This window comes from Streptomyces sp. NPDC008086 (assembly GCF_042957325.1).
Taxonomy (GTDB): Bacteria; Actinomycetota; Actinomycetes; order Streptomycetales; family Streptomycetaceae; genus Streptomyces.
The window spans coordinates 1,372,096-1,412,798 of record NZ_JBIBIA010000001.1 but is presented as its reverse complement, the minus strand read 5'-3'; the positions used below and the strand labels follow the sequence as shown (position 1 = coordinate 1,412,798).

Below are 40,703 nucleotides of genomic sequence, written 5' to 3'. Positions count from 1 at the left end.
AGCAAGGCCGGACTCACCGCCAAGGGCGCATTCCTGGCGCTCTGCTGCCTGGGGGTACTCGGTCCGCTGTGGATCGTGATCGTCACCAGCCTCTCTCCCAAGCCGGTGATCGACAGGGTCGGCGGTCTCGTCGTGATCCCGCAGGGCATCACCTTCGTCAACTACACGGAACTACTGAGCGGCGGTCAGGTCAGCCGGGCGATCATCGTCTCGGTCGGTGTCACGCTCTTCGGCACGCTGTTCTCGATGGCGGTGTCGGTGCTCGCGGCCTACGGGCTGTCCCGGCCGGGGAGTCTTGGGCACCGGTTCTTCCTGATGACCATGATGGCGACGATGTTCTTCGGCGCCGGGCTGATTCCGACGTATCTGCTGGTGCAGTCGCTCGGGCTGACCGACACGTATCTGGCGTTGATCCTGCCCAGCGCGGTCAGCGTCTTCAACATCCTGGTGCTGCGGGCCTTCTTCATGGGGATCTCGCCCGAACTCACCGAGTCCGCCCGCATCGACGGGGCCAGTGACCTGCGCATCCTGTTGACCATCATCATGCCGCTGTCCCGGGCGGTGCTGGCCGTCATCTCCCTGTTCTACGCGGTCGGGTACTGGAGTGCCTGGTTCAACGCCTCCATCTACCTCACCGACCAGCAGATGATGCCGCTGCAGAACGTGCTCATCCAGCTGGTCCAGAAGAACACCGAGGCCCCGTCGGGCCTCCAGCAGGCGGTCCGCACCGGACAACTCTCCTCCCTGGGGCTGCAGATGGCCGTCATGGTCCTCGCGCTGATCCCTGTCGCGGTCGCCTCCCCCTTCGTCCAGCGCCACTTCAAGAAGGGCATGCTCACCGGCGCGATCAAGGGCTGACGTCCTTGACCCGGCCCGCACCGCAGAGCCGTCGGTCGTGGGTCCACGACTTCGCTGTGGTGGCTCGCGCCCATGCGGCAGAGCCACACAGCGATACCGCTCCGCGCAGACGAGATCGCCCCTGAAAGCGTCACCTCCCCTTGTTCCTGTACGCGAAGAGGTATGTCATGCACACGCGCCACCTCAGTAGAAGAGCTGTACTCGCCGGGACCGCCGCCACCGCCGCGGTCGCCACCCTGCCCGTCATCCAGGGACGTGCGCAGGCCGCCGAAAGCGGCACCGAGACCGCCGCTCCCGCCTACCGCTGGCGCAACGCCGTCCAGGGCGGCACAGGATTCATCACCGGCGTCCTCTTCCACCCTGCCTGCCGCGGCCTCGCCTACGCCCGTACCGACATCGGCGGCGCCTACCGCTGGGACGACAAGGCCCACCGCTGGATCCCGCTGACCGATCACCTCGGCTGGGACGACTGGAACCTGCTCGGCGTCGAGGCGATGGCCGTCGACCCTGCCCACCCGAACCGGCTCTACCTGGCCCTCGGCGCGTACACGCAGTCCTGGGCCGGCAACGGAGCCGTGCTGCGGTCCGAGGACCGCGGGGCCACCTGGAAGCGCACCGACCTCACCGTGAAGCTGGGCGGCAACGAGGACGGCCGCGGATGCGGTGAGCGGCTGCTCGTCGACCCGCGCGACAGCGACACCCTGTGGCTCGGCACCCGGCACGACGGCCTGCTCAAGTCCACCGACCGCGGCGCCACTTGGCAGACCGCGGACTTCCCGGCCGCCCCGAGTTCCACCGGCCAGGGCGTCACCCTCCTCGTCGCCGCGGGCCGTGCGGTCTACGCCGGCTGGGGCGACTCGGACGGCACCGCCGACAAGCCGAACCTGTACCGCACCTCCGACGGGAAGACCTTCAAGCCCGTCCCCGGACAGCCCGCCGGCACCGCCGCAAAGGTGCCCATCCGCGCCGCGTACGACCGCCATACCCGCGAGCTGTACGTGACGTACGCCAACGCCCCCGGGCCCAACGGCCAGTCCGACGGCAGTGTGCACAAGCTGCGCACCACCAACGGCAAGTGGACCGAGGCGACGCCCGTGAAGCCGGGCGGCACCGCGACGGACGGGTCCACCGACTCCTTCGGCTACGGCGGTGTCGCCGTCGACGCCCGCCGCCCCGGCACGCTCGTGGTGTCCACGAACAACCGCTGGGCCGAGATCGACACCGTCTTCCGCTCCACCGACGGCGGCCGCACCTGGACGTCCCTGAAAGACAGGGCCGTCCTCGACGTCTCCGAGACCCCTTACCTCAAGTGGGGCGGCGACAAGCCCAAGTTCGGCTGGTGGATCCAGGCCGTCGCCCTCGACCCGTACGACTCGCAGCACGTCGTCTACGGCACCGGCGCGACCCTCTACGGCACCCGCGACCTCAAGCACTGGGCCCCGCAGATCCGCGGCCTGGAGGAGGCGGCCATCCGCCAGTTGGTCTCGCCGCCGACCGGTGAGGCGCACCTGCTCAGCGGGTCCGGAGACATCGGTGTGATGTACCACGAGCGGCTCACGGCGTCGCCGTCGCGCGGCATGGCGTCGAACCCGGTGTTCGGCACGTCGACGGGCCTGTCGCTGGCCGCGGCCAAGCCGTCGTACGTGGTCCGGGCGGGCTGGGGCAACGACGGCAACGGCGCCTACTCGAACGACGGCGGCAAGACCTGGACCCCCTTCGAGATGCAGCCCGCTGTCGCCAAGGACGCGCCGGGGCCGATCGCCACCAGCGCCGACGGCAGCGTGCTGCTGTGGTCCTTCGGCACGGCGAACCCCGGATACCGCTCCGCCGACAACGGCGCCACCTGGTCCGAGGTCGCCTCCTTCCCCAAGGGCGCCGCCCCGATCGCGGACCCCGTCGACCCGACCCGCTTCTACGCCTTCGACACCACGAGCGGCACGCTGTTCGCCAGCACCGACAGCGGCAAGACCTTCACCGCGCGGGCCACCGGCCTGAGCACGGGCGACAGCGAGTTCCAGCTGACGGCTGCCCCGGGCCGCACCGGCGACCTGTGGCTCAGCCTCAAGGGCAATGGGCTGTACCGCTCGACCGACGGAGGTGCGGCCTTCACCAAGGTCAGCAGCTGTCAGGCATCGCACACCCTGGGCTTCGGCAAGGCGGCCGAGGGAGCTTCCTACCCGGCGATCTACATGGTCGGCGCCATCGAGAGCTTCAACGCCGTCTACCGCTCCGACGACGAGGCGAAGACCTGGGTGCGGATCAACGACGACCGGCACCAGTGGGGCTGGACCGGAGCCGCCATCACCGGTGACCCGCGGGTGTACGGCCGGGTCTACGTCTCCACCAACGGACGCGGAGTGCAGTACGGGGAGCCCGCCTGATACCCGACCTGGGTGAAGCTCGAACCTCACCCAGGCGCAAGGGAGTTCGGCTGGCTGGGCAGGATCCCGCAGCTGATGCCGGCAGGCGGCATCGGCGTGGTCCTCGCCACCCCACCTCGATCGCCCCGCCCTGGATGGCCGGCTGCACGTGCTCGGAGAGCCGGATGCCGAGAGGGGCGTCGTCACGCATCACACCCTGGTACGGCCGGGCGGCGATCAGCCCCGCTGATTGAGCAATCACTCGCAGAACAGAGGAAACCGCATGAGAAAGTCTTGGCTTCTCCCCCTGGTCACGCTTGTCGCCTCCGCGCTCGGGGTGACGGCGGCAGGTGTGGCCCCTGCCTCCGCCGCCTCCGACACGCCTTTGCGGGTCATGCCGTTGGGCGACTCCATAACCTGGGGCGTGGGAAGCAGCGCGGGCAACGGCTACCGGGGCCCGTTGTGGAACCGGCTCGCGGCGGACGGTCATCCGCTGGACTTCGTGGGCACGGTGCGGGGCGGTTCGATGTCCGACCCCGACAACGAAGGCCACTCCGGGTACCGCATCGACCAGATCGCCGCTCTCGCCGACGCCTCGCTGACCCGTTACCGGCCCAACGTGGTGACGCTGCACATCGGCACCAACGACCTCCAAGGGGCCTCCGAGGTCGACAGCGCCATCGCCCGGCTGAGGTCGCTGGTCAACCAGATCACCACCGACGTCCCCGACGCAACCGTCCTCGTCGCCTCCCTGGTCGTGTCCACCAGCAGCTCGGAGGAGCGGTGGCGGGGCACGTACAACCAGGCCACCCGGCAGATCGTCAGCGACGCACAGGCCGCGGGCAAGAAGGTCGCATTCGTCGACATGAGCAGTCTGACCACGGCCGACCTGGCCGACCCCCTGCATCCCAACGACTCGGGCTACCAGAAGATGGCAGATGCCTTCCACCGTGGTGTCCAGGCCGCGGACATGGCCGGGTGGCTGCAGAACCCCGCCCCCGCCCCCTCCCGCGTGCAGTCCGGCATCGCCGGCAAGTGCCTGGACGTCAACGGCGCCGGCACCGCCGACGGGACCGCCGTCCAGACGTGGAGCTGCGGCGACAGCGCCAACCAGTACTGGTCCGCCTACACCGACGGCACCCTGCGCTCCCTGGGCAAGTGCCTCGACGCCGCCGGCGGCAACACCGCCAACGGCACCAAGGTGCAGCTCTGGACCTGCCACGGCGGCGCCAACCAGGTCTGGCAGCCCTACAACGGCGGCTACCGCAACCCCGCCTCCGGCCGCTGCCTCGACGTTCCGGGCTCCTCCACGACCGACGGCACACAGCTCGTGCTGTGGGACTGCAACGGCGCCTCCAACCAGAAGTGGACCACTCTGACCACCGGATGAACCCCGAGCCGGGGATCTGAGCCCTCTTCGGGCTGAGATCCCGGGAGGACACCGATGCCGGGTCGCGCTGGGGACGTCACCGGCTGCGGTCGGCCCATACATGGCAGGACAGCGGGGACGAGCATCGTACGACTGTGCGCAGAGTCGATCTCGGCGTGCTCGACCAGGTAGCTGAGAGCGCGAGTTCGATGCTCGTCACCTGCTCCGACACGAACCCCCGGGTCATGGACCCGGGGGTTGTCCATGTCTGGACCCGGGGGCGGAGGGCGCGCGCGAGCGGGTCGTCAGGGTGTGTCCGGTGTGACGAAGTTCGTAGAAGCGGAAGCCGTCCGGGAGGGCGAAGGAGGTGCGCGAAAGGGCACCCTCTCGCAGAGGAAGACCAGTGCCCCGGGCTCCGCCTTGGCGGACCAGGCGCCTACCGGCACTGGCCGTCACGGTCGTGGGAGCAGCTGCACGCCTCGGGAAGTGAGGTCGAGGTCGAGTACCTGTGTGCAGCGCCGGTCGGCAGAGGGCTCGGCCGCATGGTGCGGCGTCGGCGCGTGGGGTTGAGGCGCTACTGGGAGAACGAGAAGTACAGGGTTCGACCGTAGTCGCCCGTCGCCGTGGTGGGGCCGCCGCTGGGGCCGAGCGCGGCAGGCTCGTCGAACTTGGTGCCGATGGCCGGGATGGCCTCGAGGAACGACAGGTCTCCCTTCGGGAAGGGCGGCGCGGTATGGCGGGGGTCGGGGCCGAACCGGGGGGTGAAGAGGCGAAGGTAGAGGTTCTCGTCCTCGGAGACCATGGTGATGCGTCCGGCGGTGGTGTGCAGGGACGCCCAGCGGACGTCCGCGTGGTAGCCCTTGAACTCCGGGTACACCCAGCCGTCGGCACCGGTCGCGGTGTCGTTGTACTGCTTCGTCCAGACGTCCGTCGCGACGCCGCGCAGCCGGTTCTTCCACACCCTGTGCGGTCCGTGGCCGAGCCATGTCACGCCGGTCACCTGCGACTCGGGATGGTCGAAGCCGACGCCGAAGAGGTCGTGCTCGCCGGTGAGGTGGTAGCGGTAGCCCAACTGCAGCCAGCCGCTGGGGTGCAGATGCCACCGGACGTGACGCAGGACGCCTGAGTACTCGGCCTGCACCGTGTAGCCGTTGCCGTCGGGCCCGTGCGTCAGGCGGGCGAGGTCGGCCGTTCCGGTGGTGGGCAGTGGGCCGCGGGACAGCGCGAAGTCCGTCCCCCGGTGGGTGACGCCGGCCAGCATGCCCGTCGTGGCGTCGAGCGTGACCGTGGTGTGGCGGGATACCAGGGTGAACCTGTCGTCCGCGAGCCGGCCGCGTACGGCTGGTCCGGGGCCTGTCCGTACCAGCCGTCGGGCCTGGTCGGCGGCGGAGGCGATGGTCCATGTCCAGCGGCGGATCTCGCGGCCGTCGGCATCGGTGACGGTGAGCGCCACGGCGTCGGCGCGTCGCCAGCCGTACGGCAGGGGCAGGCGCAGCACTCCCTGCGCGCCGGGTTCGATGTCCGGAGCGGAGGCGGTGCCCTGGGCGCGCACGGTGTGGCCATCCCGCCGCTGCGAGGGGGTGCGGAAGTCCAGGAGCCGCCAAGTGAACCGACAGGTAAGGGTGTTGGTGAAGGCGTAGTGGTTGTTGAGAGCGATCCGTCCGTCGAAGTCGTCCGGCAGGCCGGAGGCGAACCGCTCCGGTTCGGCGAGCTGCACGGGAGACCAGATGTCCTTGATCGTGTAGAAGCTGGCCTCCTTCTCGCGGAAGGGGCCGAGGATGCCGTCGGGAGCGGCGTTGCCCGCCACGTCGATGGTGCCGCCGAGGTCGTCTCGCACGATGCCCTCGTCGATCAGTGACCACAGGAAGCCGCCCGCGGAGAGCCGTTCACGGCCCATCAGCTTCCAGTAGTCGTCGAGCCCGGCGCCGGCGCCGCCGTCGTAGAGGCCGTGGAGGAACTCGGTGGGCATGAAGACGTCGCCCTGTTCCTGGAGGATGCGGCGCGTGCTGTCGTACGACTCGTAGTGGTCGGTGTTGATGCCGCCGAAGTTCGCCCAGGGGTGGAGAACGGTGCGCTGCTGGGGGTCGTGGCGGGCGTAGTCGTCGTCGAGGGCGGTGTTCCAGCCGCCTTCGTTGCCGTTGCACCAGAACAGGATCGACGGGTGGTTGACATCCCGGGTGACCATCGAGGCGATGAGGGGTCTGCCCGCCGCTTCGTCGTAGGACTTCTGCCAGCCGGCCAGTTCGTCGAGCACGTACAGCCCGAGTTCGTCGGCGAGGTCGAGGAAGTGCGTGTCCGGCGGGTAGTGGGACATCCGGACCGCGTTCATGTTCATCTCCCGCATCAGGAGGATGTCCTTGCGGCTGATGCGGGCGCTGGTCGCCCGGCCGGACGTGGGCCAGATGGTGTGCCGGTTGGCTCCCTTGAGGAGGATCTTGGCGCCGTTGACGTACACGCCGTCGCCGGGGCGCACCTCGATCGTGCGGAAGCCGAACCTCTCGTCGACGCGGTGGACGGTGCGGCCGTCGGCGCGGAGCGCGACCTCGACGCGGTAGAGGTGCGGGGTCTCCGCCGTCCACTGCCGGGGGGAGTCCACAGCGGTCTTCAGGGTCACCTTCGTGTCGCCGGGAGCGACGGCCGCGGTGAACGGGGCGCCGGTCGGGCGCCCGGAGAGGTCGGTGACCCGGGCGACGAGACGGTCGGCGCGACCGGTACCCGACAGATGGGCGTCGATCCGCAGCGTGCCGTCGGCGCGGGCGTCGACGGCGATGCGTTCGATGTGCTGGAGCGGGAACGCCTCCAGGTGGACTGGGCGGTAGATGCCGCCGAAGTTCCAGTAGTCCCCGAGGCGTTCGGCCCGGTTGACGGAGTCGTCGGTGGACTCCTTGCTGACGGTCACCTCCAGCAGGTTGTCCTGGCCCGGACGCAGCTTTCCGGTCACCTCGTGCCGGAACCGGTAGAAGCCGCCGCGGTGGACGGGCCCGGCCGACTCGCCGTTGAGCCACGCCTCGGTCTCGGTCATCGCCCCTTCGAAGACGAGGAAGACGCGTCTGTCACGCCAGTGGGCGGGCGGTGTGAAGGTGTGCCGGTAGCGGCCCTTCTCCTCCGGGCGCAGATTCCACCCGTAGTTGTACGTGCCGTATCCATGGAACTCCCAGTTGGACGGCACCGGGATGCTGCCCCAACTACCGCTGCGCCGCCCGCTGGTGCACAGGAAGTCCCAGTCAACCGGGTTGTCGGCGTCCTCGCCGGACAGATACAGGCGCTCGGTGCGCGTGGAAGCGTCCGTTCCGTCCGCCGTCTCGGCCTCGGCCGCCCGGGCCGAGCCCGTGGGAAGGCCTCCGGCGAGGGCCGCGCCGGCTGCGCCCAGGATCAGAACGCCACGACGTGACAATTGCATGACATCTCCAGCCTTCAGAAAGCATCGGGAGGGAACAGCGGGGACATGCGCGTGGTCGACGGGTCCGGTCGGCATACGGCAGTCGAAGCGCTCGCGTCGGCAACGCCGCAGATCAGCCCTCGGAGGCCCTCGCTCATGAGGCCAGGCCACCTGTGCCTCTCAGCATCCTTCGACATGTACTCGGCGTCACACCCGGTTCTGCCCCGACGCTTCTCGGCGTCGGAGGCGGGAGCCTTGTCGCAATCGACCCCGCTGTGCCGGCGTGACCGGCGGACACGCACCGCTTACGTTCGAGAAGCCCTCTCAGCCCTGGGCGGTGGTGTCAGCCGAGGCGCCACTGCTGGTTGCTGCCCCCGCTGCAGTCCCACAGGCCGACCAGTGTGCCGCTGGCGGAGGAGGCACCGGTCACATCCAGGCACAGGCCTGACTGGACGCCGGTGATGGTGCCGTCGGAGTTGAGGTTCCATTGCTGGTTGGTGCCGCCGTTGCAGTCCCATAGCGCGACTTTGGCGCCGGCCGTGGCGCCGGTCGCGTCGAGGCACTTCGCACCGCCGTAGACGGTGAGCTGCTTGGTCGACGTGCGGGTCCAGGTCTGGTTCGTTTGGCCGTTGCAGTCCCAGATCTGCGTCTGGGTGCCGTTGGTCTGCGAAAAGCCGGGCACGTCCAGGCACTTGCCCGAACCGGTGGCGCGGACCGGACCTGTGGTGGTCCCGCCGGATCCGTCGAGTCCGAAGAAGGTGATGGCCCGGGCCGCCATGCCGCTTTCGGGCAGGGAGTGCCCGACACCCTGGAAGCTGTTCGCCTCGACCGGTGCCTGCGCGCCGGTGGAGCCGTAGCGGGTGCGGGTCCAGTTGGACTGCGGGGAGTCGGTGAAGACCGGGGTCTGGCTCACCCCTAGCACATTGGTCCACTGCTTGATCTCTTCACCGAAGTTCGCGTAGTACAGCGCTTCGTCCTCGGTACCGTGCCACAGCTGCATCCGGGGCCGGGGGCCGGTGTACCCGGGGTAGGCGTTACGGACGAGGTCGCCCCACTCCTGCGGGGTCTTGGTGATCTTGCCGGTGGCGCAGTCGGTGTTCCAGCCGGAGCCGTTGGTGGTGGCGAAGCAGCCGAACGGCACACCCATGAACGCCGCGCCGGCCTTGAACAGGTCGGGGTACGCGCCGAGCATGACATTGGTCGTCATCGCGCCGGACGAGGCGCCGGTGACGTAGACCCGGCCGGGGTCGGCGTTCATGTTCTGCAGGGTGTACCGGACCATCTGGGCGATGCTCGTGGGGTCACTGCCCCCGTCATGCTTGAGCGCCTGGGGCGAGGAGACGTCGAAGCACTGCCCGCTGACGTTCGCGTCCGGGTAGACGACGATGAACCCGTGCTGGTCGGCCAGGCGGGCGAACTCCGTGTTGGCGTAGAACGTGGGCCCCGTGCCCGTGCAGTAATGCACTGCCACCACCACCGCCGGACGTGCCGGAGCGCTGTCGGGCCGGTAGACGTACATCCGCAGGTTTCCGGGGTTGCTGCCGAAGTTGGTCACCTCGGTCAGTGACGCGGCCGACGCGGTGGTGGCCGAGGCGCCGGTCAGTCCGAGCGCCGCGATCAGCGGCGAGATCGCCATCAGCAGGGCTACCAGTACATCTCTGACGCTTCTCTCCATGGGCTTCCGGGACATGACGGCGTCCTTTCTTAAATCCGGCGCGGCCGGAGGGATGACCGTGGTGAAGCGCTTCGACGTTTGCATTGGCCGGTACGTGGTGTCAATGCCTGGAGGGAAGCAAGGTCACGTGTCCTTCATTCCTCTGTTTCAGCAGAGAATTCTCATTAACTTGAGTTGCCAAGTGAAGCGCTTCGACACTCGCCGACGGGCCACCGGCCGACCTTGACCGGTTTTCAGGTGTGGACCCTGACCGTGTTCGGGAACGCTGCGGTGAGCCGATCCGGCCGTTGTCGACGATCCAGAACACGCGCTTGGCGCTTGCGTCGAGGCCCCGTCCCGGGGCCTCGGCCTGAGCAGCGCCTCACGCCGAGCATGCGCTTCTCATGCGGCGCGAGGCCCGGAGCTTCAACTTGCGCCGGTGTCGCTGCGGATGACGCCCCGCTCGGGTGCCGACGGTAGCAACCCCTTCGTACGTACGACATCACCGCCGAGCCGCCGCGCACCAGCCCGTCCAACGTGACGTGTAGTGGCGCCCCCTCGTTCGCGAACTCACCTGTCCCATATGCGCACTTCACTCTGCCCACCCATGTCGTACTCACTCCTTGGCCGGACCCGACCGGTGGAGCCTGCCCCGTGTCGACGCGGGCCCGCTGGGCGGGGAGCACGCTTCGACGGTTATTCGATCACTCGTGGTCTGGACCGCAGCCGCTCGGGGTCACGCCGAGCAATGAGGCCCCCTCAGCGGCAGGCGCGCCGTCTCTATGGGGCTCTCGTGCGGGCCTGGGCCGTCCGGCCCCGCAGGGGCAGCCGCACGTACGTCACGTGGGCTCGCGCCGAGTTCACGGCGGCAGGCCTTGTTGAAGGCCTGGAGATCGGCGATGCCCACGGCCGCCGCGATGGCGGTGATGGACAGAGTGGAGGACAACAGGAGGTGGCGGGCGCGTTGAAGGCGTCGGTGCCGGATGTACGACACCACCGTGAGGCCGGTTTCGGCACGGAACACGCGCGTGAGGTGTGTGTGGGAGATTCCGACGGCGTGAGCGATGTCCGGTACGGACAGCGGTCCGGCCAGGTGCTCCTCGACGTAGGCCTGGGCGGCTGCCACGAAGGGGTGGCGGCGCCCGGCTCCATCGCCCCTCGGCAACTCGGCGACGCGCCACAGAGCGGCCCAGACCTCGGCCGTGGCCCTCGATGGAGAGGTCGGCATGGCCGTCACGGCGTGTCGGAGCAGATCGGCCAGGCGTGTGCTCTCGGCCGCGGCGTCCTGCATCACCGGCACCACCCGCGCGGTTCCGCTGTCGTGCAGCCGCAGGTGGACGTAGAAATGCTCCGATCTGCCCCGGTAGTGGAAGTGCACCTCCGTGTTCGGCGGCACGAGGCTGACGTGGCCGGGGCGTATGGGGTGGACCGACTGCCCGAGGGACAGTGCACCCTCGTAGTTGTAGAGGTGCAGCTGCCACAGGTCGGGCAGCCGGAAGACGTCGTGGGCGGTGGAGACGCCGTGCACCCCGATGCCGGCGTCGACCACGGTGGGCGCCTCGTCGAGCCGTAGTGTCACGTGCTTCACGAGGACGGAAAACTACCAGCACTGGACGATTTCAGCCCACGACGGGCCGTTTCACCGTGGCCTGCTGAGCGTCGCCGTCGGTCGTCAAGGTCTCGGACCGTGCTCCGCTCCGCCGGTGCGCGTGTCGAGCGGGCCGTGAGCCATGGCGGGGCCGCTGGCCGTTGTGGCTGCGGCCCCGCTCGGGTGTGTGGGTCAGGACGGGTCGCCGTATTGGAGGCCGCGTCCGTTGGTGCCGATGTAGACGCGGCCGTAGGTGTCGGGGTCGCCGGTGATGACGCCGCTGCCGCCGATGGCGCCCCACTGGTGGGCGTCGTCGTTGACGCGGAGCCAGGTGGCGCCCTTGTCGGTGGAGCGGAAGACTCCGGTGACGTCCTTGACGGTGCCGATCAGGTAGAGGGCCTGGTAGTTGGTGCCGGGCTTGGGCTTGCCGAAGCCGAGGGCGGAGGCGGACTGCACCGTGGTGAGGGTGGTGAAGGTGCGGCCGCCGTCGGTGGAGTGCAGCAGCCCCTTGCTGTCGCCCGCGATCCACAGGTCGCCGGCGATGCCGGGGACGGCCTTGAGCCGGCCGTCGGCGGGCAGGCTGGTGGCGCGGGCGGTGAAGGTCGCGCCGCCGTCGGTGCTGGCGTAGAGGGTGCCGCCGGACAGGGAGTAGAAGGTCCTGGCCGAGGAGCGGTCGGCGACGACCACGGCGCCGGTGCCCAGGCCGCCGGCCTTCGACCAGCTCGCCCCCTTGTCGGTCGAGCGGTACGGGGCCTGGCCGGCCTGGGTCCAGACGATGGTGGAGCCGTCCGCCGCGAGCGCGACATGGCCGTCCTGGGCACTGGTCACCGGCTCCGTTTTGAAGCCGGTCCAGCTGGTGCCGCCGTCGGTGGAGTAGGCGCCGTCCTTGTCGCCGCCACGGCCGACGCGGACCATCATCGAGGGCTTGGACTGGGCGAAGTCGATGCTGGTGCTGTTGGTCATCATCGGGTTCTTCAGCCGCCCGGTGGGCACCTTGGTCAGGGAGTCGTGGCGGAAGCCGCCCTGGTCGCCCATGGCGGTGACGACTTCGGCGCCGCCGGGCGGGGCGATCGCGTCCAGCAGCGCGGTCTCCTCCAGCCCTCGGGCGCCGGCGCTCCAGTGGCTGGTGCCGCCGCTGTCTGAGGCGTTGGCGTCCTTGCTGCGCCAGATGCCGTTCCCGGTTCCGTACAGCGCGTGCCCGGAGTTGAAGGGGGCGATGGCCAGAGCGGTCATCCAGTGCCCGGTGTGGTCGCCGACGTAGGGCGCGGCGGAGGCGTCGCGCTCCGACTTGTCGGACAGCGCCTTCCACGTCGCGCCGCCGTCCGTGCTCCGGTAGATCTCGTCCTCGGGCCACCAGCGGCCGAGGGTGGTCACCATCACCGTGGACGGCCTGCGCGGGTCGACGGCCAGACCGGAGAACCCGTAGTTGCCCTGGGAGGGAGAGATGTTCTTCCACGCCCCGCCGGTCGGCGTGTACTTCCACACCGTGCCCGCCGTCACGCCGTTGGGGCCGAGGGCGTTGGTGTACGTCAGGTACAGCGAGCCGTCGCCGGAGAGCACGCCGTGCTGTGGCATCTGGCCGGTGGGCTGTCCGGAGACGGCCTGCCAGGTGCTGCCGCCGTCGGTGGAGCGGTACAGGGAGGTGGATCTGTCGGCGACGCCGACGTAGATCGTCTTGCTGCCGGCGGGGCCGTACGTCACGAAGGAGACGCCTGCGCCACTGCTCGCCCCGTCCTTGACAGGGAACGAGGAGACCTGACTCCATGTCACGCCGTGGTCGGTGCTGCGCCACAGGCCGTTCTTGCGGGTGCCCAGCAGCAGGGTGCCGTTGTCCGCGGGGTTGATCGCCAGCCGTTCGCCCGCGCCGCGGCCGTCCTCGTTGGCGCCCAGCTTGAAGGGCAGATCGGTGCGCTTGAAGGTGCGGCCCCGGTCGGTGGACCGCAGGATCGCGCCGTTGCCCGCCCAGTTGTTGGTGTAGGTGCCCGCCGTGAGGTAGAGCCGGCCCGGGTCGACGGGGTCGGTGGCCACCGAGTCGATGCCCAGCAGGTTCCAGTCCTTCTCACCGAGCCAGTCGGTCAGCGGGATCCACTGCTCGGCCCCGGTGTCCCAGCGGTAGGCGCCGCCCATGTCGGTGCGCGCGTACAGCAGACCCTTCTCCTTCTGGTTGAACACCAGACCGGTGACGTAACCGCCGCCTACCACCTGGGCGTTCTTCCATCTGTACGGTCCTGACGCAGCCGTGGCATGCGTCCCGCCGGTCCCGGACGCCTGGCTCTGGGCCGTCTTCACCAGCTTCCACTGCTGGTTGGTGCCGCTGTGGCCCGGATACTGGATGACCGCCGCGCCCTGGGCCGTGGAGCCTCCGGAGACGTCCAGGACCTGGCCGCTCCTGCGGGAGGTGAAGGTGACGGCGTCGGAACCGCTCACATCGTCGATCCGCCACTCCTGGGAGGTGGCGGAGCTGTCGGTCTGCTGCTCGGCGGCGGCTGCCCGGGCGGCCGAGTTGCCCGCTATGCCCAGCACCTTGCCGCTGTTGCGGTTCACCAGCTCGTAGTAGCCGTCCCCGGTGGGCTTCAGCTTCCACTGCTGGTTGGCGGTGCTCTGGTCGGTCCACTGCTGGATACGGGTGCCGTCGGCGGTGGAGAAGCTGCTGACGTCCAGCACCTTGCCGCTGCGCACGGAGACCAGACGGTAGTAGGCATCGCCGTCGACCGTGGCGGCCTGCGAGTCCTCCTGCGCGAACAGGAGATACGGCACGACCGCGGCGGGCACGCCGAGCAGCACGGCGGTGGTGGTCCAGCGACGGCGGTGCCGGCCGCGGCGCCCGCCGTTCGTGGGGTTGTTCATGGGGAGGCGTTCTCCTTGCATACTGTTCAACAGCGGAAAGCAGGATCCCGGCCCCGGAACTGGCCGGATCCGCTTCCTTGTCGTCACAGGTTCCGCACAGGTTGCCGCGAGCCGGGAACTTTTTTCAGATCACCTCGTGGCGCGGTAGGCGCTGATCCAGCTGGAGGAAGGCCCTCGCCCCTGATCCGGTGCCGGAACCGCGCCCGAGCGGCCCCGGATCAGTAGCCGTAGATCATCTTGTAGGCGGCCTCCGGGAGGAATGTTCTGGTCGTCGCGATCACGGTCGGGTCGATCGGGCTGCCTACGGGGAGGCGGCCCCGGTGAACAGCCCCTTCGGCGCGGACCAGCCGCCCTGGTTGGTGGGTCGCTGGACGTGCGGTAGGTGAAGGGCCAGGCGGTACCCCACCCGTTCGAGACCAGCACCCAGATGTTCTTGGGCGCGAAGTAGAAGAGTTTGGGCGCCACCGCGGACCCGCTGATCCTGGTCTGGCCGGCCGAGGCCATGTCCGACCAGTTCGTGAAGGGCTGGAACGTCATCGCGCCCCACGACGATCCGTCAGAGACGGTCGCGTAGAGCAGGTGTTGGCCGTTGTACGTCACGGTGGTGAAGTCCTTGAGCGCCACCCAGCCGTTCGCCGACTGCGCCAGCGGACCGGTCGACGTCCACCGGTATGTCGACGGAAGAGAACACGAGTTGGGCATCCCGGACAGGCTGGTCCACTTCTGGTTGCTGCCCCCGTTGCAGTTCCAGAGCTGCACCGCAGTGCCGTTGGCCGTGGCGCCGCCGCTGACGTCCAGACACAGCCCGGACTCCACGGCGACGATCGTGCCGTCGGCGTTCACCCGCCACTGTTGGTTCGTGCCGCCGTTGCAGGACCAGATCACCGGCCGGGTACCGGCCGTGGTCGCGTGGCCGGGACGTCCAGGCACTTGTTGCCGTACACGGTCAGCTGGTTGCTGTCCGTCAGCGTCCACTGCTGGTTGGTCCCGCCGTGCAGTCCCAGATTTGAGCGTTTCCGGTTCGGCCCCGTCAGAGGCCGTCCGGACTGCCGATGTGCTGCGCCTCGACCTCTTTTGTGCTCGATATCGAACGAAGGTCGAAGAGTCGAGCGCGGTGGAGGATGGAGACCGACCAGGATGTGCTTCCGCGGCGGCCTAGTTCCTCACGATGCGCCACCGGTTGTCGGCAGTGCCGTCGTCCGAGTCCTGGACTGCGAACGCACCCACAGCGGTGGAGTTGTTCGCGATGGCGAGCAACTTGCCGCTGTTCTCGTTGCGGATCTTGTAGGTTCCGTCTCCCTGGTCGAGCAGCGTCCATCGGTGGTCGGCGGTGCCGTTGTCCGACCACTGCAGGACGGTCGCGCCGTCTGCCGTGGACATGTTCAAGACCCCCAGCACCTTGCCGCTGTGGACATTGCGGAAGCGGAACCCGTTTCCATCACTGATCATGTACCAGTCGTGGTCGGCGGTGCCGTTGTCGGACCACTGCAGAGCGCGGCCACCGTCGGCCGTGGACATGTTCTGAATGCCCAGGAGGAGACCGCTGCCCGAGTTGACGAGACGGACGCTGCCGCCGGCGTTCCAGTAGACGGTGTAGTTGTGGCCGTGCGCGTCGTGGAACGGGCCCAGGTTGACGGTGGAGCCGTTGGCGGTCGCGGTGAAGGCGAGCGAACTGGTGCTGGTCCGTGTGATCGAGGACGTGTTCAGCGACGGGAGGGAACTGAGCCCGGAGTCACCGTAGTTGCCGGACAGGACCACCGGGCCGTAGGTGATCGCGGCGACGTTCGCGTTGTCGTTGGCCGCTCGCATGATGACCCGCATGGGCAGGCGGACGGTGACCGTGTCGCCGGAGGTCCAGGACCGGGTCAGGGTGGCGTAGCTGCCGGGGGTGGTGGTGATGTTCTGCCGCGTGCCGTTGACGCTGATGGTGGCCCCGGCGGTCCAGCCCGGGATGCGGATGCGCATCGCCCATGTGTCGCTGACGTTGCCGGTGACCTGCAGGGTCGTGGTGTCGCCGACGGGGTACGTCGTGGTCTGGGTGACCGTGATTCCGCGCTCCGACCAGTTGAGCACCGAGGGCACGAACAGGTTCACGATCAGCGTGTTGTCACTGCGGAAGTAGATGGAGTCCATCAGCCTGGTGTGCATCTCCAGGCCTGTGCCCTGGCAGCACCAGAAGGTGCCGTAGTCGGTGCTCCAGGTGCCGCCGCCCCACGCCGGGCCCACACCGCGGCGGCCGCCCGGATTGAGGGGGGTGAAGTAGGTGACGTGGCCGTGGTCGTCTGCCGGGTTCTGCTGGCCGATCATCTGGTTGAGCCACGCCTGCTCGTAGTAGTCGAACAGCGCTACCCGGTTCGGGTCCAGCGCGAACAGCTCCCGGGTGAGGGTGAGCATGTTGAAGGTGTTGCAGCTTTCGCACGTGTCCTTGTTCAGGAAGCCGGCGATGGCGTTCGGGGCGCGGAAGTGCTCCGCCTGGCTGTTGCCGCCGATGGCATAGGTGTGCGCGTTGACGGTGAAGTTCCAGGCGTTGGTGGCGATGTCCCGGTAGCGGGTCGTGCCGGTGGCCTTGTACTCCCGGGCGGCCCCGATCCACTTGGGCACCTGGGTGTTGGCGTGCAGTCCGCTGAGCTTGTCCTGGTTGGACGCCAGGGGGTCGAACACCGCGGCGTGGTCGAACCGCCGGGCGACGGTGAGCCACCGCGCGTCGCCTGTCTGCTGGTAGAGGTCGGTCAGCACGGTGTTCATGCCGCCGAACTCGGTCTGCAGCATGGTCTGCATCTGCTGGGTGGTCAGCCGGCCGGTGCGCCAGTCGACCCATCCGGCCAGGGCGAGCAGCACGTCACGGGCCTGTGTGCTGCCGATGTGGCGCCATACGTCCAGCAGGCCGGCAAGGGTCTTGTGAATGGTGTAGTAGGGCACATTGCCGTTGCTCAGGGTCCGCTGTTCGAGAGCGGTGAAGTCGGACTCGGGGTAGCCGGAGAGGTACCCGGCGTTGAAACCGGCCGTGCTGTTGTTGGCCTGGCACTTGGCCAACTCCGCGACCATGTGGGTTGCCCTGTCCCGGCAGGTGGTGTCCCCCGTCACCGCGTACAGCTGTGCCCAGGCCGTGAGGAAGTGCCCTTGCACGTGGGTGCGGAAGGGGAACGTCGGCGCGTCCCAGCCGCCCGTGGCAGCCGCGCCGTTGGTGGACAGCCGGTGGTTGGCGCGGAAGTTGTACAGCAGCCGGTCGACATCGACGAACCGCAGATAGTTCTGCGTTCGGTTCTGGTTGTCCAGCCACCGGCTTGCGGTGAGCCGGACCTGGCCGAGTTCGAAGGGGTGCGCCAGAACCCCTATGTCGGCCCTTGCGGGAGGGACGGCCGCCTGCGCGGGAGATGCGCCCATGAAGGATCCCGTGGCGGATGCGGCGACCGTGGCCCCGGCTACTTGAAGCAGGCGCCGTCTGCTGACGAAGGAAGACATCTTGTACCTTTCGATGACGAGAGAGTGAATGCTTGGCCGTTGACACCCGGCGAGACTTTCGCCTCCTCCCCTCACGGTCCCTAGCCGGTGACGCGATGGAAGGTCCGCTGGTTGGAACTGCCGACGTCGCAGTACTGGGTCAGCGCGACACCGTCGGCCGTACTGCCTCCCTTGACGTCGAGCACCTTGCCGCTGCGGACACAGGCGATGGCGTGACAGCCGTCCCCAGTGGACTGGAAGGCCCACTGCTGGTTCGACGCGCCGGTGTCGGGCCACTGGATGACGGCGGCGCCGTCCGCGTCGGCGCACGGTAGACGTCGGCGACCTTGCCGCTGCGCACGCTGACGCACGTGTAGACCCTGGTGGGCGCGATGGTGTGCTGCACCGAGTCGACGTCGACGTAGCCGGTGCCGTTCGGGTTGTAGGTGTAGAGGCCGACCCGGTCACCGCGGTATCCGCCCCAGGTGGGCTGGTAGGTGCCGCCGGACGAGGGAAAGACGTTTGCGTCGAGGCTGTAGGAGGACCGGCTGACTCCGTTGACGTCCCAGGTGGTGCGCAGCCACACGGCGTTCTGCATGATCGCCGGACCGTAGGTCAGAGTGCCGCCGGCGTTGTGCGCGATCGTGGTGGTGGTCCCGGAGCGCCGGACGCCCAACCCGGCGTAGGTGACTGCGTAGTGGCACAGCCCGGCGTGCTGGCCTTCGGCGAGGCCGGAAAGTTCGAGGCGGCCGAGCTGTCGTCTGATGATGTCCAAGAACCGTCCCTCTTCAGGCGTCATCGCGTGGACGGGCGGTTTCCCCACGCGAAATGCCGCCTGGACCTCAAGGGCGTCGAAGTCGGGCGTCCAGGCGGTGGGGTTGGGGAAGGGCTCGCGCCTGGAAAGCGCGCCGTTCGGGGCATGGGGGGTGGATTCCTTCCGGAGGCGGACCGCTCTGGCACCGCGAATGACCGATATTCCGAACGTGGGTCGAATTGCCGGACGGGGTCGGCGCCGAAACTAAAGGGTGTCCCGTGCGGAAGTCAACGTGTGTGACAGTGCGGCTTCTTCGAGATCCGGGCGGCGTGAAATGCACCGAACGGTACTCGTCGGAAACATTGACGAAACCACGACCCAAACCTATCTTCTGCTCGAAGTTCCGCACACTGGTCGCCATTTCGAACAGTCGCATTCATCGTCACGGCGATCGGCCCAGCGGACTGGCCGAGCCCGGAGGAAGAGTTGAACAGAACCGTAAGAAAGCTGCTCGCCCTTCTGAGCCCGCTGCTGCTGGTCCTGCTGGGCGGCGCCGTCTTCGAGGGCACCGCCTCCGCCGCCGCCCCGCCGGCCGGGCAGGCCACGCGTTACACGATGACCGCGTTCACCAACAGCAGTGAGTCGAACCTGTATGTGTACGACTCGCCGGACGCCACCGGATTCACCCTGCAGAAAGGCCCCGCCTACAGCCCGCCGTCCGGGCTGATCCGGGACCCCAGCATCTTCAAGCACACCGACGGCTACTACTACCTCACTTACACCACCAACTGGACGGGGAACACGATCGGTTTTGCCCGGAGCACCGACCGGGTGAACTGGACGTTCCTGTACAACTACACGATCCCGATCAGCGGGCTGACCCGCACCTGGGCACCTGAGTGGTTCATCGACACCGACGGCAGCGTCAACGTCATCGTGTCCCTGACGGCGGCGAGCACCGCCACCCACTTCACCGCCTACAAGATCACGGCGACCAACGCAGCGCTGACCACCTGGTCCGCGCCGACCCAGCTGTCGGGTATCGGCCCGAACTACATCGACACCTTCATCGTCAAGGTCGGCTCCACCTACCACGCGTTCACCAAGAACGAGACGACGAAGTACATCGAGTACGCCACCGCCTCCAGCCTCACCGGCCCCTACACCCTGCGTAAGACGGGCGACTGGGCCGGCTTCGGCGACTGGGTCGAGGGTCCTGCTCTGGTCCAGCTCGACAACGGCGGCTGGCGCATCTACTACGACGGCTACCGTGCCGGGAAGTACTGGTACAGCGACAGCTACGACAACTTCGCCACCTGGTCCGCGCCCACCGAGGTGCCCGGGCTGTCCGGCTTCATCCGCCACGCCACCGTGCTGAAGGAGACAGTCCCCGGTGGTGTCACGCTGCCCACCAACGCCGCCAGATCGCTGCGGTCGGTCAACTACCCCGACCGGTACGCCGTGGTGCGCTCCGACAGCCTCGGCTACATCGACCCGGTGAGCACATCCAGCAGCACTGCCGTCAAGCAGAGCGCCACCTTCACCGTCGGACCCGGCCTCGCCGACGCCAACTGCTACTCCTTCCGCGACTCCTCCGGCCGCTATCTCCGCCACTGGGACTTCCGGGTCCGCTTCGACAGCAGCAATGGCACCGACACCTTCAAGAAGGACGCCACCTACTGCGCCCGCCCGGGCAGCGCCTCCGGCTCTGTCCGCCTGGAGTCGTACAACTACCCCGGCCGCTACATCCGCCACTACAACTACGCCCTGCGCGTGGACCCCTACCAGAACACGGACACGTTCCGCGCCGACAGCTCCTTCACGGTGGTCAGCCCCTGGGCCTGACCTGTCCGCGATGTTCTCCCTGGATCTGAGCCTGTCAGGCCCAGATTCCGGGAGCCGGTGTCAGTCGGCGGTCGGAGTGGTCCACTTCTGGTCGGAGCCGCCGTTGCAGGTGGGGCAGAGCGCCGGCCGCCTGACGGCGGTGGGCGGCGGCGAGCCGGGCGTCCACGACATGGCTGGGCGCTCCGCGGTCGGCGAGGGCGCGGACCTTGGCCCCGATCACGTCCTCCTCCGAGAGGACTGGCCCGTACAGGCTCTGGGGGACCGGCCGTCAGAAGATCTCATGGAGGATGTCGACCTCGCATTCCTGTCCGGTCGCCGGATCGGACACGGTGAAGCGGGCCGACGGAGGGGCGGTCTCCAGCGTCCGCACCTGCCACCCTCGCGTTTCGGGACCGGTACGGAGCGCGGCCGCGATGTCGGCCATGGGCGCCGGGTTCTCGGTGGCGACGTCGAGGTCCTGGCTGGGCCGGTTCACGAGGTGGTGCGCCCGCACGGGCGTACCCGCCGGTGAGAACCAGGGGGTACGGGGAGCGAGGGCGGCACGTCCGCCAGGAGCCGCGTGTGCAGCTCCGGCATGTCCGTCACGCGGCTGCCCGGGTGCGGGAGGCGAGCTGGGGAAGGCGTCTTCCCATACGGCGCGCACGGTGCGGCCGACGAGGGTGCGCAGCACCGGCCACAGCTGCAGGAGCAGGTCCTGGTTGAGGTAGCAGGGCAGATCGTCGCGCAGGCCCTCGTGCAGGACGGTGCGGTACGGCCCATACGTTGGCGCGGCTTGCCCAGGTCGTACGAGGTCATCCCGGACCACGCCATGTGCAGCGGCAGATCCACGACACCGTGGGTCGGCCCGTGCAGCTCGTCCAGCGACTCCGGCACGCCAGGTGCCTGCTGTTTCTCCCGACGCCCGTGTCTCCTGTCCCTCCCCACCCCCCTGATCTGGCGTTTGCCGGTCAGAGGGCTCCTGGCGTTGCCCCCTCGATTCCGCGGCGCTTCGAGAGAGGGAGACGGCAACTCGCACTGTCCCGGCGGCACGGCCTGCCACCGCGTAGCCTGTGCCCATGGCATTGATCGGGATCCGCGCGCGTCTGACGCACTGCTGTGGCTGTGACGCACGTATGACGCACGAGGCTCTCCAGGGGGTCTGAATTTCGCCCTCAGAACTGCCTTTGACCTGCATGTTTCCTGGAAGAGGGCAGACTGCACACCTTCCCGATGACTCATCATGTGGAGTGCCTGGCTATTTTGGATCCTGCCGCAAAGGGCATTTGACCTGCGGTTTATTGTGCTGCTCAGGTCTGGCCGGGCGGGCTCGACCTGTTCCCCGAGGTGCGTGGTGTGGAGTCTTGCCGTATGCGCAGCGGAAGGTGAAGCGCGGGGGCTGCCGTCGTCGGTAGGGCGACTTCCCAGGTGATGTCTCCCGTTCCGCCCACTTGATCTGCCCCACGCCCGGGTCAGGCGGGTCCTGCGGGAGGGGGTGTGCGCAGCGCGATCATGGCGACGTCGTCATCGTTGTCACTGGGGCGGACCTGGTCCAGCAGCGAGTCGCAGAAGGAGTCGAGGGGGCGGTGGGCGAGGGAGGCCGCGTTTCGGCGCAGGCGGTCAAGCCCGTGATCGATGGAGCGGTGCGGGGATTCGACCAGTCCGTCGGTGTAGAGCAGGAGCGTGGCCTGGGGTGGCAGGACGGTGACGGCGTCGGGGCGAGGTCTGGTGACTCCGGTGCCGAGGAGTATGCCGTGAGCCTCATCGAGGTAGCGGGTCTGACCGTCGTGGGTGATGAGCAGGGGCGGCGGGTGGCCGGCGTTCGTCCAGCGCAGGCGCCACAGTGTGTCGTCACCGAGTGTGAGCCTGGCGAGGATCATGGTGACCATGGGTACCTCGGCTATGTGCATCACTGCCTCGTCGAGCTGTGTGACGACGGCGCTGGGTGCGGCTTCGGGGTGGGACCAGGCGAAGGCCCGCAGCATGTTGCGGACCTGCGCCATGCCGGCTGCGGCGTCGAGATCGTGTCCGACGACGTCCCCGATGGCCAGCGCGTGGGCGTGGGCAGCCAGAGCGAAGGCGTCGTACCAGTCACCGCCGACGGATGAGGCGTCCGGGGCGGGTACGTAGCGCGCGGTCATCGCCAGTCCGGGCAGGACGGGCAGCTGGGGCAGCAGGTGGCGTTGCATGGTCTCGGCGACTTTGCGCTGGCGCTGGTACAGGCGCGCGTTGTCCAGCGCCAGGCCCGCCCGGCGGGTGAGGTCCTCCAGCAGCGGCAGGTCCGCAGGGGTGAAGGCGTCATGACGCTGGGCGCGGCCCAGGGTCAGGGCGCCGAGTACGTCGCGCAGTCCGCGAATGGGTGCGATGACGGCGGAGTGCATACCTGTCGTGGTGAACAGGCGCTGCTGTTCGACCGCTATGCCGGAGTCGGGCGGACCATGGTAGGTGGCGGGGCCGACGAGGGAGGAGGCGGCGCCGCGCAGGGCCCGTGACAGGGGCATCGGCGACTCCGCCGGCACGGGAGGCATCGGGCCTTGCAGGTCGTCCCGCTCGACGAGAATGCCGTCCTTGTGCTTCATCACGAGAACACGTCGTACCTCGTCCCGTTCGGTGAGCAGGTCGAACACGGCCCAGTCCGCGAGCCGGGGTACGGTCAGGGCCGCCAGTCGGTGCAGCGCCTCGTCGACGTCCAGGGTGGATGTGAGCTGCGTGGTCGTCTCCGCCAGCAGAGCCAGTCGGTCCAGCTCCGTCAGCGGCGCGGAATGCCCGCCGTCGCTGGGGCGAACGTCAGGCTGCTCCGGCGCGTACAGCAGCGCCAGCGCACCTGGTCCGCCGGGACCGGGTGAGTAGGGCGTGACCAGCCAGGACAGCTGTACGAGAGTGCCGTCCCCGCGAGCGAACCACTCGGTGTCGCCGTGCTTGGTGTCCCCCGTGAGGAGCGCCTTTCGTATCCGGCAGCGCGTGCGCGGCACCGAGTGCCCGTATCTGTCCCGGTGCAGCAGGTCGTGGAAGTCCTGACCGACGAGTTCTGAGGCTTCCCTGCCCAGCAGGCTTTGGGCCGCACTGTTGACCGCGAGGATGAGGCCATCGTCATCGACCGCGATGGCGGACACCCGCAGGCTTTCCAGCGTTCCGTCGTGCAGGGCGCTGGAACGCGCCTGATCCCCGGACGGGGGATGATTTTCCCTGCCGGGAAGGGCGACGTCGTCCATGTCTCTCCTCTGTTCAAAGCCGAATCGATGCGAGTACCCCAACCGGAGCCCGGCATGCACCGAAGGCTCGTCTTCTCTGCTGCGACTGCTCGAGCACATCCTGGTGCCGCAGGTGGAGCCGTCCCTGAAGTCTCGAATGTCGGTCGTGAGTGATGAGGAGAGGTTGGGTTGCTGCCGGGGAGGTGGTTTGACCTGCGGCTTCGTGGGACCTCTCGCGAGGTGAAGGGCGCGTTGTCCCGGGTCCATGGGGTGTATGGAGCGACCCTGCTGACGTTCATTTGACACTGCCCGACGGAGCGTCAGGTGGGTAGGCTGCTCGAGCGGGTGCGTGGGATGGGTCGTGTATCAGAGAGTCATCAACGGTACGAGGCGCCGAGGCCGCGGTGAGCCCCCGGCATACGTCTCCGCGGAGCTTCCGCACGCTTTCTCGCGTCGGGCAGCCGACCTTCTCCTCGCCGGGACGGCCCGCACCCGCCGCAGGGCATGGGCGCGATCCACCAGCCGCCTCCATGGCGGCGGCCCGTCGGCGTCAGCTGGCGAGAGGGAGGCCGGTAGGTCCTGGTCGGCGGCCCAGGAGGGCAGGGACTGTGTCGCCGTAGGCGCGATGCCATCCAGTTGCCGTGCGGGGGACGCCACTGAAGGACCGAGCTTTCCGAGACCGCGTCAACTCGAAGCGTGCCCTCTGTGGAGTGTGTCGGTCGTGCGGTCGCCGACGCGGGGGGAGGGAAGGGGGACCCGCACCGTCTCGCGTCGTAGCGCGTGCGCGATGGCGCGCGCTTCGATGCCGGCCTGACGAAGGACACCCGTGAGGGGATTGGTGTATCCGGTGAAGTACAGGCGCGAGGCTTCGGGATGGGTCTGTGCCCCCACGATGAGGGGTTGCCCGTCCTCGTTGAGTACACCCAGGGACCCGACCAGGTCGTGCAGGGCGGGCTGGTACCCGGTGGCGGCGATGACCGTGTCGGGCCGCAGCCGTGTGCCGTCGGCCAGCACCACGTCGGGGCCGTCGAACGCCTGGACCGCTGCGACCGGCTCGACCTGCCCGGACCGGACGGCGTCCACGAAACCGTGGTCGAGCACGGGGTTGATTCCTTCGCGGGCATTGCGGGTGTACAGGCCCGTGCAGGGCCGGGGCAGTCCCCGTGAGGTCAGGTCGGGCACCGCGAGGCGTTGTGTCAGCAGGGAGGTGCGGTCGCGCCACGCGAGCGGGAGAACCTCCGTCAGCCGGCCGACCGCGTGCCATCGGGCGCTGGCTCGAGGCAGGATGTTGGGTGGGGTACGGACCGCGATCCGTACTCGTTCGGCTCCCGCCCCGGCGAGGGCGCCGGCGATCTCGGTGCCGCTGTTGCCGGCGCCGACCACCAGGACATGCTGCCCGCGGTAGGGGGCCGGAGAGCGGTAGTGGGCCGAGTGGAGCAGCGTGCCGGTGAAGGTCGAACGTCCGGGCCAGTCGGGGATGTTCGGGGTGTGACAGCGCCCGGTGGCCACTACGACCGCGCCGGTAGGCACCGGGCCGTGGGAGGTGTGGACCAGCCACTGTGCTTTCGAACCTCGCTCGGCCCGCTCGATGCGCTGCACTGGGGTGCCCACCCGGACGTCGAGCCGATGATGGACGACGTAGCGTTCCAGGTAGCGCACGTAGTCGTCCCGGCTCACCCAGGGGCCCGCTTGGCGCGGCACCGACAGGCCGGGAAGTTTCGAGGTACCGAGGGTGGTGTGCAGGCGCAAATGATCGTAACGCTGCGCCCAGCTCGCTCCCACTCGCTCCGAGCGTTCCAGGATCACGGCCGGCACACCGGAGCGGCGCAGTAGCGCGGCGGTCGCCAGGCCGTGGGGGCCCGCACCGATCACGACCGAGGGAGCGCTGAGGTCTTGCTGTGGTGTCAGGGGCATCGCCTCGTACAACGGCGGGCAGCGGCTGGGGGTCACGCTCGACGGGGAGGCGCCAAACCTGTCAAGTAGTGGTGTCGGTTGCTCAACGGAACAGTGGGGGGCTGCCGTTACAGCAGCGGTACGGACTCGTTGGACACCGGGCAGCAGCGTGGCGGATCGGTCCGCCGAGGGCCGGACCGTCGGGACCGTCCGGACCGGGCGCGGCTGAGCGGTCATGAGCCGGGCAGAGCAGGGGACATGAGCCTGCGCGGCCCCCGCCTCTGGGACGGGCCCCGGTCGGATCGCTCCACCCGTCCGATCATTCGAGGGGTTCATGTGCAGGCAGTGACGACGCGCCACCGGTCACATCGGCCGCGGCTGCGGATCAGCGGAGTCTGCAAGGCGTACGGCGGCAGGCAGGTCCTGCGCGATGTGGATCTTGATGTGTCTGCCGGGGCGCTGGTGGGGGTCGTCGGCGAGAACGGCGCGGGCAAGAGCACTCTGCTGCAGATCGCCGTGGGACACCTCGCACCCGACCGCGGAACGGTGACACGGACCGGCGCATTGGGGTACTGCCCACAACGGGCGGTGCTGAACGACGCGTTCACCGTCGGACAGCATCTGCGGTTGTTCCAGACGGCCTACCGGCTGCCCACACTGGAGCGCGCCGGCGAGCTGATGGAGCTGCTGGCACTGGACGACTGCCGGCGACAGCAGGTCGGCGAACTCAGTGGGGGAGCGCGACAGAAGCTGAACCTGCTGATCGCTCTCATGCACGATCCGCAGCTGCTGGTCCTGGACGAGCCCTACCAGGGCTTCGACTGGGACACACATCAGCGGTTCTGGGCCCTGGCCGCCGACCTGCGCGATCGGGGCCGCTCGGTCATCGTGGTCTCTCACCTGCTGCACGACCTGCACCACTTCGATGCGATCGCTCACCTGCGCCAGGGGCGCCTGCACTTCGAGGAGACCGACCGATGAGGCTCTCCCGGACGGCATTCACCGAGCTGCTGCGCTGCACTCTGCTGGGCCACCTGCGCAACCGGCTGGCCCTGGTTCTGGCGATCGCGTTCATCCCCGTCTGGATCGCCGTGGCACGCCTGTGCACCTCCGACCAAGTGGTGCGCATCCGGCTGGACGCCCTCAGCGCCTCCGTCTTCGCCCCGGCCGGCCAGGCGGGGCAGGTGGCCAGCGCGCTGGGTGCCATCACCATGGTCGCCGGCTTCATCACCTTCACCGAGACCTTCCAGTCACGGGAAGTCGACCGCCGCCTGCTGCTGGCCGGGTACCCCCGGCTGCCGATACTGCTGGCCAAACTCGTTGCCGTCGCCCTCACCGCCGCCGCGCTGGCCCTCTATACCACGATCCTGCTGGGGATCTCACTGCCCGTACGCCACGCAGCACCCCTGGCGCTGGCCCTCGCAGGCGCCGGCCTCGCATACGGCGGCATCGGCCTTCTGCTCGGCTCCATGGTCCGCGGCGAGCTGGAGGGCTTCTTCCTCATCATCATGCTCAGCCTGGTCGACACCGGCCTGCAGAATCCCGTCTTCAACACACTCATGGATGTCGCGGGCGTGTCCGCGCTCCCCCTGTACGGCGTGAACCAGCTGGCGCTGAGCGCAGCCCTGACCCCACACATCCCCTGGTCCCACGGACTGCTCTCCCTCGCCTGGTCCGCAGCGACCGGCGCCCTGGCGCTGCTCGTCCTCCACACCCACCGCACGTCGCGCTCACCTCGGGGCCGCAGGTCGAGAGTCCAGACAGGGTGATCACGGTGAGGACGGTCTTCCTACCCACCGACCGGATTGGCCTCCGTCCGTGTTCCCTCGCGGAGTACGGAACAGCGCGCTCACGCCGGGTCTGCTCCTCCCGGCGGGTGGCAGCGGCGACCCTGGCGTCCACTTTCCTGCGGCCGCGCGGGTGTGTCGTGAGAGTCAGTTGTCGCGGTGTACGAACGCCCTTGCCGGTTCAGTGGAGCTTCCCCGGCGGCCGGATACCAACTCACTCTGGTTGCCCGACGCGCGGAGGCTCTGAAGGAGGTTGCCGCCCGGCTCGACCATGGTGGTGACAGCCCGCGCATCATGACGGCTGACCTGGCCACTGAGGAGGGCGTCACCCGCCTCGTCGATGGCTTGGCGGCCTCTGTCCCCGATCTTCTGATCAACAACGCTGGTTACGGACTGGCCGACCCCTTCCCTTTCAGTGACGCCGTACTGCTGACCACACGCTTCAGCCTCGACCGCAGCCTGCCTCGGGGAGGAGCGATGGCGACTCCCTTTGTGACACCGCCTGACCCGATGGCCCGCAGGTGACGTCTCACAGGCCGACAGCAAGGGCGCCCCGGACCAGCTGATGGGGCGCTGCCGAAGAAGGAGACCGGTCGTACGTCCGTCCAGGCTTGTCACCCGATCCGGTAACCCAGGTCTGCGAAGTGAACGCGGAAGTCAAGCTGTAGTCGACGCCTGCCGCAGCCGGCGACTGGCGGTGCGTGACCGACTGTACGAGGGAGCGCCAGCGTGACCGACATTCCGCACAAGGGAACGCGTGCCGACGAACAGGTGGTTCTGCTCGCCGCAGGGCTGCTCGACCTGGCGGTGAGTACCGTCGGAACGGCCGTCGGGGCGGCCCGGCTGTTCCTGCGCCGTTCCGACGGTGCTGAGATCGCGAAGGATGTGCACCATGACCTGAGGGCCCGCGGCCGTATCGTGCTGGACCGCTACGCCACTGCCCCCACCGCGCACCTGGAGGTGCTGGCCCAGCATGCTGTCGCCCGGCGGGCGGCATCCGGTGCCGATGCCTGAAGGCTGGGACCCGGGCGCCTTCAAGGAGCGCATCGACAACGTCGTGCGAGTCTTCCTGGCCGAGGAAGCCGAGCATCTCGTCCGGATCGATCCCGCTCTCACGCCGATGGCCGAGCAACTGAAGGCGGCGGCGGGGCACGGCAAGCGGTTGCGGGCGGCCTTCTGCTACTGGGGGTGGCGTGCGGCCGGCCAGCCCGACAACGAGGCGCTCGTCCGTGCGGCTGCCTCGATGGAACTCGTCCACGCGGCAGCGATTGTCCACGATGACCTCATCGACGACAGCCCGCTGCGTCACAACCTGCCCACCGCGCACATCGCCCTGCGCTCCGCGGTGACCGGACGTCCGAGACCGCACGCGGCGGCCCGCTCCCTTGCCATGCTTGTCGGCGACCACTTGATGGCGCTGGCGGGCCAGTTGTTCGCCACCAGCGGCCTGCCCGTCGCCTACCTCGCCCGGGCTCGGCCGATGTGGGCGCAACTCGCCCGGGAGTTGATAGCCGGCGAAGCCCTGGAGATCCTCAGCACCGGCAGCGAACCGTACACAGAGATGTCCCTGAAGGTCGTCCGATACAAGACCGCCAAGTACACCGTCGAGCAGCCCCTGCTCATCGGTGGCCTGCTCGCGGGTGCCGCTCCCGAGCTACGGGGCGGGCTCTCCGCCTACGGGCTGCCGCTGGGGGAGGCGTTCCAACTGCGTGACGACCTGCTCGGACTGTTCGGCGAGCCAGAGCACACCGGCAAGGCCAGCATGGACGACATCCGCGGTCATCGGCCCACCACACTGCTGGCCGAAGCCTGGCAGGCCGCTCTTCCCGGACAGCGCGACCAGTTGACAGAGGTGTTGGGATGCCGCGATCTCGGCGAGGAGCGTCTGCACCAGGTACGTGATCTGATGCTTGCGCTCAAGGCCCCGGAGGCCGTGGAGGGCCTCATCGCCTCACGAGTGGAGCAGGCCGTCGAACACTTGAGCGGACTGTCCATGCCTGCGCAGGCACGACGGGCCCTGACTGATCTCGCCCACTCCGCCACCGATCGTCACCACTGACCGACTGTGCGAACGGGCCGCACGATGCACGGCTCGCCGAGAAGGACGGCTGACATGACCTACACCGAAGTCTCGATGGACGCCCTGCGCCAGTCCGGTGACGAATTCGCCGACGCCGTCGTGGCCTCCCTGTTCCAAGGCGGAGAGGTGGGCAAGTTCAACACCCTGATGCGCTACGTCTCCACCGCCGGCGCGCCCCTGCCCGACGGGCTTCCCGACGTCGCGCGCGAGTACCTCCACGCGACCAGCGTCCCGCCTGCCTGGGTGGACTGGGGGGAAATGGAGAAGGCACGGCTGTTCTTCATCGACAACAACGTCCACATCTCCACCGCACTGTCCTTCGCCTCCATGCCCGCCTGCTACGTCGTCCCCCACGTCGCCAAGCTGCTCTCCGCGACCCACGGCCTGAACTACCCGTCCAAACGGATGGCGGAGACCGGCCAGTTCACCGTCTACCTGATGCAGCCCGACGCCTTCGAGGCCGGCAGCCGCTTCATTCCCGCCGCGCAGAAGGTGCGCCTGCTGCACGCGTCGATCCGCCACCATCTCAAGCGGGAGGGTCGGTGGGACGCCGAGACGCTCGGGACGCCGATCTGCCAGGAGGACATGATCGGCGGCCAGATGATCTTCTCCCTGCTCGTTCTGGACAGCCTGCACCGCCTGAACATCCACATGTCCACCGAGGGTGCCGAAGCCTACTTCTACGCCTGGCGTGTGGTCGGAGCGATGCTGGGCGTCGACCAGGACGCCGTACCGGAAACCCTGGAGGACGCCCGACAGTTCCTCGACCTGTACATGATCCGCCACATGGGCCCGTCCGAGGAAGGTGCCCACCTGACCAGGCAACTGATCGACCTCTATGAGGAAGTCGTCCCGGGCACCTTCTTCGATCCCCTCGTCTCAGCCCTCATCCGCTACCTGATCGGCGACACCAGCGCCGACTGGCTCCGTGTGCCCCGCACCGCCTGGGACAACGTCGCGAAGGTCGTCCCGACCCTGCTCGGGGTGCTGGAGGGCATCGAGGACCGATCCCCGTTCGGCGCCTGGGCCCTGGACCGCCTTGGCCACCTCACCACCATCTTGGAGCTGTCATCCCTCACCCGCGGTCGCGTCATGCACTACGCCATCCCCGAGCAGCTGAAAAAGGACTTCGGCGTCAGCGGCGCCGTGCCGCGCACCCACCGCTGGACTCCGCCCGCTCCGACCGTGGCTTGAGGGCGTCCTGACGGCCCGCTACGCCCTGGACGCCGGATTCCACGTCGTCGAAGGCATCCCCTACGCCGACCGCTACGGCGATATGCTCGCCCAACTGCGCGTCGACCACCGCGGCCCGACCCACGGCTACCACCTGGACGTCCCGTTCGGCGAGACCGTCGCCCGGCACGCCACCAAGCCGTTCGCCGACGACGTCAGCGAAGCGCAGCCGCGGGACTGGTGCCGGGCGGGCGATGTGCTGGCCGACGGAGTCGAGACCGTCATCGGCTCCGACAGCACTCTCGCCGCGACCGTCGATCGCATCATGCGCGACACCGGCCTCGATGGCCTGCCGGCCGTGGACCGCTGACTCCGACCGGCGAGTCCTCGTCCGGTTGCGCTAGGCGTGGTGGTGGATGGTGAGGGAGCCCCTGGAAAGCAGAAATGGCGCCATGCAACTGGAGTACTAGACTCTCGCCGACCTGAGGGAGGGGCGGGACGGGTATGGAAGAGCTAACGGGGATGACCGCGTTGCGGATGCTGCTGCTTCCGCCTCCCGGCGCGGGCGAGGACATCGACTGGGAGGCGGCCGAGGCGCGGTGGGGGACCGGGTTCCCCCGGGACTACATGGACTTCATGGCCGTGTACGGCGTCGGCGGGATCGGCTCGCAGGAGGAGATCGGAGAGCTCGGAATCCTCGGGCCGTTTCCCACCGGGGCCTACGAGCACTCCCCTGACGACTTCGAGGACGAGACGGGGAACGCCCGTCTGACCTGGGAGGAGGAGGGCGTCGACCAGGAGGGTCTCGATCTGGACCCTGAGCACATCCTCGCCTGGGGTTACACCTCGCACGCCGACATGCTGTGCTGGCTGACCAGTGACCCGGACCCCGACAAGTGGCCCGTCCTCCTCTTCGCCCGTCATGGCTCGCAGACCTGCGAGGTCGTCCCCTGCGGCATGGTCGAGTTCCTGCGCAGACTGCTCGCCCAGGAACTCCCCTCGTACGGCATGGAGTTCACGCCCGAGCCACGCTTCGAGCACTGGCGGAAGGGACGATGAGCCGCTAGGCGAACCCCAACTGAAGTACTGGGCGCTGCGCGGCCGACGCCCCGAGATCGTCGCGGTCTTCTTCTTTGGCAACTCGTACGTCGGCTGGTCCTTCGCCGCGAGAGGCTGTCGTCTGTCGACGGACTCGTTGGGGGCCACCAAGTCGAACGCCTTGCTGCTCGCCGTCTCCGTCTCCGGTGCTTCGGGCTCGTCGTCACCCAGGTCGACCGGGGGCGGCAGCAGTTCGCTGGAGTCGCGGATCTCCCGTACCGGCTTTGACGTGCCGGGCTGCTCAGGGCTCTCGGCGGCGGACGTGCTGATGCAGAGCAGGTGTTTGTCGGCCTAACCCTGCGACAGCGCCGCGGAGTACGGAGGCATCTGCGCCGATAAGGGGCTGGTAGCTGGCGTCATGTCGTGGGAATGGCAGTGGCCAGGAGGTGAACCTCCAGCACGATCGCGGTGCCGGCGACGGTCCGGTCCTCGTGCATGCTGATCCGTTGGCCGGTTTCGATGTGTTTCCCGTGCGAAGGGGTGAGGGGGCCGAGGCGGACGGTGGCCTGGCCGCCGGGCTCCCGATATGGCATGTCCTCGATGGTAGAGGCCGGCCTGGCTGAGCCGCTGTGCTCGTCGCCCGCATCGAGGGTGGGTGACTGCCCCGAACTTGTCAGTTGCTTGGTGCAACGTGCTAAGTTCGCAGCATGTTGGGCCGAACATACGACAGTCAACTGTGCTCCATCGCCCGGACTCTGGAGGTTGTGGGCGAGCGTTGGACCTTGCTGATCATTCGCGACGCCCTGCTGGGCCTGCGCCGGTTCGAGGAGTTTCAGGACAGCCTCGGTGTCGCCCGCAATGTACTCACCAACCGGCTCTCCAAGCTGGTCGACGACGGGCTGCTGGATCGGGTCTGTTACCAGGAGCGGCCCGCGCGCTATGAGTACCGGCCGACGAGCAAGGCCAAGGACTTGCTCACCGCGTTGCTCGCTTTGATGCACTGGGGCGATGAGCACGCGGCGGATCCGGCTGGGCCTCCGCGGATCACGAGCCATGCGGGATGCGGAGGCAACGTTCGGGAGCGGCTCGTGTGCACTCAATGCGGGCAAGCGGTGGGCCCGGATGCCGTTCGCATGCTTCCCGGCCCCGCACTCACCGACTTGCCGGTCTGACGTCGAAGAGGTTCCTCGCCGGATTCGTGGCTGCCGGCTGGGCGCGTACCGCGTCACGGTCAGTGGCTGCCCGCGTGACGTCTGTTCAAAGGCCCCCGTCTTCGCTCTGCTGAGTACGCGTCATCACCTGGTTCGGCCATCGTCTGTACCGATGTGAGGGCGGCTGGCGGCACGGCCGACGCGCTCTGCTCGGGCATGGTCCGCGGTCGGAGTTCAGGCTCTGCGGCAGAAGCGGTGGTGGACGGCCGACCGGATGGCGGACTCGCGGCATCTGCCACCCCTGCCCGCCGGGTGTGAACTACCGGCCCACGCTCTCCTACCGCTGCCGTCGAACTCCCCTGCCGTGACGGTCGGTTGTGCTCGCGGCCAGCGGGGGCCTCAACGGGATGTTCAGGCTCGGGTGCGAGTTGCTTCACGAAACGTACGAGGCTAGGGTGCGAGTTGCTTCATGAAACTTATCGCACACCCCGCCCCGTGAGGTGACGCTCGATGGCCAAGAACAAGCTCGAAGACCATCCCACCGTCGTCCAAGCCCGCCGGCGTGACCGCACCGCCGCCCGCCCCGCCGAGCCGCTGGACGCGTCGTGGCTGCGCCAGTTGTGTCTCGACGCGGGTGCGGACGACGTCGGCTTCGTCGAGATCGACCGGCCGGACCTCGCCGACCAGCGAGAGGACCTGAGCGCCGCGCTCCCGGGTGTCCGAACGTTGATCAGCATCGTGTCCCGAATGAACCGGGAGAACATCCGCACTCCCGCGCGCTCGGTCGCCAACCTGGAGTTTCATCACACGGGCGACCACTCCAACGAGGTCGGCCGTCAAGTGGTGGGCAGGCTGGAGGCGATGGGCGTGCGTGCCATCAACCCCGCCATGGGTTTTCCGATGGAGATGGACAAGTTCCCGAGGAAGACGTGGGTGGTCGGGCACAAGCCGGTCGCCGTGGCGGCCGGGCTCGGCAAGATGGGTATCCACCGCAACGTCATCCACCCGAAATTCGGCAACTTCATCCTGCTGGGCACCATCCTCATCGACGCCGAGGTCACCGAATACAGTCGGCCCATCGAGTACAACCCCTGCCTGGAATGCAAGTTGTGCGTGACAGCCTGCCCGACCGGGGCGATCGCCTCCGACGGTCACTTCAACTTCTCCGCCTGCTACACGCACAACTACCGTGAGTTCATGGGTGGTTTCGGCGACTGGGCCGAACAGGTCGCCGAAAGCCGTGACGCTGACGACTACCGCTCGCGAGTGAGTGACAGCGAGAGCGCGTCCATGTGGCAGAGCCTGTCCTTCGGCGCCAACTACAAAGCCGCCTACTGCATGTCGGTCTGCCCGGCCGGCGAGGACGTCATCGGTCCCTGGTTGGACAATCGCAAGTCACACCTGACCACCGTTGTGCGCCCGCTGGTGGACAAGGAAGAGACCGTCTACGTCGTCCCGGGGTCCGACGCCGAGCAACACGTGGCCAAGAAGTTCCCGAACAAGCGGACGAAGCACGTGGCGATGAGCTTGCGCGCGAACAGCATCGACGGTCTCGTGGAAGGCCTGCCGCTGATCTTTCAGCGCGAACAGGCCAAGGACATGTCCGCCACCTACCACTTCACCTTCACCGGCGACGAGTCCCGGCAGATCACCGTGACCATCCGCGACCGCAAACTCGAGGTCACCGACGGACATCACGGTGAGCCCGATCTCAGGGTCACCGCCGACACGCGTACCTGGCTGCGTTTCCTCACCAAGCCGACGCTGCTGGCGTGGGCCCTGGTGCGTCGCCAGATCAAGTTGCAGGGCTCCCCCCGACTGCTGCGCGACTTCGGCCGTTGCTTCCCGTCCTGATCGGTCAGGGAAGTTCACGGACCCCCGAAAGTCATCCCCGTAAGTCATCCCCGTAAAAATGGAAGGGCCGATCATGAGCACTCTCGGCACCGAAGTCGAGCTCGACCTCGTGTTGGAACGTAAGGAAACGGTGGCCGAAGGTGTTGCGCTGCTGACGTTGCGCGATCCGGAAGGCCGTCCGCTGCCGGAATGGGAGCCGGGAGCCCACATCGATCTGATACCGCGAGCCGACTTGGTCAGGCAGTACTCACTGTGCGGAGACCCGGCGGACCGATCCCGTCTGCAGGTCGCGGTGCTGCGTGAACCGGAGAGTCGGGGCGGGTCGAGCTACGTGCACGATGTGCTCACGGAAGGGGAGTCGGTGCGCATTCGCGGGCCACGCAACCACTTTCCTCTCGTGAAGGCCAAGAAATACCTGTTCATCGCCGGAGGAATCGGGATCACCCCCATCCTGCCCATGATCGCGGCCGTCAACGCGACCCGCGCCGACTGGCGTCTCGTCTACGGAGGCCGCACCCGAGCTTCGATGGCGTTCGGTGAGACCTTGCAGCGGACCTACGGAGACCGGGTGAGCCTGCGGCCGCAGGACGAGTACGGGCTGCTGGACCTGCCTTCGCTGCTCGGTAAGCCGCAACGGAAGACAGTCGTCTACAGCTGCGGTCCGGAACCGCTGCTCGCGGCGGTCGAGGCCGGCTGTGAGAAGTGGCCGAGCGGATCTCTGCACCTGGAGCGCTTCGCCCCGAAGAACGACGTCGCCGACGGGCCGCTCACGACCTTCGAGGTCGAACTCGCGCAGACCGGCAAGACACTGACGGTCTCTGAGGACATGTCCATTCTTGAGGCCGTCGAGAATGCCGGTGTGCCGGTGATGACATCGTGCGAGGAGGGAATCTGCGGAACCTGCGAGACGAAGGTGTTGTCCGGAGAGATCGACCACCGTGACTCGGTCCTGGGCGCCCAGGAGCGCGCCGCCGGCGACACCATGATGATCTGCGTCTCCCGAGCCAAGGGCAACCGCCTGGTCCTCGACCTCTGATCGGTGGTGGGGTCCGGCCAGCAGGCATATTGGCCGAACAAAAACACGGTGTGGATGAGGGTTGGCAATGAGTGCGAATGCGCAGAAGAAGAAGTTCTACGCCCTGAATATGTTCGACGTGCTTGACCTGGAGAAGTACCTTGCGTATTTCAGCCGTTTGCCGGAAGTGGCTCCGCAATACGGTGGTCGAATGGTGGCGTTCGGCCGTTTCCGCGACGACGTGACCGGTGACCTCGCGCCACGGCAGGTTCTGTTTCTCGTTGAGTGGGAGTCCGAAGAAGCGTTCAACAGCTTCCGGGACGATCCAGGCCTGGCCGACCTGCATCCGCTGCGCGAGAGCGGGACGGCGTCCTATGTATGGCAGACGTTCGAGGGTCCCGATATGAGTGACCCCGCCCGCGTTTCGCTCGACGATGTACTGGCCGTGCTCAAGCCTTGAAACGCGCATCGCCGCATCGCCGCATCGCTACGGAGCCGGAGGGCGTGGGGCGTCCGCTCGGCGAGTTCCGCGCGGCGTGCCCCTTCGTATCGCCTCGAAGCCGGGCGATCCCACCGCGTGGATCAGCGCCTGCTCGACCCGGCGTACCAGGCCGCGGGGGCCGAGGTCGCGTACGTTCACGACGAGATAGCCGATGAGCTGTCCAGGACCGTGATACGTGGCATGGCCGCCTCTAGGGCCACTGCCTCCGCGGCACAACGTGCCCTCCTCCCGGCGGACGGATCGTCGGCTCGCCGCGTCGGCCTTCCACCGTCCCGGCCATTCACGTCCGAAGGCCCGTGCGTCGGTGCTCCCGCGAGACGTCGACGGCCGTGGGGCGCTCCGGACCAGCCGCTCCAGCCCGAGGGCGGCTTCAAGACTCGTCAGAAACTCGCGCACGTGTCCCGCTCGATGCCGTCGGTCACCTCGCTGGAGACGCCGTTCTCGTGTCAGGCCACCGGGTTCAGCATGTCGGCCAGGACGTCGGGCCGTTCCAGGGCGATGAAGTGGCCGGCGTTCCGGACCTGTGTGAAGTCGGCGGCGGGCAGCAGCTTCTTGTTGGCGTCCCGGTCGGAGGGGTGGGACCAGTCCTTCTCGCCGTGACGAGGTGGACGGGGGCCTTGACCTCGGGGTAGCGCGAGCGGGCCGCGATGAGGCTGGGCAGGGCCTGGTACACGGCCCGGGCGACGGTCGGGTAGCCGGGGCGCCGGCCCACCCGCAGGAGCTCGTCCACGTAGTCCGCGCGCAGTGCGCTCTTGTCGCCGAGGCCGCCCTGGAGGATCGCGCGGAGGGCGGGCCTGGGCTCCACCCCGGCGATCACGGGTCCCACGCCCGGGGCGAGAACACCGCTGATCACCACGCGGGCGAGGAGGCCGGAGCGGGTGATTCCGCCGGGGAAGTCGTAGGTGTTGACCGCGAGGACGCGTCGGACCCGTTCCGGGAGATCGGCCGCGGTGGTCAGGGCGAGCACCGCCCCCATGGACTCGCCGACCAGCGTCACGTCGTGGAGGTCGAGTTCGGTGAGGAGCCGCTCGACGCCCGTGCGCATGGCCGGCTCGTCGTAGGAGGCGCCGGGCACGATCTCGGAGTGGCCCATCCCCGGCAGGTCGAGGGCGTACACGGTGTAGTGGTCGGCGATCAGCGGGATGAGGTGGCGGAAGTGCTCGGCCTGGGTGCGCACGGTGTGCAGCAGGACCAGGGGTGCGCCGCTGCCCGCCTTGAGGTAGCGCAGAGTTCCCTCGCGGCCGTCAAGTCCCGCGCGCGGGGCGATGGTGTGGCTGGTCGTCCCCGGAATGTGGATGGTGGGACTGATTCGGGGCTGCGCATCTCGCCGACTACCCGCGTGTGCAGGGGCTACTTCGCCAACTGGGCGTACAGTCCCGCCAGATCACCCGCCAGGCCCGCCTTGACCTGCCGCGAGATGTCGTCGGCGAGCACCTCGTACGCGCCCGTCTCGACCCCGTCGAGGGCGAGGGCGGCCACGTCCCGGGGGTCGGACTTGGCCGCGTCGACGCCGGCTGCCAGGTCCGTGTCGACGTATCCGACGTGCAGTCCGGTCACGGCGATGCCGCGCGGCTGGAGGTCCAGGCGCAGGGAGTTGGTCTGCGACCACAGGGCTGCCTTGGAGGCGCTGTAGGAGCCACCGAGCGCGATCCATGAGAGCACCGAGTGCACGTTGAGGATGTGGCCGCCGCCGTTGCGTTCGATGACCGGAACGAAGGCTCGGGTGAGAAGGAGCGGGCCGTAGAAGTTGGTCTCGAACTCGCGGCGGACGTCCTCGATCGGGGAGTCGAGGAAGGATGCGCCGACGGAGGCCCCGGCGTTGTTGATCAGCACGGTCACGTCCCCCGCCTGCGCGGCGGCGGCCGCCACGGAGGCCGGGTCGGTGACCTCCAGCGCCACCGGGACGGCGTCGGGGTGCGTCACGGTGCGCGGGTCGCGGGCCGTGGCGTAGACCTTGCCGGCACCGCGCGCGTACAGCTCCTCCACCAGCGCCTTGCCGATGCCGCGGCTGCCGCCGGTGACGAAGACGTTCGCGTCCTTCAATGCAGTCATGACTCTCTCCACAGAATGAGAAACCGGTCGGTTTTCGCTAACTGTAAACCGATCGGTTTCCAGGCGCAAGCCTGATGGAGTTTCCGGCTTCAACGGGGGGCGTGGAGGCTGTCGTTCGGGGTGCCGTGTCTGTCAGGGCGGGCAAAGTCGACACCGCCGCGGGGCTCCTCTTCGGGGGTGGAGTGAGCCGCGGGGCCCGTATCGGCTACGGGGCGGACGCTGACTCGTCAGGGCGAGGACGGTCGGCGGCGCGGTGAGTGCGAGAGCGCTTCCGGGTGGCGGGCGCAGTCGGGTCGGCGCGGACGTGCGGGGAACGGCGTGGCGGACTCTCGTCGGCCGGGCGGGGTGGGGCCCTACGGCCTCGCGGGGTCCTGCGGCCTCGCCGACACGTCGCGCCTCCTCCCTGGCCGCGCGTCGAGGCGGTGCCGTCGGCTGCGTGGACCTCGGCCTTGACGGGCCGTCACGGGCCGGGAGTGAGTCGTTCACTTGCGTCGTGGAAACCGATCTGTTTTTCTGAGTGGAAACAGATCGGTTTCCCGACGATGTGAAGCCCTTGACCAGCGACTAAGGGAAAAATGACTACTACCCTCGATCGTGGGGCGCCCGCCCCCGAGACAACAGACACGGGCCGTCGCGGCTCACATGCCGTGCGCTGGTTGGTGCTCGTCGTGCTGGGCGTGGCACAGCTGATGGTCACGCTCGATGCGACCGTCGTGAACATCGCACTGCCCGAAGCGCAACACGACCTCGGTTTCAGTGACGGCAGCCGGCAGTGGGTCATCACGGGTTACGCCCTGGCGTTCGGCAGCCTGCTGCTGCTCGGCGGCCGACTCGGTGACCTGTTCGGCCGACGTACGACCTTCGTCACCGGGCTGGTCGGTTTCGCGGCCGCATCCGTCGTCGGCGGCGCGGCCGGCAGCTTCGAGATCCTCGTCGGTGCGCGTGTGGCCCAGGGCGTCTTTGCCGCACTGCTCGCCCCCGCGGCACTCTCACTGCTCAGCGTGACCTTCACCGAACCGGCCGAGAGGGCGAAGGCCTTCGGTATCTTCAGCGCGTTGTCAGGTGCGGGCGCCGCGGTCGGACTCCTGCTCGGCGGCATGCTCACCGAATGGGCGTCATGGCGCTGGGTGATGTACGTGAACGTCATCTTCGCGGCCGTCGCGCTGGTCGGTGCGTTGCTGTGGCTGGCCAAGCCTGCGGTGACCGAACGACCCAGAATCGACATCCCCGGCACGCTCGTGGTGAGCGCCGCGCTGTTCGGCATCGTCTACGGGTTCGCGCACGTCGAATCCACCAGCTGGACCGACCCGGTCGCCCTCGGCTCCATGATCAGCGGCGTGGTGCTGCTCGCGGTATTCGCCTGGCTGGAACTCAGGGTCGCGCATCCGCTGCTGCCGCTGCGAGTCGTGCTGGACCGGGCCCGAGGTGGTTCGTTCCTGGCGGTGTTCGTCCTTGGTATGGGGATGTTCTCGATCTTCCTGTTCCTGACCTACTACCTGGAGGCCAGCATCGGCTACTCGCCGATCGAGGCCGGCCTGTCCTTCCTGCCGATGGTCGGCGGCATCGTTGCCTCCTCCACCACGGTGCCTTCGCTGCTGCTGCCCAGGGTCGGCCCGAAGGTCGTGGTCAGCGTCAGCTTCCTGGTCGCCGCATCCGGCATGGCCCTGCTGACTCAGCTCGCGCTGGACAGTACCTACGTCGCCCACATCATGCCCGGCATGATCCTGCTGGGTCTCGGCATCGGCGGCGTGATGACCACCGCGTTCCAGGGCGCGACCGCGGGGGTGCACCACGAGGACGCGGGCGTCGCCTCGGCGCTGATCAACACCAGCCAGCAGGTAGGTGGTTCGATCAGTACAGCACTGCTGACCACGGTTGCCTCATCGGCCACGACCGACTACCTGACCTCGCACAAGCCCGGCGCACTGGCCGCGGCGCAGGCTGGGGTCGAGGGCTACACGGCCACCCTGCAGTGGGGCGCCGGGATCTTCGTGGTCGGTGCCGTGCTCGCGGCGTTCCTGATTCCGAATCGGGCTCTGGCGCCGTCGGAGGGCGAACTCGTGGTCGCCCACTGAGCCCGAATCCACCGTGGTGAGAAATGCCCTGCGCTGATCGGTGCTCTCAATGACCGATCAGCGCAGGAAGGCAGGGGCGTCTCCGCGCGGAGTCGCCGACTCCACCTGGGTGTTCCTCTTCAGTGAACCGGTCACCACCGGTTGAGGGCGCCCGTGAGGTGGGCTGAATTCGCCAGGCCGATGGGCCCGCCGACCTTGGGGGCCGCCACGGAGTGACGTCACGGCAGTGGCGGGCGTGCGATGCGGGCGCGCCGCACACGGCAAGGAGTGGGGAGCGCCCGCCGAGCCTGGAGGCCTCGACGGCGGTGCCGACGGCCGGCCGTACCCCTCGATCCTCGGGTGCGACGCCCGATGCGGCACGGCCCGGGCCTGGTGCTGGACGATGATGGCTGCCGGCCTCATCGCGGCCGCGCTCTTCGGCTTCGGGATGACGCGCCGGTGCGACCCCGGCCTTGGCCGCAGCGCCGACGAGCACATCCCGGCACGTCTCATAAACCGATCGGTTTGCAATGGGCTGGGATCGAGTTAACCTCGCGATATGACCACCGAAGCGAAGTCAAACTCCCGAGAGCGGCTGCTGGAGGCGGCGGCCACGCTCACCTACCGAGACGGTGTCAACATCGGCGTCGACGCACTGTGCAAGGCGGCGGGAGTGTCGAAGCGCTCCATGTACCAGCTGTTCGAGAGCAAGGACGAACTCCTGGCGGCGAGCCTGAAGGAGCGAGCCTCCGCCTACGTGGCTACTCTCCTGCCCGCGGCGGACGACGGTCGCTCGCCCCGTGAGCGGATCCTTCACGTCTTCGAGCAGGTGGAATCGCAGG

The 40,703-nt window shown here is 68.4% G+C and carries 28 protein-coding genes and 6 pseudogenes (1 of these 34 running past the window's edge); 18 read left to right on the top strand and 16 right to left on the bottom strand.

From position 1 onward, the window contains the following. From ACFZBP_RS05935 to ACFZBP_RS05925, 3 genes are all read left to right on the top strand, one after another. Nucleotides 1–858 (top strand): ABC transporter permease subunit (locus ACFZBP_RS05935; protein WP_391410286.1); only part of this gene is annotated, 858 nt, incomplete at its 5' end. Between the two features lie 167 nt (nucleotides 859–1,025). Continuing rightward, the gene (locus ACFZBP_RS05930; RefSeq protein ID WP_391410284.1) at nucleotides 1,026–3,239 is read left to right on the top strand and encodes a 1,4-beta-glucanase; all 2,214 of its coding nucleotides are present in this window, start codon (nucleotides 1,026–1,028) and stop codon (nucleotides 3,237–3,239) included. 262 nt (nucleotides 3,240–3,501) lie between these two features. After that, complete coding sequence (locus tag ACFZBP_RS05925; RefSeq protein WP_391410282.1) at nucleotides 3,502–4,608, top strand: ricin-type beta-trefoil lectin domain protein; 1,107 nt, start codon at nucleotides 3,502–3,504, stop codon at nucleotides 4,606–4,608. A gap of 553 nt (nucleotides 4,609–5,161) precedes the next feature. On the opposite strand, the gene ACFZBP_RS05920 is transcribed toward ACFZBP_RS05925, so the two are convergent. The 8 genes and pseudogenes from ACFZBP_RS05920 to ACFZBP_RS05885 form a co-directional block, all read right to left on the bottom strand. Further along, entirely contained in the window at nucleotides 5,162–7,987 is a 2,826-nt protein-coding gene (locus tag ACFZBP_RS05920) for a glycoside hydrolase family 2 TIM barrel-domain containing protein (RefSeq protein ID WP_391410280.1), read from the bottom strand. A gap of 322 nt (nucleotides 7,988–8,309) precedes the next feature. Then, nucleotides 8,310–9,656 carry a PHB depolymerase family esterase gene (locus ACFZBP_RS05915; protein ID WP_391410278.1) on the bottom strand — a complete coding sequence of 449 codons (1,347 nt, stop codon included), beginning with the start codon at nucleotides 9,654–9,656 and terminating at the stop codon, nucleotides 8,310–8,312. A gap of 700 nt (nucleotides 9,657–10,356) precedes the next feature. After that, complete coding sequence (locus tag ACFZBP_RS05910; RefSeq protein WP_391410388.1) at nucleotides 10,357–11,199, bottom strand: helix-turn-helix domain-containing protein; 843 nt, start codon at nucleotides 11,197–11,199, stop codon at nucleotides 10,357–10,359. A 201-nt stretch (nucleotides 11,200–11,400) separates the two neighbouring features. Then, a complete protein-coding gene (locus ACFZBP_RS05905; protein WP_391410276.1) occupies nucleotides 11,401–14,055 on the bottom strand; it encodes an RICIN domain-containing protein in 2,655 nt (884 codons plus the stop codon). A gap of 272 nt (nucleotides 14,056–14,327) precedes the next feature. Further along, nucleotides 14,328–15,070 (bottom strand): annotated as a pseudogene (locus ACFZBP_RS05900) (non-reducing end alpha-L-arabinofuranosidase family hydrolase); the annotation flags it as partial. A 140-nt stretch (nucleotides 15,071–15,210) separates the two neighbouring features. Beyond that, entirely contained in the window at nucleotides 15,211–17,517 is a 2,307-nt protein-coding gene (locus ACFZBP_RS05895; protein WP_391410274.1) for a beta-L-arabinofuranosidase domain-containing protein, read from the bottom strand. Nucleotides 17,518–17,597: 80 nt separating this feature from the next. Next, nucleotides 17,598–17,867: an RICIN domain-containing protein gene (locus tag ACFZBP_RS05890; RefSeq protein WP_383456846.1), complete on the bottom strand. Its 270-nt coding sequence runs from the start codon at nucleotides 17,865–17,867 to the stop codon at nucleotides 17,598–17,600. 92 nt (nucleotides 17,868–17,959) lie between these two features. Next, nucleotides 17,960–18,295: pseudogene (locus ACFZBP_RS05885) on the bottom strand (hypothetical protein); the annotation flags it as partial. A 441-nt stretch (nucleotides 18,296–18,736) separates the two neighbouring features. Between ACFZBP_RS05885 and ACFZBP_RS05880 the strand changes: the two are divergent. Further along, nucleotides 18,737–20,095, top strand: a complete 1,359-nt coding sequence (locus tag ACFZBP_RS05880; RefSeq protein WP_391410271.1) for an AbfB domain-containing protein — start codon at nucleotides 18,737–18,739, stop codon at nucleotides 20,093–20,095. A gap of 109 nt (nucleotides 20,096–20,204) precedes the next feature. Here the strand turns inward: ACFZBP_RS05880 and ACFZBP_RS05875 are convergent. The 4 genes and pseudogenes from ACFZBP_RS05875 to ACFZBP_RS05860 all read right to left on the bottom strand — a co-directional run. Beyond that, a pseudogene (locus tag ACFZBP_RS05875) lies at nucleotides 20,205–20,671 on the bottom strand (nucleotidyl transferase AbiEii/AbiGii toxin family protein); the annotation flags it as partial. Between the two features lie 5 nt (nucleotides 20,672–20,676). Further along, a pseudogene (locus ACFZBP_RS05870) lies at nucleotides 20,677–21,019 on the bottom strand (transcriptional regulator). Nucleotides 21,020–21,543: 524 nt separating this feature from the next. After that, nucleotides 21,544–23,283: a SpoIIE family protein phosphatase gene (locus tag ACFZBP_RS05865; protein WP_391410269.1), complete on the bottom strand. Its 1,740-nt coding sequence runs from the start codon at nucleotides 23,281–23,283 to the stop codon at nucleotides 21,544–21,546. Between the two features lie 663 nt (nucleotides 23,284–23,946). After that, a complete protein-coding gene (locus ACFZBP_RS05860) occupies nucleotides 23,947–25,176 on the bottom strand; it encodes a flavin-containing monooxygenase (RefSeq protein ID WP_383456838.1) in 1,230 nt (409 codons plus the stop codon). 324 nt (nucleotides 25,177–25,500) lie between these two features. Between ACFZBP_RS05860 and ACFZBP_RS05855 the strand changes: the two genes are divergently transcribed. The 8 genes and pseudogenes from ACFZBP_RS05855 to ACFZBP_RS05820 all read left to right on the top strand — a co-directional run bounded on the left by ACFZBP_RS05855 (nucleotide 25,501) and on the right by ACFZBP_RS05820 (nucleotide 31,254). Then, nucleotides 25,501–26,136 (top strand): ATP-binding cassette domain-containing protein, encoded by a 636-nt coding sequence (locus tag ACFZBP_RS05855; protein WP_391410267.1) that lies wholly within the window; start codon nucleotides 25,501–25,503, stop codon nucleotides 26,134–26,136. Then, nucleotides 26,133–26,924, top strand: a complete 792-nt coding sequence (locus tag ACFZBP_RS05850) for a hypothetical protein (protein ID WP_383456834.1) — start codon at nucleotides 26,133–26,135, stop codon at nucleotides 26,922–26,924. The genes ACFZBP_RS05855 and ACFZBP_RS05850 overlap by 4 nt, the downstream gene beginning before the upstream one ends. 312 nt (nucleotides 26,925–27,236) lie before the next feature. After that, on the top strand, nucleotides 27,237–27,467 hold the full coding sequence (locus ACFZBP_RS05845; protein ID WP_383456831.1) for a hypothetical protein: 231 nt from the start codon (nucleotides 27,237–27,239) through the stop codon (nucleotides 27,465–27,467). Nucleotides 27,468–27,671: 204 nt separating this feature from the next. After that, complete coding sequence (locus ACFZBP_RS05840; protein ID WP_391410264.1) at nucleotides 27,672–27,956, top strand: polyprenyl synthetase; 285 nt, start codon at nucleotides 27,672–27,674, stop codon at nucleotides 27,954–27,956. Continuing rightward, complete coding sequence (locus ACFZBP_RS05835) at nucleotides 27,949–29,001, top strand: polyprenyl synthetase family protein (RefSeq protein ID WP_391410262.1); 1,053 nt, start codon at nucleotides 27,949–27,951, stop codon at nucleotides 28,999–29,001. The genes ACFZBP_RS05840 and ACFZBP_RS05835 overlap by 8 nt, the downstream gene beginning before the upstream one ends. A gap of 54 nt (nucleotides 29,002–29,055) precedes the next feature. After that, nucleotides 29,056–30,216: an oxygenase MpaB family protein gene (locus tag ACFZBP_RS05830; protein WP_391410259.1), complete on the top strand. Its 1,161-nt coding sequence runs from the start codon at nucleotides 29,056–29,058 to the stop codon at nucleotides 30,214–30,216. Between the two features lie 7 nt (nucleotides 30,217–30,223). Continuing rightward, nucleotides 30,224–30,565 (top strand): annotated as a pseudogene (locus ACFZBP_RS05825) (kinase); the annotation flags it as partial. Between the two features lie 134 nt (nucleotides 30,566–30,699). Continuing rightward, entirely contained in the window at nucleotides 30,700–31,254 is a 555-nt protein-coding gene (locus ACFZBP_RS05820; RefSeq protein ID WP_391410258.1) for an SMI1/KNR4 family protein, read from the top strand. 395 nt (nucleotides 31,255–31,649) lie between these two features. On the opposite strand, the gene ACFZBP_RS05815 is transcribed toward ACFZBP_RS05820, so the two are convergent. Further along, nucleotides 31,650–31,826, bottom strand: a complete 177-nt coding sequence (locus ACFZBP_RS05815; RefSeq protein WP_383456817.1) for a hypothetical protein — start codon at nucleotides 31,824–31,826, stop codon at nucleotides 31,650–31,652. A 114-nt stretch (nucleotides 31,827–31,940) separates the two neighbouring features. On the opposite strand from ACFZBP_RS05815, the gene ACFZBP_RS05810 reads away from it, so the two are divergent. The 4 genes from ACFZBP_RS05810 (at nucleotide 31,941) to ACFZBP_RS05795 (ending at nucleotide 35,713) form a co-directional block, all read left to right on the top strand. Further along, complete coding sequence (locus ACFZBP_RS05810) at nucleotides 31,941–32,405, top strand: winged helix-turn-helix transcriptional regulator (protein WP_383456814.1); 465 nt, start codon at nucleotides 31,941–31,943, stop codon at nucleotides 32,403–32,405. A gap of 489 nt (nucleotides 32,406–32,894) precedes the next feature. After that, nucleotides 32,895–34,238, top strand: a complete 1,344-nt coding sequence (locus ACFZBP_RS05805) for an SCP2 sterol-binding domain-containing protein (protein ID WP_391410255.1) — start codon at nucleotides 32,895–32,897, stop codon at nucleotides 34,236–34,238. 73 nt (nucleotides 34,239–34,311) lie between these two features. After that, a complete protein-coding gene (locus ACFZBP_RS05800) occupies nucleotides 34,312–35,274 on the top strand; it encodes a PDR/VanB family oxidoreductase (protein WP_383456808.1) in 963 nt (320 codons plus the stop codon). A gap of 67 nt (nucleotides 35,275–35,341) precedes the next feature. Then, on the top strand, nucleotides 35,342–35,713 hold the full coding sequence (locus tag ACFZBP_RS05795; RefSeq protein WP_391410252.1) for a DUF1330 domain-containing protein: 372 nt from the start codon (nucleotides 35,342–35,344) through the stop codon (nucleotides 35,711–35,713). A 27-nt stretch (nucleotides 35,714–35,740) separates the two neighbouring features. Here the strand turns inward: ACFZBP_RS05795 and ACFZBP_RS05790 are convergent, their stop codons facing one another. The 3 genes and pseudogenes from ACFZBP_RS05790 to ACFZBP_RS05780 form a co-directional block, all read right to left on the bottom strand. Further along, on the bottom strand, nucleotides 35,741–36,151 hold the full coding sequence (locus ACFZBP_RS05790) for a hypothetical protein (RefSeq protein WP_391410250.1): 411 nt from the start codon (nucleotides 36,149–36,151) through the stop codon (nucleotides 35,741–35,743). A 50-nt stretch (nucleotides 36,152–36,201) separates the two neighbouring features. Beyond that, nucleotides 36,202–37,064, bottom strand: a pseudogene (locus tag ACFZBP_RS05785) (alpha/beta fold hydrolase). A 41-nt stretch (nucleotides 37,065–37,105) separates the two neighbouring features. Beyond that, nucleotides 37,106–37,807 (bottom strand): SDR family oxidoreductase, encoded by a 702-nt coding sequence (locus tag ACFZBP_RS05780; protein WP_391410248.1) that lies wholly within the window; start codon nucleotides 37,805–37,807, stop codon nucleotides 37,106–37,108. A gap of 575 nt (nucleotides 37,808–38,382) precedes the next feature. On the opposite strand from ACFZBP_RS05780, the gene ACFZBP_RS05775 reads away from it, so the two are divergent. Both ACFZBP_RS05775 and ACFZBP_RS05770 read left to right on the top strand, forming a co-directional pair. Continuing rightward, a complete protein-coding gene (locus ACFZBP_RS05775) occupies nucleotides 38,383–39,882 on the top strand; it encodes an MFS transporter (protein ID WP_391410246.1) in 1,500 nt (499 codons plus the stop codon). Nucleotides 39,883–40,420: 538 nt separating this feature from the next. Further along, nucleotides 40,421–40,703 carry the 5' portion of a TetR family transcriptional regulator gene (locus ACFZBP_RS05770; RefSeq protein WP_391410244.1) on the top strand. Its footprint extends 287 nt past the window's final position, so only the first 283 of its 570 coding nucleotides appear in the window; it begins with the start codon at nucleotides 40,421–40,423; its stop codon lies off the right edge, out of view.

Coding starts and splice junctions, on each gene's coding strand:
- ACFZBP_RS05930 (WP_391410284.1), top strand. CDS start 1,026: ATGCACACGCGCCACCTCAGTAGAAGAGCTGTACTCGCCGGGACCGCC.
- ACFZBP_RS05925 (WP_391410282.1), top strand. CDS start 3,502: ATGAGAAAGTCTTGGCTTCTCCCCCTGGTCACGCTTGTCGCCTCCGCG.
- ACFZBP_RS05920 (WP_391410280.1), bottom strand. CDS start 7,987: ATGCAATTGTCACGTCGTGGCGTTCTGATCCTGGGCGCAGCCGGCGCG.
- ACFZBP_RS05915 (WP_391410278.1), bottom strand. CDS start 9,656: ATGTCCCGGAAGCCCATGGAGAGAAGCGTCAGAGATGTACTGGTAGCC.
- ACFZBP_RS05905 (WP_391410276.1), bottom strand. CDS start 14,055: ATGAACAACCCCACGAACGGCGGGCGCCGCGGCCGGCACCGCCGTCGC.
- ACFZBP_RS05895 (WP_391410274.1), bottom strand. CDS start 17,517: ATGTCTTCCTTCGTCAGCAGACGGCGCCTGCTTCAAGTAGCCGGGGCC.
- ACFZBP_RS05865 (WP_391410269.1), bottom strand. CDS start 23,283: ATGGACGACGTCGCCCTTCCCGGCAGGGAAAATCATCCCCCGTCCGGG.
- ACFZBP_RS05860 (WP_383456838.1), bottom strand. CDS start 25,176: ATGCCCCTGACACCACAGCAAGACCTCAGCGCTCCCTCGGTCGTGATC.
- ACFZBP_RS05850 (WP_383456834.1), top strand. CDS start 26,133: ATGAGGCTCTCCCGGACGGCATTCACCGAGCTGCTGCGCTGCACTCTG.
- ACFZBP_RS05845 (WP_383456831.1), top strand. CDS start 27,237: ATGACGGCTGACCTGGCCACTGAGGAGGGCGTCACCCGCCTCGTCGAT.
- ACFZBP_RS05835 (WP_391410262.1), top strand. CDS start 27,949: ATGCCTGAAGGCTGGGACCCGGGCGCCTTCAAGGAGCGCATCGACAAC.
- ACFZBP_RS05830 (WP_391410259.1), top strand. CDS start 29,056: ATGACCTACACCGAAGTCTCGATGGACGCCCTGCGCCAGTCCGGTGAC.
- ACFZBP_RS05820 (WP_391410258.1), top strand. CDS start 30,700: ATGGAAGAGCTAACGGGGATGACCGCGTTGCGGATGCTGCTGCTTCCG.
- ACFZBP_RS05815 (WP_383456817.1), bottom strand. CDS start 31,826: ATGCCATATCGGGAGCCCGGCGGCCAGGCCACCGTCCGCCTCGGCCCC.
- ACFZBP_RS05810 (WP_383456814.1), top strand. CDS start 31,941: ATGTTGGGCCGAACATACGACAGTCAACTGTGCTCCATCGCCCGGACT.
- ACFZBP_RS05805 (WP_391410255.1), top strand. CDS start 32,895: ATGGCCAAGAACAAGCTCGAAGACCATCCCACCGTCGTCCAAGCCCGC.
- ACFZBP_RS05800 (WP_383456808.1), top strand. CDS start 34,312: ATGAGCACTCTCGGCACCGAAGTCGAGCTCGACCTCGTGTTGGAACGT.
- ACFZBP_RS05795 (WP_391410252.1), top strand. CDS start 35,342: ATGAGTGCGAATGCGCAGAAGAAGAAGTTCTACGCCCTGAATATGTTC.
- ACFZBP_RS05780 (WP_391410248.1), bottom strand. CDS start 37,807: ATGACTGCATTGAAGGACGCGAACGTCTTCGTCACCGGCGGCAGCCGC.
- ACFZBP_RS05775 (WP_391410246.1), top strand. CDS start 38,383: ATGACTACTACCCTCGATCGTGGGGCGCCCGCCCCCGAGACAACAGAC.